This window comes from Streptomyces sp. CNX435, assembly GCF_059570575.1.
In genome coordinates this window covers 171,182-226,879 of sequence record NZ_JCANTA010000005.1, presented here as the reverse complement: position 1 = coordinate 226,879, position 55,698 = coordinate 171,182, and the positions used below count along the sequence as shown (strand labels likewise).

Annotated in this window: 55 protein-coding genes and 1 pseudogene (2 of these 56 only partly in view); 30 read left to right on the top strand and 26 right to left on the bottom strand. The window is 72.6% G+C overall.

What is annotated here, in order from left to right; genetic code table 11:
* The 3 genes from T328_RS11960 to ilvA all read right to left on the bottom strand — a co-directional run.
* Window positions 1-840: the 5' portion of an ABC transporter permease gene (locus T328_RS11960; RefSeq protein ID WP_496495945.1), read on the bottom strand. The gene continues 18 nt to the left of window position 1, outside the view; the window shows 840 of its 858 coding nt (coding positions 1-840); the start codon lies at window positions 838-840; its stop codon lies beyond the left edge, outside the window.
* Entirely contained in the window at window positions 837-1,856 is a 1,020-nt protein-coding gene (locus tag T328_RS11955; protein WP_496495944.1) for an ATP-binding cassette domain-containing protein, read from the bottom strand. Before T328_RS11955 ends, T328_RS11960 begins: the two co-directional genes overlap by 4 nt.
* 306 nt (window positions 1,857-2,162) lie before the next feature.
* Window positions 2,163-3,386 carry a threonine ammonia-lyase gene (gene ilvA / locus T328_RS11950; RefSeq protein ID WP_496495943.1) on the bottom strand — a complete coding sequence of 408 codons (1,224 nt, stop codon included), beginning with the start codon at window positions 3,384-3,386 and terminating at the stop codon, window positions 2,163-2,165.
* 267 nt (window positions 3,387-3,653) lie between these two features.
* Between ilvA and T328_RS11945 the strand changes: the two genes are divergently transcribed.
* The 3 genes from T328_RS11945 (at window position 3,654) to T328_RS11935 (ending at window position 4,991) form a co-directional block, all read left to right on the top strand.
* Entirely contained in the window at window positions 3,654-4,175 is a 522-nt protein-coding gene (locus T328_RS11945; RefSeq protein WP_496495942.1) for a MarR family winged helix-turn-helix transcriptional regulator, read from the top strand.
* Window positions 4,176-4,257: 82 nt separating this feature from the next.
* Window positions 4,258-4,740, top strand: coding sequence for a sigma factor-like helix-turn-helix DNA-binding protein (locus T328_RS11940; protein ID WP_496495941.1), 483 nt, complete (start codon window positions 4,258-4,260; stop codon window positions 4,738-4,740).
* Window positions 4,737-4,991 carry a hypothetical protein gene (locus T328_RS11935; RefSeq protein ID WP_496495940.1) on the top strand — a complete coding sequence of 85 codons (255 nt, stop codon included), beginning with the start codon at window positions 4,737-4,739 and terminating at the stop codon, window positions 4,989-4,991. Before T328_RS11940 ends, T328_RS11935 begins: the two co-directional genes overlap by 4 nt.
* Window positions 4,992-5,120: 129 nt before the next feature.
* Here the strand turns inward: T328_RS11935 and T328_RS11930 are convergent, their stop codons facing one another.
* A complete protein-coding gene (locus tag T328_RS11930; RefSeq protein ID WP_496495939.1) occupies window positions 5,121-6,266 on the bottom strand; it encodes a cystathionine gamma-synthase in 1,146 nt (381 codons plus the stop codon).
* 120 nt (window positions 6,267-6,386) lie between these two features.
* Here T328_RS11930 and T328_RS11925 point away from each other — a divergent pair, with 120 nt between their 5' ends.
* From T328_RS11925 to T328_RS11905, 5 genes and pseudogenes are all read left to right on the top strand, one after another.
* A complete protein-coding gene (locus T328_RS11925) occupies window positions 6,387-7,478 on the top strand; it encodes a hypothetical protein (RefSeq protein ID WP_496495938.1) in 1,092 nt (363 codons plus the stop codon).
* Between the two features lie 88 nt (window positions 7,479-7,566).
* The gene (gene msrA / locus T328_RS11920) at window positions 7,567-8,235 is read left to right on the top strand and encodes a peptide-methionine (S)-S-oxide reductase MsrA (protein WP_496495937.1); all 669 of its coding nucleotides are present in this window, start codon (window positions 7,567-7,569) and stop codon (window positions 8,233-8,235) included.
* Window positions 8,236-8,608: 373 nt separating this feature from the next.
* Entirely contained in the window at window positions 8,609-9,112 is a 504-nt protein-coding gene (locus T328_RS11915) for a dirigent protein (protein WP_496495936.1), read from the top strand.
* Window positions 9,113-9,199: 87 nt separating this feature from the next.
* The gene (locus T328_RS11910) at window positions 9,200-9,712 is read left to right on the top strand and encodes a hypothetical protein (RefSeq protein ID WP_496495935.1); all 513 of its coding nucleotides are present in this window, start codon (window positions 9,200-9,202) and stop codon (window positions 9,710-9,712) included.
* Between the two features lie 201 nt (window positions 9,713-9,913).
* Window positions 9,914-10,268: pseudogene (locus T328_RS11905) on the top strand (DUF6247 family protein).
* A 180-nt stretch (window positions 10,269-10,448) separates the two neighbouring features.
* On the opposite strand, the gene T328_RS11900 reads toward T328_RS11905, so the two are convergent.
* The 5 genes from T328_RS11900 to T328_RS11880 all read right to left on the bottom strand — a co-directional run bounded on the left by T328_RS11900 (window position 10,449) and on the right by T328_RS11880 (window position 15,488).
* The gene (locus T328_RS11900; RefSeq protein ID WP_496495934.1) at window positions 10,449-11,123 is read right to left on the bottom strand and encodes a lytic polysaccharide monooxygenase auxiliary activity family 9 protein; all 675 of its coding nucleotides are present in this window, start codon (window positions 11,121-11,123) and stop codon (window positions 10,449-10,451) included.
* A gap of 90 nt (window positions 11,124-11,213) precedes the next feature.
* Window positions 11,214-12,416, bottom strand: a complete 1,203-nt coding sequence (locus tag T328_RS11895) for a serine hydrolase domain-containing protein (protein WP_496495933.1) — start codon at window positions 12,414-12,416, stop codon at window positions 11,214-11,216.
* A gap of 102 nt (window positions 12,417-12,518) precedes the next feature.
* A complete protein-coding gene (gene gap / locus T328_RS11890; RefSeq protein ID WP_496495932.1) occupies window positions 12,519-13,517 on the bottom strand; it encodes a type I glyceraldehyde-3-phosphate dehydrogenase in 999 nt (332 codons plus the stop codon).
* A 172-nt stretch (window positions 13,518-13,689) separates the two neighbouring features.
* Window positions 13,690-14,646 (bottom strand): GlxA family transcriptional regulator, encoded by a 957-nt coding sequence (locus T328_RS11885; protein WP_496495931.1) that lies wholly within the window; start codon window positions 14,644-14,646, stop codon window positions 13,690-13,692.
* Window positions 14,647-14,768: 122 nt separating this feature from the next.
* Window positions 14,769-15,488, bottom strand: coding sequence for a helix-turn-helix domain-containing protein (locus tag T328_RS11880; RefSeq protein WP_496496089.1), 720 nt, complete (start codon window positions 15,486-15,488; stop codon window positions 14,769-14,771).
* Between the two features lie 310 nt (window positions 15,489-15,798).
* Here T328_RS11880 and T328_RS11875 point away from each other — a divergent pair, with 310 nt between their 5' ends.
* Window positions 15,799-16,560, top strand: coding sequence for a class I SAM-dependent methyltransferase (locus T328_RS11875; protein WP_496495930.1), 762 nt, complete (start codon window positions 15,799-15,801; stop codon window positions 16,558-16,560).
* A gap of 90 nt (window positions 16,561-16,650) precedes the next feature.
* On the opposite strand, the gene T328_RS11870 is transcribed toward T328_RS11875, so the two are convergent.
* Entirely contained in the window at window positions 16,651-17,550 is a 900-nt protein-coding gene (locus T328_RS11870; RefSeq protein ID WP_496495929.1) for a TIGR03560 family F420-dependent LLM class oxidoreductase, read from the bottom strand.
* A gap of 203 nt (window positions 17,551-17,753) precedes the next feature.
* Between T328_RS11870 and T328_RS11865 the strand changes: the two genes are divergently transcribed.
* Window positions 17,754-18,455, top strand: coding sequence for a hypothetical protein (locus T328_RS11865; protein ID WP_496495928.1), 702 nt, complete (start codon window positions 17,754-17,756; stop codon window positions 18,453-18,455).
* A gap of 180 nt (window positions 18,456-18,635) precedes the next feature.
* On the opposite strand, the gene T328_RS11860 is transcribed toward T328_RS11865, so the two are convergent.
* The 4 genes from T328_RS11860 to hutH form a co-directional block, all read right to left on the bottom strand.
* Entirely contained in the window at window positions 18,636-19,322 is a 687-nt protein-coding gene (locus T328_RS11860; RefSeq protein ID WP_496495927.1) for an ABC transporter ATP-binding protein, read from the bottom strand.
* Between the two features lie 166 nt (window positions 19,323-19,488).
* Window positions 19,489-20,940 carry an ABC transporter permease gene (locus T328_RS11855; protein ID WP_496495926.1) on the bottom strand — a complete coding sequence of 484 codons (1,452 nt, stop codon included), beginning with the start codon at window positions 20,938-20,940 and terminating at the stop codon, window positions 19,489-19,491.
* Window positions 20,941-21,077: 137 nt separating this feature from the next.
* A complete protein-coding gene (locus tag T328_RS11850; RefSeq protein WP_496495925.1) occupies window positions 21,078-22,349 on the bottom strand; it encodes a L,D-transpeptidase in 1,272 nt (423 codons plus the stop codon).
* A gap of 177 nt (window positions 22,350-22,526) precedes the next feature.
* Complete coding sequence (gene hutH / locus T328_RS11845) at window positions 22,527-24,140, bottom strand: histidine ammonia-lyase (RefSeq protein WP_496495924.1); 1,614 nt, start codon at window positions 24,138-24,140, stop codon at window positions 22,527-22,529.
* Between the two features lie 167 nt (window positions 24,141-24,307).
* Here hutH and T328_RS11840 point away from each other — a divergent pair, with 167 nt between their 5' ends.
* The 3 genes from T328_RS11840 to T328_RS11830 all read left to right on the top strand — a co-directional run bounded on the left by T328_RS11840 (window position 24,308) and on the right by T328_RS11830 (window position 27,605).
* Window positions 24,308-25,087 (top strand): enoyl-CoA hydratase/isomerase family protein, encoded by a 780-nt coding sequence (locus tag T328_RS11840; RefSeq protein ID WP_496495923.1) that lies wholly within the window; start codon window positions 24,308-24,310, stop codon window positions 25,085-25,087.
* Between the two features lie 93 nt (window positions 25,088-25,180).
* On the top strand, window positions 25,181-26,329 hold the full coding sequence (locus T328_RS11835) for a GGDEF domain-containing protein (RefSeq protein WP_496495922.1): 1,149 nt from the start codon (window positions 25,181-25,183) through the stop codon (window positions 26,327-26,329).
* 544 nt (window positions 26,330-26,873) lie between these two features.
* Window positions 26,874-27,605, top strand: a complete 732-nt coding sequence (locus T328_RS11830; RefSeq protein ID WP_496495921.1) for a DUF7873 family protein — start codon at window positions 26,874-26,876, stop codon at window positions 27,603-27,605.
* Between the two features lie 495 nt (window positions 27,606-28,100).
* Here T328_RS11830 and T328_RS11825 read toward each other — a convergent pair whose 3' ends face one another.
* The gene (locus T328_RS11825) at window positions 28,101-29,210 is read right to left on the bottom strand and encodes an adenylate/guanylate cyclase domain-containing protein (RefSeq protein ID WP_496496088.1); all 1,110 of its coding nucleotides are present in this window, start codon (window positions 29,208-29,210) and stop codon (window positions 28,101-28,103) included.
* Between the two features lie 201 nt (window positions 29,211-29,411).
* The gene (locus T328_RS11820; protein WP_496495920.1) at window positions 29,412-30,278 is read right to left on the bottom strand and encodes a biotin--[acetyl-CoA-carboxylase] ligase; all 867 of its coding nucleotides are present in this window, start codon (window positions 30,276-30,278) and stop codon (window positions 29,412-29,414) included.
* Between the two features lie 247 nt (window positions 30,279-30,525).
* Between T328_RS11820 and T328_RS11815 the strand changes: the two genes are divergently transcribed.
* The 4 genes from T328_RS11815 (at window position 30,526) to T328_RS11800 (ending at window position 33,453) form a co-directional block, all read left to right on the top strand.
* Window positions 30,526-32,133 (top strand): acyl-CoA carboxylase subunit beta, encoded by a 1,608-nt coding sequence (locus T328_RS11815; protein ID WP_496495919.1) that lies wholly within the window; start codon window positions 30,526-30,528, stop codon window positions 32,131-32,133.
* A 93-nt stretch (window positions 32,134-32,226) separates the two neighbouring features.
* Window positions 32,227-32,439 (top strand): acyl-CoA carboxylase epsilon subunit, encoded by a 213-nt coding sequence (locus T328_RS11810; RefSeq protein WP_496495918.1) that lies wholly within the window; start codon window positions 32,227-32,229, stop codon window positions 32,437-32,439.
* Between the two features lie 88 nt (window positions 32,440-32,527).
* Window positions 32,528-32,674: a morphogenic membrane protein MmpB gene (mmpB, locus tag T328_RS11805; protein WP_496495917.1), complete on the top strand. Its 147-nt coding sequence runs from the start codon at window positions 32,528-32,530 to the stop codon at window positions 32,672-32,674.
* A 155-nt stretch (window positions 32,675-32,829) separates the two neighbouring features.
* A complete protein-coding gene (locus T328_RS11800) occupies window positions 32,830-33,453 on the top strand; it encodes a Maf family protein (protein WP_496495916.1) in 624 nt (207 codons plus the stop codon).
* Window positions 33,454-33,522: 69 nt separating this feature from the next.
* Here the strand turns inward: T328_RS11800 and T328_RS11795 are convergent, their stop codons facing one another.
* The gene (locus T328_RS11795) at window positions 33,523-33,954 is read right to left on the bottom strand and encodes a hypothetical protein (protein WP_496495915.1); all 432 of its coding nucleotides are present in this window, start codon (window positions 33,952-33,954) and stop codon (window positions 33,523-33,525) included.
* Window positions 33,955-34,353: 399 nt separating this feature from the next.
* Between T328_RS11795 and T328_RS11790 the strand changes: the two genes are divergently transcribed.
* Entirely contained in the window at window positions 34,354-36,111 is a 1,758-nt protein-coding gene (locus T328_RS11790; protein WP_496495914.1) for an acetyl/propionyl/methylcrotonyl-CoA carboxylase subunit alpha, read from the top strand.
* Between the two features lie 97 nt (window positions 36,112-36,208).
* On the opposite strand, the gene T328_RS11785 is transcribed toward T328_RS11790, so the two are convergent.
* A complete protein-coding gene (locus T328_RS11785; RefSeq protein WP_496495913.1) occupies window positions 36,209-37,642 on the bottom strand; it encodes an MFS transporter in 1,434 nt (477 codons plus the stop codon).
* Between the two features lie 116 nt (window positions 37,643-37,758).
* Between T328_RS11785 and T328_RS11780 the strand changes: the two genes are divergently transcribed.
* Window positions 37,759-38,340 (top strand): TetR/AcrR family transcriptional regulator, encoded by a 582-nt coding sequence (locus T328_RS11780; RefSeq protein WP_496495912.1) that lies wholly within the window; start codon window positions 37,759-37,761, stop codon window positions 38,338-38,340.
* A 281-nt stretch (window positions 38,341-38,621) separates the two neighbouring features.
* Here the strand turns inward: T328_RS11780 and T328_RS11775 are convergent, their stop codons facing one another.
* Together T328_RS11775 and T328_RS11770 are read right to left on the bottom strand one after the other, a co-directional pair.
* A complete protein-coding gene (locus T328_RS11775; protein ID WP_496496087.1) occupies window positions 38,622-39,569 on the bottom strand; it encodes a DeoR/GlpR family DNA-binding transcription regulator in 948 nt (315 codons plus the stop codon).
* 188 nt (window positions 39,570-39,757) lie between these two features.
* On the bottom strand, window positions 39,758-41,209 hold the full coding sequence (locus T328_RS11770; protein ID WP_496495911.1) for an NAD(P)H-quinone dehydrogenase: 1,452 nt from the start codon (window positions 41,207-41,209) through the stop codon (window positions 39,758-39,760).
* Between the two features lie 133 nt (window positions 41,210-41,342).
* On the opposite strand from T328_RS11770, the gene T328_RS11765 reads away from it, so the two are divergent.
* Complete coding sequence (locus T328_RS11765) at window positions 41,343-42,149, top strand: purine-nucleoside phosphorylase (RefSeq protein WP_496495910.1); 807 nt, start codon at window positions 41,343-41,345, stop codon at window positions 42,147-42,149.
* A 167-nt stretch (window positions 42,150-42,316) separates the two neighbouring features.
* On the top strand, window positions 42,317-44,029 hold the full coding sequence (locus tag T328_RS11760; RefSeq protein WP_496495909.1) for a phospho-sugar mutase: 1,713 nt from the start codon (window positions 42,317-42,319) through the stop codon (window positions 44,027-44,029).
* Between the two features lie 43 nt (window positions 44,030-44,072).
* On the opposite strand, the gene T328_RS11755 is transcribed toward T328_RS11760, so the two are convergent.
* Window positions 44,073-44,258 carry a type II toxin-antitoxin system Phd/YefM family antitoxin gene (locus tag T328_RS11755; RefSeq protein ID WP_496495908.1) on the bottom strand — a complete coding sequence of 62 codons (186 nt, stop codon included), beginning with the start codon at window positions 44,256-44,258 and terminating at the stop codon, window positions 44,073-44,075.
* Window positions 44,258-44,596, bottom strand: a complete 339-nt coding sequence (locus T328_RS11750) for an exonuclease domain-containing protein (RefSeq protein ID WP_496495907.1) — start codon at window positions 44,594-44,596, stop codon at window positions 44,258-44,260. Before T328_RS11750 ends, T328_RS11755 begins: the two co-directional genes overlap by 1 nt.
* Before the next feature lie 1,083 nt (window positions 44,597-45,679).
* On the opposite strand from T328_RS11750, the gene T328_RS11745 reads away from it, so the two are divergent.
* Complete coding sequence (locus tag T328_RS11745; RefSeq protein WP_496495906.1) at window positions 45,680-46,336, top strand: class I SAM-dependent methyltransferase; 657 nt, start codon at window positions 45,680-45,682, stop codon at window positions 46,334-46,336.
* Between the two features lie 10 nt (window positions 46,337-46,346).
* Here T328_RS11745 and T328_RS11740 read toward each other — a convergent pair whose 3' ends face one another.
* Both T328_RS11740 and T328_RS11735 read right to left on the bottom strand, forming a co-directional pair.
* Window positions 46,347-46,601: a hypothetical protein gene (locus T328_RS11740; protein ID WP_496495905.1), complete on the bottom strand. Its 255-nt coding sequence runs from the start codon at window positions 46,599-46,601 to the stop codon at window positions 46,347-46,349.
* 26 nt (window positions 46,602-46,627) lie between these two features.
* Window positions 46,628-47,497: an ATP-binding protein gene (locus T328_RS11735; protein ID WP_496495904.1), complete on the bottom strand. Its 870-nt coding sequence runs from the start codon at window positions 47,495-47,497 to the stop codon at window positions 46,628-46,630.
* 223 nt (window positions 47,498-47,720) lie between these two features.
* Here T328_RS11735 and T328_RS11730 point away from each other — a divergent pair, with 223 nt between their 5' ends.
* The 3 genes from T328_RS11730 to T328_RS11720 all read left to right on the top strand — a co-directional run bounded on the left by T328_RS11730 (window position 47,721) and on the right by T328_RS11720 (window position 49,375).
* The gene (locus T328_RS11730; RefSeq protein WP_496495903.1) at window positions 47,721-48,587 is read left to right on the top strand and encodes a helix-turn-helix domain-containing protein; all 867 of its coding nucleotides are present in this window, start codon (window positions 47,721-47,723) and stop codon (window positions 48,585-48,587) included.
* On the top strand, window positions 48,584-48,808 hold the full coding sequence (locus tag T328_RS11725) for a DUF397 domain-containing protein (protein ID WP_496495902.1): 225 nt from the start codon (window positions 48,584-48,586) through the stop codon (window positions 48,806-48,808). Before T328_RS11730 ends, T328_RS11725 begins: the two co-directional genes overlap by 4 nt.
* A 207-nt stretch (window positions 48,809-49,015) precedes the next feature.
* The gene (locus tag T328_RS11720; protein WP_496495901.1) at window positions 49,016-49,375 is read left to right on the top strand and encodes a hypothetical protein; all 360 of its coding nucleotides are present in this window, start codon (window positions 49,016-49,018) and stop codon (window positions 49,373-49,375) included.
* Between the two features lie 57 nt (window positions 49,376-49,432).
* Here the strand turns inward: T328_RS11720 and T328_RS11715 are convergent, their stop codons facing one another.
* Entirely contained in the window at window positions 49,433-50,134 is a 702-nt protein-coding gene (locus T328_RS11715) for a PH domain-containing protein (protein ID WP_496495900.1), read from the bottom strand.
* Window positions 50,135-50,261: 127 nt separating this feature from the next.
* Between T328_RS11715 and deoC the strand changes: the two genes are divergently transcribed.
* Genes deoC through T328_RS11700 form a run of 3 tightly spaced genes read left to right on the top strand, consistent with a single transcriptional unit; the run spans window position 50,262 to window position 53,584 of the window.
* The gene (deoC, locus tag T328_RS11710) at window positions 50,262-51,230 is read left to right on the top strand and encodes a deoxyribose-phosphate aldolase (RefSeq protein WP_496496086.1); all 969 of its coding nucleotides are present in this window, start codon (window positions 50,262-50,264) and stop codon (window positions 51,228-51,230) included.
* Window positions 51,231-51,248: 18 nt separating this feature from the next.
* Window positions 51,249-52,691: an aldehyde dehydrogenase family protein gene (locus T328_RS11705; RefSeq protein ID WP_496495899.1), complete on the top strand. Its 1,443-nt coding sequence runs from the start codon at window positions 51,249-51,251 to the stop codon at window positions 52,689-52,691.
* On the top strand, window positions 52,688-53,584 hold the full coding sequence (locus T328_RS11700) for an aldehyde dehydrogenase family protein (protein ID WP_496495898.1): 897 nt from the start codon (window positions 52,688-52,690) through the stop codon (window positions 53,582-53,584). Before T328_RS11705 ends, T328_RS11700 begins: the two co-directional genes overlap by 4 nt.
* A gap of 238 nt (window positions 53,585-53,822) precedes the next feature.
* On the opposite strand, the gene T328_RS11695 is transcribed toward T328_RS11700, so the two are convergent.
* Entirely contained in the window at window positions 53,823-54,692 is an 870-nt protein-coding gene (locus T328_RS11695) for a SigE family RNA polymerase sigma factor (protein WP_496495897.1), read from the bottom strand.
* A 235-nt stretch (window positions 54,693-54,927) separates the two neighbouring features.
* Here T328_RS11695 and T328_RS11690 point away from each other — a divergent pair, with 235 nt between their 5' ends.
* Complete coding sequence (locus T328_RS11690; protein WP_158691612.1) at window positions 54,928-55,605, top strand: response regulator; 678 nt, start codon at window positions 54,928-54,930, stop codon at window positions 55,603-55,605.
* Window positions 55,602-55,698, top strand: partial view of an ATP-binding protein gene (locus T328_RS11685; RefSeq protein WP_496495896.1) — the start only. 1,445 nt of this gene lie beyond the right edge of the window; the window shows 97 of its 1,542 coding nt (coding positions 1-97); its start codon is at window positions 55,602-55,604; its stop codon lies off the right edge, out of view. The genes T328_RS11690 and T328_RS11685 overlap by 4 nt, the downstream gene beginning before the upstream one ends.

Below are 55,698 nucleotides of genomic sequence, written 5' to 3'. Positions count from 1 at the left end.
GTACTTCCGCACCGCCAGCGTGCGGAAGATCACGATGATGATGACCGAGTAGACCAGCGAGGCCAGCACCGGGTGCTGCATCGGCCAGGCGTCGGACTGGACGACGCCGGGGTTGCCGAACAGCTCGCGGCACGCCTGCACGGTCGCGCTGAAGGGGTTCCAGTCGGCGATGTGCCGCAGCCAGGGCGTCATGTTGCCCGAGTCCACGAAGGCGTTCGAGACGAACGTCACCGGGAACAGCCAGACCAGCCCGCCGGACGTGGCCGCCTCGGGCGTACGCACCGACAGCCCGATGAGGGCGCCGACCCAGGTGAAGGCGTACCCGAGCAGGAGCAGCAGGCCGAACGCGGCCAGCGCCTTCGGCACGCCCTCGTGGATCCGCCAGCCGACCAGCGCGGCGACGACGGCCAGCACCACCAGCGTCAGCGCGGTCTGCACCAGGTCGGCGAGGGTGCGGCCGGTGAGGACCGCGCCGCGGGCCATCGGCAGCGACCGGAAGCGGTCGATGAGGCCCTTGTGCATGTCCTCGGCTATGCCGGCGCCGGCGCCGGCGGTGGCGAAGGTGACCGTCTGGGCGAAGATGCCGGCCATCAGGAACTCGCGGTAGACCTCGGAGTTCGTGCTGCCCCCGACGTTCATGGAGCCGCCGAACACGTACGAGAACAGCACCACGAACATGATCGGCTGGACCAGGCCGAAGATGACCACTTCGGGGATCCGGGACATGCGGAGCAGGTTGCGCTTGGCGACGACCAGCGAGTCGCGGACGGACTGGCCGACACCTCCCAGGGCGGGCGGCGCCGTGGGGGCGCGGCGCGCCGGGACGGTCGAGGCGGTCACTGTGCGGTCTCCTTCACGGCGTTCTCGACGGCTTCTCCGTCGCCGTCCTCGCTTGCCTTCCCGTTCCCGTCCTCGGTTTCGGCAGCGTGGCCGGTGAGCGAGATGAACACGTCGTCCAGCGTGGGACGGCGCAGCCCGATGTCGTCGATGGCGATGCCGCGCTCGTCCAGGTCCCGGATGACGTCGGCGAGCAGCCGGGCACCGCCGCTGACGGGCACGGTGAGCTTGCGCGTGTGGTCCGCGACCGTGACCTCGCCCTGGCCGAGGGCGCCGAGCACCTCGCTGGCGGCGAAGATCTCGTCGCGCTCGTGCACGATGACCTCGACGCGCTCGCCGCCGGTCTGGGCCTTGAGCTGGTCGGAGGTGCCACGCGCGATGACGCGGCCGTGGTCGATGACGCAGATGTCGTGCGCCAGGTGGTCGGCCTCTTCCAGGTACTGCGTGGTGAGCAGCAGCGTCGTGCCGCCCTTGACCAGCTCCTGGATGACGTCCCAGAGCCCCTGCCGGTTGCGCGGGTCGAGGCCGGTGGTCGGCTCGTCCATGAACATCACGGGCGGCTCGACGACGAGTGCGGCGGCCAGGTCGAGCCGCCGGCGCATGCCGCCGGAGTACGTCTTGGCGGTGCGGTCCGCGGCGTCGGCGAGGTTGAACCGCTCCAGCAGCACACCGGCCCGCGCCTTCGCGTCGCGCGCGCTCAACTGGTAGAGCTGGCCGACCATCTGGAGGTTCTCCCGGCCGGTCAGATACTCGTCGACCGCGGCGAACTGGCCGGACAGGCCGATGGACCTGCGCACCTCGTTGGGGTGCTTGAGGACGTCGATGCCCGCGACCTCGGCGCGGCCGGAGTCGGGCCGCAGCAGCGTGGTCAGCACGCGTACGGCGGTAGTCTTGCCGGCCCCGTTGGGGCCGAGCAGGCCGAGGACGGAGCCTTCGGGGACGTCGAAATCGACGCCGTCCAGTGCCCGCACATCGCCGAAGTGCTTGACCAGCCCTTCGGCGTGGATGGCGCCTGGCATAGAGATCTCCCCAGGTTGGATGGAAGTCGGTGGTGGATGGGTGGTCTGGCGGCACTTCTCAACAAATGTCAGACATGTGTGCACGGTCAGGCAACAGGTGGAGAATAGAACACGCGATATATCGCGTCAAGTCGCGAGTGGCTCCGTCACGTGGGGTGGGCGAACGGTGGGTCGTGGGGGCGTGCGCGTGGATGCGTACGGGCCCGGACCGCGACGCCGCGGGGCGCGCGTCGTGCGTCGTGCGCGGTGCGTGCGGTGCACTACGCGCCGTGCACTACGCGCCGTGCAAGGCGGGGTCTTCCAGTGTCAGGAAGTCACCGTGTACCCGGCTTTCCGGAGCGCCTCAAGCACCCGTTCACAGTGCTCCCTCCCCTTCGTTTCCAGCTGTAGCTCGACTTCGGCCTCCGTGAGCCCGAGGCGCGGATCGGTCCGCACGTGACTCACGTCGAGCACGTTAGCGTCCGCCTCTGACAACACCCCCAGCAGCGTCGCGAGCACCCCCGGCCGGTCCGTCACGTGCAGCCGCAGTGAGAGGTACCTCCCCGCCGCCGCCATGCCGTGCCGCAGGATGCGCTGGATGAGCAGCGGATCGACGTTCCCGCCGGAGAGCACCGCCACCACCGGGCCGCCTCCGAAGGCATCCGGGTCGGACAGCAGCGCGGCGACGGGCGCCGCCCCGGCCGGCTCGACGACCAGCTTCGCCCGCTCAAGGCACAGCAGTACCGCGGCGGACAACGCGTCCTCGGAGACCGTACGCACCTCGTCCACGTGCTCGCCAATGATTTTGAAGGGGACATCGCCCGGCTTGCCGACCTGGATGCCGTCCGCCATCGTCCCGAACGACTCCAGCGCCACCGGCCGCCCCGCGGCGAGCGACGGCGGGTACGCGGCCGCCTCCTCCGCCTGCACCCCGACGATCCGCACGTCGGGCCGTACCGCCTTGACCGCCGCCGCGATCCCGGCCGCGAGACCACCGCCGCCGATCCCCACCACGATCGTCGACACCTCCGGGCACTGCTCCAGCACCTCCAGGCCGACCGTGCCCTGCCCCGCCACCACGTCGGGGTGGTCGAAGGGGTGGATGAGAACGGCACCGGTCGCCGCGGCGTACGCCTCCGCCGCCTCCAGCGTCTCGTCGACGACCTGCCCGTGCAGCCGTACGTCCGCGCCATAGTCGAGCGTCGCGGCCACCTTGGGCAGCGGTGCGCCGACGGGCATGAAGACCGTCGAGCGCACGCCCAGCAGCGACGCCGCCAGGGCCACGCCCTGCGCGTGGTTGCCGGCGCTGGCGGCGACCACGCCGCGGGTGCGCTGCTCCTCGTCCAGCCCGGCGATGCGCACGTACGCGCCGCGCAGCTTGAACGAACCGGTGCGCTGCAGGTTCTCGCACTTCAGGTGGACCGGCGCGGCGACGAGCCGGGAGAGGAACCTGCTGCCCTCCAGCGCGGTGATCCGGGAGATACCGGCGAGCATCTGCTGGGCGTCGCGTACGTCGTCCAGACTGACGGCCCCGGCCGCGGGTGCGCTCATGGCGCCAGTCTCGCACGCAGAGACGACGGCGGGTTTTCCACAGGCCGTACGGCGCACGGCCGCGGGCGCGTAATCTGTGGCCCAGTTCGAATGCGAATGTCCATCCCCGTCCTACGCCCCGATCCGAACCCGTTGTCCGAACCCGTTATCCGAGCCCGTTATCCGCACCTGCATCCGCGCCCGTGTGTCCAGCCGCATCCGCAGCCGTGCCCGTAGCGGCAGCCAGACCCGCAGCCAGTGAACGTCCTCACGAAGTGAGCACCGTCCATGCCCTCGCCCCTTTCCCCGACCGACACCCCCGTGGTGCCCGACCTGCTGAACGACCTGCAGCACCAGCTGGCCGTCTTCGCCCGCCGCGCCGAGCAGACCCGCCTCGCCGGCCTCGGGCAGGTGCGCAACTCGATGGACCGCGCCGCCTACCTGCTGCTCAACCGCCTTGAGCAGCACGGCCCCACGGGTGTCAAGGCCCTCGCCGCCGGCATGGGCATCGACTCCTCGACCGTGACCCGGCAGGTGGCGCCGCTCGTCGAGGGCGGGCTGGTCAAGCGCGCCACGCACCCGGAGGACGGCCGCGCCGTCGTGCTGGAGCTGTCGCCGCTCGGCCGGGCGCGGCTGCACGAGGTGCAGCAGTCGCGGCGCGAGCTGGTCGCGCTGCTGACCTCCGACTGGACGGAGGCGGAGCGTGACACGTTCTGCACGCTGCTCACCCGCTTCAACACCGCGGTCTCCCAGGCCAACACCGGACAGCAGGAGGGGCGGCAGCAGGGCCGGCAGGACGAGGACGGCTGACGACGCCGGGTGGTTCCGCAGTCTTGACCCCGGCGCTCCGCTGCCGTCCTATTAGACCGAGGGCGGTGAAGGGAGCAGAGCGGTGCGTCAGCGGCGCTCGGCGCGACAGCGCCGCCGTGCCCTGGAGTTCGAGACCTTCTGCGCGGGCGCGGCCGGCCGGCTGCTGCATGCCGCCCAGCTGCTCACCGCCGAGCCACCGGACGACGCCCCGCAGGCCGAGCGGCTGCTGACCCGGGCCCTGGCCCGTACGTACGCCCGCTGGGACCGGCTGCGCGGCGAGGATCCGTACGAGACGGCCCGGCAGCAGCTCGTCTCCCGCTACGCGCAGACCGCCTGGCGCTACCGGCGCACCTCCGGCGGCCTGCTCGACCGGCTCTCGCCGCAGGAGCGGCTGGTGCTCGTGCTGCGGATGTCCGAGGGCGTCGCCGAGGAGCAGACCGCCGCCGCACTCGGGCTGCCGCCCGAGCGGGTCCACCAGATACTGATGCGCGCCACCGCCGCCATGCTCAGCAGGCGCCCGCCGGGCGCCCCGGGTCGTACGCGGCCGGAGGTGGCGACGCCATGATCTCCATCACCGCCCGCAAGGAGCAGGCCGTACGCGACCTCCTCGACGGCCCGTACCCCGCCGTGCCGCCGCAGCTCGCGCGGCTGGCCGCCGCGCGCGGCCGGCGGCTGCTGCGCCGCAGGCTGCTGCTGCGGGGCGGGGTGTGGCTGCTGCTCGTCGCGACGCTGGTGGCGCTGGCGGTGTGGGCGGCGGTGAGCGGCGCGTGGGTGGACCACCCGGCGGAGACGACGCCGGACTTCGACGGCTGGTGAGACCGGTGAGGCCGCCCCGGCGGGGCAGCCTCACCAGCCTCCGGGACCGGCCCGCCCGGTACCGCGGCCGTACCGGGCGCCCGCCCCGTCGCTTCGGAGTGCGCTTCCGGGCGGGTCGCGCCGGGCGGGTCAGCCGCCGAGCGCCTGCGTGAGGTCCGTCAGCAGGTCGTCCACCGACTCGATCCCGACCGACAGCCGCACCAGGTCGTCCGGCACCTCCAGCGGCGAGCCCGCCGCCGAGGCGTGCGTCATCCGCCCGGGGTGCTCGATCAGCGACTCGACGCCGCCCAGCGACTCCCCGAGGATGAACAGCCGCGCCCGGTTGCAGACCTCGACCGCCGCCTCCTCGCCGCCCTCGACCTGGAACGACACCATGCCGCCGAAGTCCCGCATCTGCTTCGCGGCCGTCTCGTGCCCGGGGTGCTCTTCGAGGCCCGGGTAGTACACGTGCGTCACCCGCGGGTGCCGGTCCAGCATGTGCGCGACGCGCGCCGCGTTGGCGCTGTGCCTGTCCATCCGTACGGCCAGCGTCTTGATGCCGCGCAGCACCAGCCAGGCGTCGAACGGCCCGGCCACCCCGCCCATCGCGTTCTGGTGGAACGCCAGCCGCTCGCCCAGCTCGCGGTCGGCCACGACGAGCGCGCCGCCGACGACGTCCGAGTGCCCGCCCATGTACTTCGTCGTGGAGTGCACGACGACGTCGGCGCCGAGCGCCAGCGGCTGCTGCAGGTAGGGGCTGGCGAAGGTGTTGTCGACGACGAGCAGCGCGCCGGCCTCGTGCGCGACGGCGGCGGAGGCGGCGATGTCGGTGATGCCGAGCAGCGGGTTGCTGGGGGTCTCCACCCACACCGCCTTCGTACGGTCGGTCAGCGCGGCCCGTACCGCCGCCGGGTCCCCGGTGTGCGCGACCGAGAACTCCACCCCCCAGCGCGCCGCGACCTGCGCGAACAGCCGGAAGGAGCCGCCGTACGCGTCGTCCGGGATGACCACGTGGTCGCCGGGGGTGAGCACGGTGCGCAGCAGGCAGTCCTCGGCGGCCAGGCCGGAGGCGAACGCGAGGCCAAGGGCCCCGCCCTCCAGCGCGGCGAGGTTCTGTTCCAGGGCGGTGCGGGTGGGGTTCGCGGAACGGCTGTACTCATAGCCTCCGCGCAGGCCACCCACGCCGTCCTGCTTGTACGTGGACACCTGGTGGATCGGCGGTACGACCGCGCCCGTCGCCGGGTCGGGCGCCTGACCCGCGTGAATGGCAACGGTCTCGAAGCTGGGCTCGCTCATGCGGCCCGAGGATAAAGCCTGGGCGGGACCGGTGCGCGCCGCGGTCTGGTTTGCTGGAGGGATAACACGTATGTGTCACAGCCCGGACCGCCCCCTCTTAAGAGAAGCCAGGACGCATCAATGGATCTGTTGCTCGCACTCGCCGCCATCGCCCTGATCGCGTGGGTCGCCGTGCCCCTGCTGCGGCGGGCCCGGGGCGGCCGGGAGGTGCTGCAGTCGAACACCAGGGCCGTCGACCCGGCCGGCGGCTACGGCTTCACCCCCGTGGACGAGCTCGACGTCCGCCTCCCCGGTCCCGACCCGCAGCTCGCCGAGGTCCTGGAGGAGCTGCGGCAGGACCAGGACTGGCAGGCCGCCTCCCGGCTCCTCGCGCTCACCGACGACGAGTGGGAGCTGCGCTGGCAGCGGGTGCAGACCCTGGCGGGCGCGGCGGCCTTCGAGCTGGCGCAGGCCCCGGGCGAGGGCGGCGCGTGGCTGCGCACGTGGCGGGCGGAGAAGCCGAAGGACGTGGGCGGGGCCGAGGTGCACGCGGAGTTCCTGGTCCGGCAGGCGTGGATGGCCGGGTCGGCGGCGGCGGAGTTCCCGGTGATCCTGGAGGAGGCGAAGAAGATCTGCGCGGAGGCGGCGATGCTCGCGCCCGGCAGCCCCATGCCGTACATCATCGAGCTGGCCATCGCCCGCGGGGCCCACTACCGCGAGGCGGACTTCGAGGAGCTGTGGCACACGGTCGAGCAGCGCGCCGGCGACCACATGGGCGCCCATCTCGCGGCGCTGCAGTACGCGTGCGAGAAATGGCACGGCTCACGGGAGGCGGCGTACGACTTCGCACAGCGCGCGGCCGGCTCGGCGGGGCCGGGGACGCTGCTGCCGGCGCTGCCGCTGTTCGCGGTCTGGGAGCACCTGCCGGAGGCGAACCTGGTGCGTGGGCTGTACGAGGGCGAGGTCGTCACGCAGGCCATCGAGGGCGCGCAGTACGCGGCCCACCACGCGCCGGCGGACCACCCGATGCTGCCGCACGTACGGCACCTGCTGGCGTGCTTCCTGGTCCGCGCGGAGCGGTACGAGGAGGCGCTGGAGCAGATGCGGCACGTGGACGGGTACGTGGGCGCGCTCCCGTGGTCGCTGAGCGAGCAGCCGGCGGCGGAGTACGCGGCGTACCGGGCGCTGGCCGTGGCGGGGTACGAGGGCGGCAGGGGTGCGGCGTTGAAGTGACGGCGGGAATGTCGGAGCGGCGCGGTACGTTCTCCGGGTGGAGGGCGAGAGCGCCGGACGTCGGCGACCCGCGGAGGAGGCCGGAGAGATGTTCCTGAACCGCCACAAGAACCAGCTCGTCACGAAGGACGAGGCGATCCCCGGCCGCCCCGCGCCCGCCTTCCCCGTCCCGGAGCGCCACACGGTCCTCGGCAACCCGCTGGAGGGGCCGTATCCGGAGGGCCTGGAGGTCGCGGACTTCGCACTGGGCTGTTTCTGGGGCGCGGAGCGCCGCTTCTGGCAGACGCCGGGCGTGTGGACGACCCTCGTCGGCTACCAGGGCGGGCACACGACGCACCCGACGTACGAGGAGGTCTGCACGGGCCAGACGGCCCATGCGGAGGCGGTCCGGGTGGTGTACGACCCGGCGGTGGTGTCGTACGAGGAGCTGCTCAAGCTCTTCTGGGAGTCCCACGACCCCACCCAGGGCTTCCGCCAGGGCAACGACATCGGCACCCAGTACCGCTCGGCGATCTACACCCACTCTCCCGCCCAGGCCACCGCGGCCACCACCTCCCGCGCCGCCTACCAGCAGATCCTGAGCCCCGCGGGCTACGGCGACATCACCACGGAAATCCTCCCGGCGGCCAATCGCACCTTCTACCCGGCTGAGGGCTACCACCAGCAGTACCTGTCGGACGCGAAGAACCCGAACGGCTACTGCGGAGTGGGCGGCACGGGCGTGAGCTGCCCGGTCGGCGTTGCCAGCGCCGAGTGACTCGACCAGGGTGAGCGACGCGAACCGAATCGCCGCCCCCTTCCCCGCACTCGGCGCAGCCTGCGGGGCGTCTGGGATCGAAACGCGGCGAACGGAGTAGCCGCTCCTCGTCCCCTGGGGATGCACCCCAATGGCCCCAATCCTGGCCCTCTGATGAGCACTTCGCCATCACCTTTATTAGCGTTGTCGCTAGACGGAGCGTCCGTCATGAATGAATTCGAGGAAATTCTCTGTTCATTCTCACGAACACGGAGGCACGATGCGCTTCGCTCGTCGGCACGTCACATTCCTCGCCGTTTCGGTTCTCGGCGGCTCTGCCGGGCTCGCTCTCCTCGGGTCTGCGTCGGCCGACGCGATACCGGAGAAGAGGCCCGTGACCGCGGCAAACCACCCTGATGACGGCTCTTTGGAGAAAAGCCGCACCATCAGCGTGGAGGCTCAGCTGCAAGTCGGTGAAGAGCTGGATCTGGGTGCAACGGGCCGCAGCGTCGGCGACCAGTTCATCTTCAGCGGGAATCTAGTCTCGGTCGAAGGGCCAGAAGAACGCCCCGTCGGACGCTTCGGCGGGTTCTGCGTCATCACCGAACTCGAACGCAACGCGGGACAGTGCTCGTCAACCGCGGTGCTGCCGGAAGGACAGATCACCGTCCAGGGGGAGCAAACCGGAATTCCGACACCGAGCCCGGTCGTCAACGCGATTACCGGAGGCACCGGGGAATTCCGTAAGGCGCGCGGCCAGGTGACACAGGAGGTGTTGACGCCGTCGACCTGGAAACTCACCTTCGAAGTTTCCGACGTTCAGGATCAGCGGACCGGTAACGGTCACGGCCCTTCCGAGGCGCCGATGCCCTTGCCTTCACCCCTCCCCGGCAAGTAGCTGCGTCAGGCGGTATCGACGCCGCCCGCGATGCAGTGGCGAGAGCAACGGTTCCCACCCGCACCAATCCCCCCACTTGGAGACGTCGTGCCCAAGAACTCCCGCACACTCATAAGCTGGGGCGTCGCCCTGGCCACCGCCACGGCCGCCACCGTCACGGTCGGCGCGACCACCACCGGAGGCCCGCCGACCCCGCCGCCGGCCGACCAGCAGACCGGCCCGGGGGCCGGTCAGGGGAAGGAACCGCAGACCGAGCCCCAGGCGACAGAGCGCCGACGGATCGCCACATCGGTCCTGGACCGGGACTTCACGTTCACACTCACCGCGCTGAGGTCGCAGACCGATCCGCTTGCGGCATCCGTGCGCCTCCAGGTCTTCACCTTCAAGGACGGCGCCTGGAGAGAGTCGGACCGTGCTCTGGTGGGCGAGGTGGACGCCTGGTTCTGGTTCCCGCTGACCGGCCGCCACGCGGTGTGCGAGTTCTCCACCGCCGGCACGGAGCCGGCACCGGTTGCCGTCAGCCTGCTGATCACGCCATCGATCGGCTGCTCGCCGACCGAGAACTTCCAGATCGAGAACGGGCAGATCATCCCCACCTGACAGCGGTCGGTGGCCGCCCGGCTGCTGCGGCGCAGGCGGCCCGGGGGTCAAGCTAAGTGCCCCATCGGAGGGCAGCTCCTGCCCGACCGGCATCGCACCGACGGGCTGAATCGCTTCTGCCTCACTCGTTCGAGCGGTGGGATGGGAGTCACGCCCGGTACGCTGCCGCAAGGGATCAGACTCGCGCCCACGGGAGCAGCAATGACCACCTCCACTGCCGGGCAGCCACTCATCCCCCAGCCGCCTGCTACGGTCACCGCCCTGCGGCAGGCCGTCAGCCAGATCGCCCCTGCCGCCCTGCCGGCCTTCACCCGGGAGCTGGACCAGGCGGCCGACCAGTCCCGGCACGGCTCCGAGCTGGGGCCGCTGCGGCGGTTTCATCGCGCAATGGTCTGTGTACGTCTACATCCAGCGTCAGCCCCGCCTGGCACAACAACTGCGTCATTGGGAGGACGCGGCCGAGTCGGGCGACGCCACGCAAGCCCGTCAGGCCGCGTCCGAAATCGGCAAGATCCTGGACGACGCCCACGCAGCCCTCGGCATCCCGATCCGGTGAGCACGGACCGGCGTTGGGAGTACGACCCCGATCAGGCCCATGTCGCAGGCGGCATCGGCGTCGCGCAGGCACCGGAGGCGACGGCGGACTGAGCCCTGCGGGGGCTCGCGCCCTGGCCGGACCGGTGCCGGGTTCACGGCACCGGTCCGGCCGGGGTGCTGTGCGTACGGCGCTCCCGGCTCAGCCGAAGTTCACGTCGCTGCACATCAGGTAGGCCTGGTCGAGGTGCGAGGCCTGCCAGATCGTGAAGACGATGTGGTGTCCGGAGTAGCCGGAGGTCTCGACGGGGAACGTGATGTCGTTCGCCGGGGGGTAGCTGCCGGTCTCGGTGATGAAGTCGAGGTCATCCCAGCCGAGTGCCTCGGTCTTGGGGTCGAACCCCTGCTTGCTCACGTAGACCTTGAAGAAGTCGGCACCGTGGGCCGCCGTGTCGTGGAGGTGGATCGAGAAGTTGTCGGTGACATCGGTCGTCTTCCAGGGACCGATGTTGTTCAAGCTCTCGAAGTTCGGGTGGTTGTTGCTGCAGAGCTTCCCGTCGGGGGTCCGCGCCTCGAACTCGCCGCCGAGCCCGTCCCGGAGCATGCTCATCCAGTTCCACATGGTGTCGGGGTTGGCCTGGTAGGCCTGCCAACACATGGGGTCCTCTTGCTCCATGGCCGGGTTCAAGTGGTCGTCTCCCCACTCTTCCCAGCAGTGGTACGCGCGGGTGGCCGGGTCGACGACGCTGCCGTGAGCCTGGGCGGTGCCGGTCGTGGCCAGGGCACCGGCAACGACGGCGACCACCAGGGCGAGCGCTTGGAGAGTTCGGCGAGCGGACATCCGGGAGCGCCTGCGGGGTGGGCCTGGCTTGTGCATGGGGGGTCTCCGTTCCGGGAGGGACACAGATGGGAGCGCTCCCAACTGTACCTGGCCCATGTGAAATGTCCATGCAGAAAGCAGAGTTCCTCAGCCGCCACGCGACCGCGTCACGAGCAGAGCGGCGATCCGGGCGATCATCTGGCTCTCGGCGCCGTCGCGGGCGGTCGTCGGGTGGTAGGCGAGGACGAAGCGGCGGCGGCCGTCGCGGGTGGAGAAGGCCGCGTTCTTGTAGCCGTACGTCTCGCCGGTCTTGCCCCAGAGGGTGACGCCGTCGACCACGGCCTGCTGCAGTCCGGTCGAGTAACGGGCCGGGGTGCCGTCCAGCATGCGTACGTCGTCGGGCGGCAGGGTGAACATCAGGCGCAGCAGCTCGGGCGGCAGCAACTCGCCGGCGAACAGGGCCGCGAGCAGCCGGTCGAGGTCGTCCGTCGTCGAGATCATGTCGCCCTCGCCGCGGGCGGAGGACTGGTCGTAGGCGGTGATGTCGCGGAGGCCGCCGTCGGCCATCGTGAGGTAGCCGTGTACGTGCCGGCCGTGGATGCGCGGGTCGTCGCCGGGTATGACGGTGCGGGTCAGGTTCAGCGGGCGCAGGATGCGGGTCGTGACGGCGTGTCCGTACGGGCGGCCGGTCAGCGTGTCGACGATCAGGGCGGCGAGGACGTAGTTGATGCCGCGGTACTCCTGCCGGGTGCCCGGTGCGAACTTCAGCGGCCCGTGTGTCGCGGTCGCCACCCACTCCCGCGGTGTCCAGTGGTCGAAGCGGTGGCGGAACACCTCCTCCGCCGTCTGCGGCTCCGGGATGCCGACGTGGTCGGGCAGCCCGCTGGTGTGGGTCAGCAGGTGCCCGACGGTGACCGGCCCGAACCGGGCCGGCAGCAGCCCCGGCAGCAGGCGCGTCACCGGCGCGTCCAGGGCGACCCGGCCCTCCGCCACCAGTTGCAGCAGCACTGTCGCGACGAAGACCTTCGTGACGCTGCCGATCCGGACCCTGTGGTACGCCGACACCGGTCGCCGCGTGTCGATGTCGGCCACGCCCGAGGTGCCGTACCAACGGCCGGCCGTGCCGCCGACGCGCAGTTGGGCGGCGGTGGACGGCGGGTGCTCCAGGTCGTCGATCGCGGCCTGCAGGGCGGCCGGGTCCAACGCCGGGAGGGGCGGAGGGAGGACTGGGGACGAAGCGGGGGTCGCGGCGGCCGGGGGTGTGGACAGCGCGGACGGGGCGGCTGCCGCGGCCGTCCCCGCCAGCGCGACGGCCGCAAACGTCCTGCGTGACACGTGCGTTGGAGTCATGCACCGACTCTGCCGGGCGGGCCCGTGTCCGGGCATCGGGGTCGTCCCCGGAGCGGTCCCCCACCCGACCCCGAAATGTCCCGGATACGGGCCCCGCGGGCCTCAGCCGGCGGCGAGGAGTTCGAGGGTGTCGATCACGCGGTGCGAGAAGCCCCACTCGTTGTCGTACCAGGCGACTACCTTGATGTGGCGGCCGTCGACGCGGGTGAGGGCGGAGTCGAAGATGGCCGAGGCCGGGTTGCCGGTGATGTCGGAGGAGACGAGGGGGTCTTCGGTGTATTCGAGAATACCGGCGAGGCGGCCTTCGGCCGCGGTGCGGTAGGCGGCGAGGACGTCCTCGCGGGTCACGTCGCGGGCGACCGTGGTGTTGAGTTCGACGAGCGAGCCGACCGGGACCGGGACGCGGATCGAGTCGCCGGACAGCTTGCCGTCCAGACCGGGGAGTACGAGGCCGATGGCCTTGGCCGCGCCCGTCGTGGTGGGGGCGATGTTGACGGCGGCGGCGCGGGCGCGGCGGGCGTCGCGGTGGGGGCCGTCCTGGAGGTTCTGCTCCTGGGTGTAGGCGTGCACCGTGGTCATGAAGCCGTGCTCGATGCCGGCGAGTTCGTCCAGTACGGCGGCGAGCGGGGCGAGCGCGTTGGTGGTGCAGGAGGCGTTCGAGACGACAGTGTGGGCCTGCGGGTCGTACGCCTCGGTGTTGACCCCGGGCGCGAGGGTGACGTCCGCGCCGGCGGAGGGGGCGCTGACGAGGACCTTGCGCGCGCCCGCGTCGAGGTGCCCGCGGGCGGCGGTCGCCGCGGTGAAGCGGCCGGTGGCTTCGAGTGCGACGTCCACGCCGAGTTCGGTCCACGGCAGCTTCGCCGGCTCGCGCTCCGCGAGCACCTTGATGCGGCGGCCGTCCACGACGAGGGTGTCGCCGTCGACGGTGACCGGGCGGCCCAGTCGGCCGGCGGTGGTGTCGTAGGAGAGGAGCCGCGCGAGGGTGGCGGGGTCGGCGAGGTCGTTGACGGCGACGACGTCGAGGCTGCTGTCGCGCTCCAGCAGTGCGCGCAGCACGTTGCGGCCGATACGGCCGAATCCGTTGATGGCGATGCGGGTCATGGGGCGTCCTGCCTTCCGGTTTCGACGGCGTTTCCTGCGCTTTACGAGCAGGTTCGCCCCTCTTGCGGGACCGTGACAGCGGCGTGGGTGCCACACTCCGCAAGGATCTCGCCAACCGCCCCGCCGGCCGCCCTCGGCCGCCGGTCGGCTGCCCCAGCCCACCCCCGCCCGACTACTCGCCTCGCGCGAACGTGCGCCGGTACTCGCTCGGCGTGGTGCCCAGGATCCGCTGGAAGTGCAGCCGAAGGTTCGCGCCGGTGCCGAGGCCGACGTGGTCCGCGATCTGCTCGACACTCTGCTCCGAGCGCTCCAGCAGCTCGCGCGCCATGTCGATACGGGCCCGCATGATCCACTGCATCGGCGTGTACCCCGTGTCGTCCACGAAGCGCCGCGAGAACGTGCGCGCGGACACCCCCGCGTGCCGCGCCAGCGCCTCCAGCGTCAGCGGCTCGCCGAGCCGGTGCAGCGCCCACTCCCGGGTCGCGGCGAACCGCTCGCCGAGCGGCTCCGGCACGCTGCGCGGTACGTACTGCGCCTGGCCACCGCTGCGGTACGGGGCCGCGACCAGGCGCCGGGCGGCGTGGTTGGACGCGGCCACGCCGAGGTCGCCGCGCAGGATGTGCAGGCAGAGGTCGATGCCGGAGGCGGCGCCGGCGGAGGTCAGCACGCTGCCCTCGTCGACGAAGAGCACGTTCTCGTCGACCCGTACCTCCGGGTGCTTCGCGGCGAGCGCCCGCGTGTAGTGCCAGTGGGTGGTGGCGCGGCGGCCGTCGAGGAGGCCGGTGGCGGCGAGGGCGAAGGCGCCGGTCGAGATGGCGGCGAGCCGGGCGCCGCGGCGGTGGGCGGCGATCAGCGCCTCGGTGACGGCGGGCGGGGGGTCGTCGCGGTCGGGGAAGCGGTAACCGGGGACGAAGACGAGGTCGGCCCAGGTGAGGGCGTCGAGGCCGTGGGCGACGTGGTACGAGAGCCCGTCACCGCCGGCCACGAGCCCCGGCGCGGCGCCGCACACGCGCACCTCGTACGGCATGCTCCGGCGGGTGCTGAAGACCTGCGCGGGGATGCCGGCGTCGAGCGGCTTGGCGCCTTCGAGCACGAGGACGGCGACGGGGCGGAGGCGGGAGGTGGACACGAGGACACGGTACGCAGGAGTGGTCGGCGGTGGGTACGTACGGGCTGCCGGTGGCGGTGACGGTTGGCGGCTGGCGGGTGGCGGTGACGGGTGGTGGTGCCTTGCGGGCGTCTCCGGCCCCCTCAGTCACGCGGGAAGTACGTGCCCGGCGGGGCCCCCACCCTCCGGTGGAACGCCGCGACGAACGCGCTCGGCGAGGCGTAGCCGACGCGCCGCGCCGCGGTAGCGACCGTCGCGCCCGAGGCCAGCAGCGGCAGCGACGCCTGGAGGCGCAGGTGCGTACGCCAGCGGCCGAAAGGCATGCCCGTCTCGGCGACGAAGAGGCGGGCCAGGGTACGGGGCGCGGCGCCGGCGTACGGGGACCACTCGGCGAGCGTGCGGGCGTCCGCGGGGGTGTCGCGCAGGGCCTCGGCGACGGCGCGGGGCCGGGGGTCGCGGGGCATGGGCGCCAGCACGGCCGTCGCGGCGACGGGGGTGAGCTGGTCGAGGAGCACGGCCTCCGCGCGGGCGCGGGCGGGCGGGGCCGGGGCGTCGTCGGCGAGGTGGTCGAACAGGGCCCGCAGCAGCGGGGTCACCGCCACGACCGTCGGCTCCGTCCACGCCCCGGCGGCCGGGTCGGACTCCCGGGCCCTGCCCCCGCGCGGGCGCCGGTGCGCGGGCGGGCGGGTACGGGGCGCACGCCCCGTGGCGGCGTCGGCGGCGGGCGCGGGGCCGGCCTGCTGGACGTACAGCGAACGCGGCTCCGTCGTGCCCGCCGTGCCCGTCGCGTGCCGCACCCCCGGCGGGATCCACAGCGCCGTGGTCGTCGGCAGCACCCACGTCCGCGCCAGCGCCCGCACCATCAGCACCCCGCTCCGGGCCCACGCCAGCTGCGGCACCGGGTGCCGGTGCCGGCCGGCCCACGCACCGCCGCCCGCCGTCGCGAAGCCCCCCACGAGCACCGCACCGCCCCCCGCGCCGGACACGGAAGCGGCGGCAGGAGCAGCGGCAGAGGCCGGGGCAGAGGCAGAGGCCGGGGCAGAAACGGAAGGCGGTGCATGACCGTGCAGCGTCATGGCTGGCCAGACTAGCGTGTGCCGGCGCCCCCTTCCCCCGCTCGCCGGCCGGCGAAACGGAAGCGCACGAACGGCCCGCGCCGGGTAGGAATCAGGCATGCGCCCCGTGGACTACGACGACCGCCTCCACCGCCGCTACGCCGCAGGCCGCGCCCTCACCGACGCCCAACGCGCCGTCTGGGCCCGCGCCTTCGCCGACCGCCTCCCCGCCGACCGCCCGCTGCGCGGGCTGGACCTCGGCTCCGGCACGGGGCGGTTCACGCCGCTGCTCGCCGCGGAGTTCGGCGGTCCGGTCACCGGCGTCGAGCCGTCTCGGCGCATGCGCGACCAGGCGGTCGCGTACGCCGCCCATCCGCAGGTCGCGTACGTCCCCGGGCGGGCGGAGGCACTGCCGCTGCCGGACGGGTCGGTCGACTTCGCGCTGAGCTTCCTCGTCTGGCACCACGTACGGGACAAGCCCGCCGGCGCACGCGAGTTGCACCGGGTGCTACGCCCCGGCGGCACCCTCCTGCTGCGCACCGAACTCACCGACCGGCTGCCCGCCCTGTGGTACATCGACGCCTTCCCGCGCGGCCCGGAGATCCTCGCGGCGCTCTACGAGCCGCTGTCGGCGGTGCGCGGTACGTTCGAGGCGGCGGGGTGGGAGCTGGCGTCGGTGGCGGAGGTCGAGCTGCCGGCGGGCGGTACGCGGGCGGAGGCGCTGACCCGGCTGCGTACGCGGGCGTTCTCCATCTTCGAGCACATGCGGGAAGCCGACATCGTCGCCGGCTTCGCCGAGTTGGAGCGCCGGGTCGCCAGGGCGCCGCAGGCGCCGGCGCCGGCGGCGCCCGGGACGGTGCTCACGTTCCGCCGCGTATGAGCACCACGCAGCACCACGCGCGTTCCGCCGCGCGTGGGCGCTACCCGCCTTCCGCCCGCGCGTGCCGGGCGCCGTGCCCGGAAGCGCCCCTCACCACACCCCCACCTCGCTGTTCGGCCTGATCTGCGCCACCACCGGCACCGCCTCGCCCACCGCCTCGACCGCCTCCGGCGTCCACGGCCCGTCCGCGACGAACACCACGTGCTCGATCCCGTACTCCGCGAACGACTCGCACCGCTCCGCCACCGACTCCGCCGGCTCCGCCAGCTCCATCCGCGCGGTGACCGTCTTCTCCACCTCCCACGACGGCCGCCCCGCCGCCGCGCAGTGGTCCGCGAGCACGTCCAGTTCGCGGCGCAGCGTCTGGCCGCCGTCGGGTACGTCGAAGAAGTTGCAGGCGTCCGCGTACTGCGCCGCCAGCCGCAGCATCGGCCCGTCGCCCACGCCGCCGACGAGCACCGCCGGCCGCGGCCGCTGCACCGGCTGCGGGCTGCACACGGGGTAGTCCAGCGTGAAGTGCCGCCCGTCGAACGTGCCGGTGTCCCCCGCCCACATCTGCTGCGCCAGCCGCAGCGTCTCCTCCAGCCGCTCGATCCGCTCCACGGCGGACGGCAGGGACAGGCCCATGGCGTACGCCTCGTCGTCGCGGTAGGCGGCGCCGAAGCCGAGCCAGGCGCGACCGCCGGAGAGGACGTCGAGGGTGGTGACGGCCTTGACGAGCAGGGCGGGCGGCCGGTAGGTGACGCCGGTGACCATGGTGCCGATGCGGACGTGCTCGGTGCGCGCGGCCAGGTAGCCGAGCGTGGTGTACGCCTCCAGCACCGGCTCGTCGGGGGTGCGGGTGGGGTCGGCCTGCAGCAGGTGGTCGCCGACCCAGACGGTGTCCACGCCCGCCGCGTCCGCCGTGCCGACGACGGCGGCCAGCGCGGGCGCGAGGGCGGTGGGGCCGCCGGGCCAGGAGAAGTCGGTGACGTTGATGCTGATGCGCATGGTGGGCGGCCTCCTCGTCGCTTCACTACACAGCCTGCCGGTGAAGACGCCTGCCGGTCGTCCGTCCACGGGAGTCAACTTTCTTACTCCCGCGGGAGTAAGAGCCCGCCAGGCGGCCTTCCCGGGGCGTCGGGCGCCTGTCGCCGGCAAGGCCGGGGCCGGTGCGCGGAAGGGGGTCGGCGGCGACTGCGTACCGTGGTTGTATGAGCACCGCTAAGTTGACGCCCGCCCGGCGCCGGGCGGTGGCGGCGGCCGACGCCGCGACCGGGCTGGTGCACGCGAGCGAGCGCGTGCTGGAAGGGCTGGTGGACGGCGGATTCGCGGTACGGCATCCGCGCCCGCCGCACCGGCACTACCTCACCCCCGCCGGGCGCGAGCTGCGCGAACGGCTGCTCGCCGCCGCGGAAGCCGAAGCGGCCAGGGCGGCTGGAGCGGATGGAGCGGGCGCCACGGAGGCCGGGGACGCGGCCGGCGGTGGGCAGGGCCCCGGCGAACCGGGGGTGTTCGCGGCCCGTACCGGCGGCGAGCCCCCGCCGCCCGACGCCGCCGCGCGCGCACGCGAGGTGCGCAGCGCCTGGGAGGGCCTCGCGGAGCTGCGCCGGGTCACCAACTCCGACGGCGCCACCGACGTGCCGTGTGCCTGGGAGCGTACGCACCTGGCGCCCGCCGTCGGCCTCGCGCTGGAAGCCGCCGGCGCGCCGCCGGCCACCCCCGGGACCGGCGGCTACATCGTCACCGCCGCCGAGCACCAGCCGGAGGCGGTGCGGGTCGACTGGCGGCCCGGTCCGGCGCTGATGGAGCTGGTACGCAGCGCGGGGGCGCTGGAGTCCGCGGGGTGGCAGGTCTCCGAACACCCGGAGCGCGACGGCCGGATGTACCTGCTGGCCTCGCCGCGCCGCCGCTGACGAGCCATCCGTGCCGTACGACACGGGCGTCCGGCACGGGGCGTACGGCATGAGACATACGGAACGAGGCGTACGGCACGGCGCGTACGTACAGGGCGTACAGGGCGTACAGGGCGCGTACGGGCACTGCTGCGCCCGTACGCGCCCCTCCCCCGATACCCCGTGTCCCTGCCGCCAGACCTACGCAGCCGCCTCCCGCTCCGTGACCTTCAGCCGGCCCTTCTTGATCACCGCCAGCCGCGGCGCCCGCCTGGCGATCGAGCTGTCGTGCGTGACCAGCACGTACGTCAGTCCCAGCTCCTTCCACAGCCCTTCCAGCAGCCCCACGATGTCGTCCCGGGTGTCCTCGTCGAGGTTGCCGGTCGGCTCGTCGGCCAGCAGCACCTTCGGCTGTTTCACCAGCGCCCGCGCGATGGCCACGCGCTGCTGCTGGCCGCCGGACAGCTCGCCGGGCAGGTGCGTGAGCCGCTCGGCGAGACCCACCGACTCCAGGGACTCCGCGGCGCGCTTGGCACGCTCGGTGGCCTTCACGCCGAGCGGCACGAGCGCGGTCTCGACGTTCTCCTGGGCGCTGAGGGTGGGGATGAGGTTGAAGCTCTGGAAGACGAAGCCGATGGTCGCCGCCCGTACCCGCGTCAGCGCGGCCTCGCTCAGGCCGCCGAGGTCGGTGCCGTCGAGGCTGAGGGTGCCGGAGGTCGGGCGGTCGAGGCCGCCGAGCAGCTGCAGCAGCGTCGACTTGCCGCCGCCGGTGGGGCCGCGGACGACGAGCTGGTCGCCGTCGGCGATGGTGAGGTCGACGCCGGCGAGGGCGTCGATGGCCTCCTTGCCGCGCTGGTAGCGCTTGGTGACGCCGGTGAGCTGGTACATCGTGGTCAACTCCTGGGTGCCGCGGGGTGAGTCGGTGATCGGAGGGAGAGGCGAGAGGGGCCGGAGACGGAGGTCCGGAGGCGAGGTCCCGAGACGACGGTCCGGAGACGGAGGTCCGGGGGCGAGATCCGGGGGCCAGATCCGGGGCGGAGCCCGGAAGCGCGCCCTACTCGACGCGCCGCAGCGCGTCCGCCGGCCGCAGCCGCGCCGCCCGCCAGCCGCCGAAGCAGCCGGCGATCAGCCCGCCCGCGACCGCGAGCGCGACGGCCAGCGCGATCACGGACAGCGTCACGGGCGCCTGCAGCGCGACCTCCACGCTGGAGCTGGCCGCGTCCACCATCTTCTGCGGCCCGCGCAGCACGGCACCCTCGGGCGCGTCGGCGGCGGGGCCCACCGAGGCGTCGAGCGTCGGGGCGACCGTCGTGACGACGTACGCACCGGCGATCCCGAGCGCGATGCCGAGCACGCCGCCGAGGATCCCGTTCACGAACGCCTCGCCCATCACCTGCCGGACGACGCGCCCGCTGCGCCAGCCGAGCGCCTTCAGCGTGCCGAACTCGCGCACCCGCCGGCCGACGGCGGACATCGTGAGCAGCCCGGCGAGCAGGAAGGCGGCGATCAGCACGACGATCGAGAGCCACTTGCCGATGTTGGTGGCGAGGTTGGAGGCGGTGGAGAGGTTGCCGGAGACCTGCTCGGCGAGGTCGGAGGCGGAGGTGACGCTGGCGCCGGCCACGTTCTCGTCGATGGCGTCCTTGACCGCGGGGATGTCCTCGGAGCTGTCGGCCTTGACGTAGACGGTGGAGACCTTGCCCTCCAGGTCGGCGTCGGACAGCTGCTGGGCGCGCTTCAGGGGGATGTAGACGTTGGCGGTGGCGGCGCCGGTGTCGGCGGTGGCGATGCCGACGACCTCGAACTCCTTGCCCTTGATGGTGACGTCGTCGCCGACCTTCAGGTCCTCGTCCTTGGCGTACGCGCTGTCGACGACGGTCTTGAGGGCGTCGGTGTCGTTCTTGCCGAAGGTCACGCCGTCGCTGATCCTCGACGACGACAGCGGGCCGACGTCCTGCTGGGTGACGTCGATGCCGGTGACGGTGAAGGAGTCGACGTCGACGTCGGCGCCGCCGCCCTCGATCCGCGGACCGCCGCCGCCTCCGCCGCCGGTGCCGCCCTGGCCGGGGGCCGCCTGGCCGCCGCCCTCGATCCTCCCCTGCTGGAAGTCGCCCTTGAACTCGATGTCGTTGAGCGCCAGCGCGCCCACCGCCGTGTCGACGCCGTCCTGCGCCGCGACGTCGCCGACGACCGAGTCGTCGAGGTGCTGGAAGCCGCCGAGCGGCATCAGCCGGTCGTCGGTCTTGGTGGCGTCCTCACCGTCCTCGCCCGGTCCGATACGGAAGCTCTGCGGGCCGCCGTCGCTCTCGTCCGCCTCCTTGCTGACGGTGAGGTCGGTGCCCACGCCGTAGAGGGAGTGCAGGACTTCGTCCTGGGCGTCGCGCATGCCGGCGGCCACGGACGAGACGGTGATGACGAGGCCGATCCCGAGCGCGAGGCCCAGGGCGACGACCAGTGCGGCCTTTCTGCGCCGGCGCAACTCGCGCCGCAGGTAGGTGAGGAACATGCGGCGAAGTTATGGCGCCATGTTGGGGAAAGGCTGAGGCGACGGTGAGAGGCCCATGAGAAAGGGCCGGGCCCTGGACCGTACGCACGTCGTACGGTCCAGGGCCCGGCCCTGCGGCGGCGCGGTGCGCGTCGGGCTCAGAGCGCGCTGCCCTCCTGCCAGGCGGTCCAGTCCATGTTCCAGCCGTTGAGACCGTTGTCCGGGGCGATGGTCTCGTCGGGCGAGTTCTTGACGATCACGACGTCACCGACCAGCGACTGGTCGTAGAACCACGCGCCGTCCGTGCCGGGGTCGTCCGCACCCTGCTTGTCGAACAGGCCGACGCAGCCGTGGCTGGTGTTAGCGCTGCCGAACACGCCCTCGCCGCCCCAGTAGTTGCCGTGGATGAACGTGCCGGAGGTGGACAGCCGCATGGCGTGCGGCACGTCCGGGATGTCGTACTCGCTCTTGCCCTTCTTGTCGACGAAGCCGACCGTCGAGCCGTCCATCCGGGTCTCCTTGTACTTCTCGGAGATCACCATCTCTCCGTTGTACGTCGGGTTCTCGGGCGAACCCGCGGAGATCGGGACGGTCTTGACCTTCTTGCCGTTGCGCTCGACCGTCATCGTCATGGCCTTGACGTCGACGGTGCTGACCTGCGAGCGGCCCACGGTGAAGCTCATCTCGCGGTCCTGCACCCCGAAGACGCCGGGCGACGCCTCGACGCCGTCGAGGTCCATGTCCATCGTGACGGTGGAGCCCGCCTGCCAGTAGTCCTCCGGACGGAAGTCGAGGCGGGTGTCGTTGAACCAGTGGCCGACGACATCCTGGCCGCTGCTGGTCTCGACCGCGATCTTCGACTCGACGGCCGCCTTGTCCTCGACCGGCTTGTCGAAGTTGAGCGACACCGGCATGCCGACGCCGACCTCGCTGCCGTCCTCCGGAGTGAAGTAGCCGATGACGCTGTTCTCGGCGGAGACGGTACTGAAGGTGGCGTTCGACGTGGACACCTGGCCGTCGGCGTCCTCGGCCTTGGCCGTGATCTCGTACTCGGTGCCGCGCTCCAGCGCCGTGTCCGGCTTCCAGGACTTGCCGTCGCCGGCGATGCTCCCGGCGGTCTCCTCCGCGCCGCCGGCCACGGTCAGCGCGACCTCGGTGAGCTTCCCGCCCTTGACCGTGACCTCGGTGTCGGAGTTGATCCCGACGTTCTCCGCACCGTCCTTGGGCGCAATGGATATTCGGGCGTCCGGCACGTCCTTCTTCTGTTCGGAGGCCGACTCCTGCTGGCCCCCGGAGTCGTCCGCGTTGCTGTCGCCGCTGCACGCGGTCAGCCCCAGCACGGCACTCATCGCCAGCGCGGACAGCGCCACTCCGCGCCGCCCCTTGCCGTACACCCTCACGTCGTAACTCCCCTTCACCGCGGAAGGCACGTTTGCCCTACCCCACGGAGTAGGACGCCCGATCCCCAGTAGTCCGTTCCGTCCTTCTCCCCACTGTGGCACACGCCACCGACGCTCCTGACCCGCGGCCGGATGCGCCGCCCCGCAGCGGGCCGGGCCGAGGCACATCACCGCAGGTCAGCGCGGATTCGATCAGATCACGACAGATCATGACAGAGGTCCTGTGACGGATTCCACGGCCGCGACCAGCCGACCGGAGCGTACGAAGCCCTCGGCGGCGGCCAGATCGGGCGACAGGAACCGGTCGTCCCCCGGCCCCGCCACCCCCGCGTCCCGTACGGCACGCAGCACGGCCCGGGTGGCGGGTGCGGGCGTGAGTCCGGCGCGCAGCTCGACGGCGCGGGTGGCGGCGTACATCTCGATGGCCAGCACCTTCGTCAGGTGATCAACTGCCGTACGCAGCTTGCGCGCCGCGGACCAGCCCATCGAGACGTGGTCCTCCTGCATCGCCGACGACGGGATGGAGTCGGCCGACGCCGGCACGGCCAGCCGCTTCAGCTCGCCGACCAGCGCGGCCTGGGTGTACTGGGCGATCATCAGGCCCGAGTCCACGCCGGGGTCGGCGGCCAGGAACGCGGGCAGGCCGTGGCTGCGGTTCTTGTCCAGCAGCCGGTCGGTGCGGCGCTCGGCGATGGAGCCGAGGTCGGCGGCGGCGACGGCGAGGAAGTCCAGGACGTACGCGACGGGGGCGCCGTGGAAGTTGCCGTTGGACTCGACCCTGCCGCCCCCGTGGCCTTCGGCGTGGGCGGTGCCCTCAAGGAGGACGACGGGGTTGTCGACGGCCGCGGCCAGTTCGCGTTCCGCGACCGTGCGGGCGTGCGCGAGGGTGTCCCGGCCGGCCCCGGCGACCTGCGGCGCACATCGTACGGAGTACGCGTCCTGCACCCGGGGCGCGGGGGGCAGGCCGTCGTGGCCGGTCTGGTAGTGGCCGGTGAGGCCGGAGCCGTCGAGAACCTTGAGCATGTTGGCGGCGCTGGCGGCCTGTCCGGGGTGCGGGCGGACGGCGTGCAGCTCGGGGGCGAGCACCCGGTCGGTGCCGAGCAGGGCCTCCAGCGTCAGTGCGGCGGTGACGTCGGCGGCGGTGAGCAGCGCGGCGAGGTCGGCGCAGGCCATGAGCAGCATGCCGAGCATCCCGTCGGTGCCGTTGAGCAGCGCCAGGCCCTCCTTCTCGCGCAGCGTGACGGGCGCGAGACCGTGCGCCGAGAGCAGCTCGGCGGCGGGGTGCACGGCGCCGTCGGGCCCCTCGGCGTCGCCCTCGCCCATGAGCGCCAGCGCGCAGTGCGAGAGCGGGGCGAGGTCGCCGGAGCAGCCGAGGGAGCCGTACTCGTGCACGACGGGCGTGATGCCGGCGTTGAGCATCCCGGCCATCGCCCGCGCCACCTCGGGCCGTACGCCGGTGTGGCCGGAGGCCAGCGTCTTGAGCCGCAGGAACATCAGCGCGCGTACGACCTCCCGCTCCACCCGCGGGCCCATGCCGGCCGCGTGCGAGCGGACGATGTTGCGCTGGAGCTGCGCACGCAGGTCGGGGCTGATGTGCCGGACGGCGAGGGCGCCGAAGCCGGTGGAGACGCCGTACACGGGCTCGGGCCTGGCCGCGAGGTCGTCCACGACGCGGCGGGCGGCGGCGAGGGCGTCGAGGGCGCCCCTGGACAGCTCGACGGGAGCGCCGCGGCGGGCGACCGCGAGGACGTCGTCCGCGGTGGTGCCGGCGGGCCCGAGGACGACCGGGACGACGGGGACGGTACGGGAGTGCATATTCATATTCAGGAACCTTACGAAGTGAATCCGAAGCTGTCACGGGCGCTGCACCGGCCCCTGCGCGCGGCGTCCAACCGATCAGGAAACGCGTGTGGTCAGCCCTGGCGCGGCGCCGCTTCACGCACTACGTTAGCGACCGTTAACGCCACGACCGCCGGAGGCCGATTCGCATGGGCGAGGGCATCGCCATCCGCACGCACGAGTACGTCGCCGAGCTGGTCCTCGACCGGCCGGAGGCCATGAACGCCGTCTCCACCGAGCTGGCCCGCGCGCTTGCCGAGACCACCGCGCGCCTGGCGGCGGACAGCTCCGTACGGGCCGTGGTCCTCACCTCCAGCCATGAGCGGGCCTTCTGCGTCGGCGCGGACCTCAAGGAGCGCAACGACTTCACCGACGCGGACATGCACCGCCACCGCCCCACGTCGCGCGCCGCGTACGCGGGGGTGCTGGAGCTGCCGATGCCGGTCGTCGCGGCGGTGCACGGCTTCGCGCTCGGCGGAGGGTACGAGCTGGCGCTGTCCTGCGACGTCATCGTCGCCGACGAAACGGCGGTGGTCGGGCTGCCGGAGGTGTCGGTCGGCGTCGTGCCGGGCGGCGGCGGGACGCAGCTGCTGCCGCGCCGGGTGGGCGCCGCCCGCGCCGCGGAGCTGATCTTCACCGCGCGCCGGGTGGAGGCGGCGGAGGCGCACGCGCTGGGGCTGGTCGACCGGCTGGTGCCGGCGGGCGAGGCGCGTACGACGGCGCTGGAGCTGGCGCGGCGGATCGCGGGCAACTCGCCGGTGGGCGTACGGGCCGCGAAGCGGGCCCTGCGGCTGGGCTTCGGACGGGAGCTGCGGGCGGGGCTGGAGATCGAGGACGCGGCATGGCACCGTACGGCGCTGTCGGCGGACCGCAGGGAGGGCGTGGCGGCGTTCAACGAGAAGCGCAAGCCGGAGTGGCCGGGAGCATAGAAAGGGCGCAACGGGGCACATCCGAGCGCTTTACGCAGAGTGGTCAATCCGTCTAAATCTCTTAAACCGTGATCGATTGCCTACCCTGGACCCGTGACGGGCAACGACCGCCCCCCGGACGAACCGCTGCACGCCGTGGTCGAGCTGGCCCGGGCGCTGGCGGACGCCGTCACGCCCCGCGACACCGTACGCGCGGCTGCGGCGGGGGCGCGGCGCGCGCTGAACGGGTCGTTCGCGGCGGTGTCCGTCTGGGAACGGGAGCGCGGGCGGCTGCGGGTACTCGTGAACGACGGCGAGCGCGCGGCCGGCGAGGAGGAGTTCCCGCCGGACGAGTCGTACCCCCTGCGCGACTTCCCCGACCTGGCCACCCCTGGCCCGGCTTCCCCCGGCCCGGCTTCCCCCGGCGCGGCTTCCCTTGGCGGCCCCTGGACCGCGACCGAGGACTCCCCGGGGCGGCGCGGAGAAGGGCTGCGGCGGCGGGGGCGCGGCAGTTGCCTGGTGGTGCCGGTGGTGGTCCACGGGCGGACGTGGGGCGAGCTGTACGTCGCCCGCCCGCGCGGCGCCGCGGGCTTCACGCCGTACGACGCGGCCTTCGCGGCGGCGGTGAGCGCGGTGGTCGCGGCGGGCATCGCGCAGACGGAGCGGCTGGAGGAGGCGCGGCGACTGGCGTTCACGGACCCGCTGACGGGACTGGCCAACCGCCGGGCACTCGAACAGCAACTGGACGAGGCGGTGGAGCGGCACCTGGCGGACGGCACGGTGGTCAGCCTGGTCGTCTGCGACGTCAACGGCCTCAAGGAGGTCAACGACTCGCTCGGCCACGCGGGCGGCGACCGCCTGCTGGAACGATTCGGCTCACTGTTGTCGCTGCACGGTGCGGCGCTGCCGGACACGTTGGCCGCCCGGCTGGGCGGCGACGAGTTCTGCCTGCTGTCGGTGGGCCCGCCGGCGGACGACGTGGTACGGACGGCGACGGAGCTGTGCGCGCGAGCGGCGGACCTGGAGCCGGGCCAGGGCGTCGCGTGCGGGGTGGCGTCGACGGGCGACCCGATCGGCCCGGTGCCGTCGGCCCGGCGGCTGCTGCGGCTGGCGGACGCGGCGCAGTACGCGGCGAAGGCGGCGGATGCGGCGGGCCCGGTGGTGGCGGGCCGAGACCGCGAGGTGACGCACCTGGCGGACCACCCGCCGCGCGGCAACGCCCGCAGGTCGTTCCGGGGCCGGCGTCCGGGGATCGGGAGGTAGGGACCGGGATGGTCCCCGCACGGCCAGTGGGGAGCGCATCGGGGCCGCCCCCGCGTGCGCGGGGAACAGTCGTCCAGGTCGAGAGCGATAGGGGCCGAGCACTGCCGTGGCGCCGTGTCCCGTCAGAACGCGAGGTCGTCCCAGCTCAGGAACTCGGGCAGGCCGTCACCCGACGCGTTGAGGGGATCCACTGACATGCCTCCTGTGCTGGACACCTACAGCCCACAGATTACTGGAAGAACCGGTGTCAGTCGGACCCCTGGCCAACGGCCCACGTGAGCGACTGAGCACCTCGCGGGACACCGCTGAAGCCGTCGCCTTCCAACCGGCCCCCGCCACGCGGCGGGGGCCGCCGCCACCGCCCACCGCCCCCGGGCCCTCGCCCGCGGCCGGGCCGGGCCGGGCCGGGCCGGGCCGCCCTACGGTTGGTGACCTTCGTGCTCCGGTCCGGGGTCACACTCGAAGCCCTGCCCTATCGGTCGGAAGGGACCGGGCAGGCGTCTAATCGGATGTGCATGCGGCGCGGGCTTGTTAGGTTTGCCGTGTGCCGAAGCTGAATCAGATCATCGCAGTCGAAAAGGGCGTCAAGTCCAAGGCCCTCCAAGAGCTCACCCAGGTTCATCAGGACGTGCAGAAGCCCGCCCTGCTGGCCGGTATCTCCCGGACCTACCAGCCCAAGGACGAGGAGGGCGAGCAGTTGCCGCCCGAGTCCACGCGGGTGCAGATCAAGGCCGAGGACGCTCTACGGGCGACCGCCGGGACGTTGACGCGGCTCTTCGACGTGACCGCGACGAAGGACTGGGCGAACCGGTCGGCGGTCGCGGACGTGGTGGTCGACGGTACGGTGCTGTTGCCCCAGGTGCCTGTCCCGTACCTGCTGTTCCTGGAGAAGCAACTCACCGACCTGCACACCTTCGTGCGCAAGCTGCCGGTGCTCGACGCCTCCGAGTCGTGGAGCCTGGACCCCTCGACGGACTCGTGGAAGACGGACCCGGTGCGGACCATCCGCACGAAGAAGGTTCCGCGCAACCACGTGAAGGCCGAGGCCACGGAGAAGCACCCGGCGCAGGTCGAGGTGTACTACGAGGACGTCCCGGTCGGTTACTGGACCACCGTGAAGTTCTCCGGCGCGCTGCCCGCCCGGCGGATCAACGAACTCCTCGACCGCGTCGAGAAGCTCCAGCAGTCCGTCAAGTTCGCCCGCGAGGAGGCCAACAACACCGAGGTCACCGACCAGCGGGTCGGCGACGCCGTATTCGGCTACCTCTTCCGGTAGCCCCCACATACGCCCTCCGTCGCGAGCGGAGGGTGCGCGATGAGCGCAAGCTGAAACTGATTGTTGAAGCTGATAAGGGGTGTCAGTTGGGGGTTCGAATCCCTCTCCCCGCACCACGTGCGGGGGTGGCCCAAGCCTGGCAGAGGCGGCCCCGTGAAACTCAGATTCTCGCTCCAGTCTCAGTATTCGCCGCCGAACACCGGATCGACCGAGCGTGGGCGAACATCGACGGATGGGGGTTCAAGTCCCTCCGGCGCCTCTCTCGTGGCGCTGTAGTTCAAAGGCAGAACACGTCGATCTCAACATGACCCGCGGTTCTTCAACGCCGCCGGTGTGCGCAAATGGGCGGCAAGCTGGAGCCCGGGAGCTGGACATGCTCCCGGGCTCCGTCACCGCCGTGTGGTGTAGCCGTTTCGGCGAGCGGACCGCCCAGGTCGCCTGGTTCATCGCCGTCTCCGGCACGGCCCGTGGAGAGCAGAGTGTGGCTCGGCGCCGTCAGCCCCGGCGGCTCAGCAGCCACGGCTCCACCACGCCCAGCCCGCGCACCGGCCGCTGCCACATCGGCTGCAGCGCGAACCGGTACGAGGGCGCGTCCGCCGTACCGCCGTCCGCCGCCGCCTTCTCGGCCGCCGCGGCCTCCGACTCCGACTCCGGGGCTTCGCCGCCCTTTATCAGTTCCTCCGCGAAGTCGCCGTCCACCAGCACCGTGTCCTTCGGCGCGATCGACGTCAGCCGCGACGCCAGGTTCACCGTCGTGCCGAACACGTCGCCCATCCGCGTCGTCACCGTGCCGAACGCGATGCCCACCCGCAGCTCCGGCATCGTCTCGTCGTGGGCCAGCGTCTCGATCAGCCGGACGCTGATCTCGGCCGCCGTGCCCGCGTCGTCCGCGGCGAACAGCACCTCGTCACCCAGGGTCTTGATGAGCCGGCCGCCGTGGGCGGCGACCAGGTCGGCGGCGGTCGTCTCGAACGCCTCGACCAGCTCGCCCAGCTCCTCCTCCTCCAGCCGCCGGGTCAGCCGGGTGAAGCCGACGAGGTCGGCGAAGCCCACCGCGAGGCGGCGGGCGACCATCTCGTCGTCGTCCTGTGCCTGGACGACCCGGCCGGTGGCCGCGGCGAGCTGGCGGCGCCAGACGTAGACGAGGAACTCCTCCAGCTCCGGCAGCAGCAGCTCGACCAGCGGGTACGCGATCTCCGTACGGGACATGCCCTCCTGCGGCTCGGTGAGCCCTTCGAGGAAGGAGTCGATCTGCCAGTCCGCCAGCCGGGCCGTCGTCTGCCCGGTGGAGCGCGCCACCTGCACGGCCATGCCCTCGCTCAGCAGCCCGGCCTCCACCAGACCCGCCAGCCGGCGCAGCGCGAGGACGTCGGCCTCGGTGAGCGCCTTGGCCTGGCCGATGTCGGCGAAGCCCATGGCGCGCCAGAAGCGGGCCGCCAGCTCCATCGGTACGCCCGCGGCCCGGGCGGCCTGGAAGGGCGTGTAGCGGCGCTCCGCGCCCAGGATCAGCTGCTCGATGCGAAGTGCGATCGGGTCGTCCTCACCCTCCGGAGCCCCGGAAACGTCCGGAACCTCCGGAGATTCCGACCCATCCGCCGCTTCCAGACCTTCCGCACTCCCAGCACCCTGCACACCTTCGGCGCTTTCTGCGCCTTCCGCGCTTTCCGGACCCTCCGCGCCTGCCCGGCCTTCCGGCTCTCCCGCACCCGAGGAGCCCGCAACCTCACTCACCGGCTGCCCCCTCCCCCTGTCCGTCCGCCGGCCACCGACCCTGCCGCCTCAACGATACGGGAATTGTGGCCCAGCTCACTCCGCTTCGGCCGCAGGCCGCAGGTGCACCACGTCCCCCGCGCCCACCGGCTCCTGCATCCCCGCCGCCGTGGCCAGCACCAGCCGCCCGTCGCCGTCCACCGCGACGGCCTCCCCCGTGACCGAGGCGCCGCCCGGCAGCTCCGCCCGGACCTGCCGGCCGAGCGTCGTGCAGCCCGCCGCGTACGTCTCCTGCAGCCGGGCGCCGGCCGGGTCGCCGGCGGCGGCGCGCCAGCTGCCGTACCACCGCTCCAGCGACCGCAGCAGCGCGCGCAGCAGCGGGTCCCGGTCGGTGACCTTGGCGCCGGCCAGCGCCAGCGAGCCGGCCTCCGGAACGGGCAGCTCCGCCGCGCGCAGCGTGACGTTGATGCCGATGCCGAGGACCACCGCGTCGCCCTCGGCGTCGACCCGCTCCACGAGGATGCCGCCCGCCTTGCGCTCCTCGCCGTCGACGGTCACGAGCACGTCGTTCGGCCACTTCAGCGCCGTGTCCACGCCCGCGGCCCGGGGCAGCGCGGTCGCCACGGCGACCCCGGCGAGCAGCGGCAGCCAGCCCCAGCGGCTGACGGGCACGCCCTCGGGGCGCAGCAGTACGGAGAGGAAAATGCCGGATCTCGCCGGTGCCGACCACCGGCGCTCCAGCCGGCCGCGCCCCGCCGTCTGCTCCTCCGCGACCAGCACCGCGCCCTCCGCCGCCCCCTCGCGGGCACGCGCGGCGAGGTCGGCGTTCGTGGAGCCGGTGGCCTCGACGACGTCGAGCGACGTCCACAGCCCTCCGGTCCGCACCAGCGCCCGGCGCAGCGCGTCGGCGTTCAGCGGCGGGCGGTCGAGGTCGGACCAGCGGCTTCCCCGATCTGCACTCATGCGGCCACCCTACGGCCAGGCGTCCGCCCCGCCGCCGCCGACGCCACGCCACACGACACCGCACCCGCGGCCGTCGGCGGTACCCGCGCAACGCACCCGCCGCGGCCCGTCGACGCCACGCCGCGGGTGTGGTCAACGCCGCACCCGTGCGGCGGCCCGGCGCCGATAGCCTACGCACTGTTGGGTCCCCTCCCTCCTCCGGGCGCCCGCGTCCGGAGCGTCCCCGACGAGCAGGAGCTGCACCGCGATGGCCGAGGCGCACGAGCCACCCGCCGAGACGGCGGACATCCACACGACGGCCGGCCGGCTCGCCGACCTGAGCCGGCGGATCGAGGAGGCCACGCACGCCGGTTCGGCGCGCGCGGTGGAGAAGCAGCACGCGAAGGGCAAGCTGACCGCGCGCGAGCGGGTCGACCTGCTGCTGGACGAGGGGTCGTTCACCGAGCTGGACGAGTTCGCCCGGCACCGCTCGACGAACTTCGGCATCGAGGCCAACCGCCCGTACGGGGACGGTGTGGTGACCGGCTACGGGACCGTGGACGGCCGCCCCGTCGTGGTGTATTCGCAGGACTTCACCGTCTTCGGCGGCTCCCTCGGCGAGGTCTACGGCGAGAAGATCGTCAAGGCGATGGACTTCGCCATGAAGACCGGCTGTCCCGTCATCGGCATCAACGACGGCGGCGGCGCGCGTATCCAGGAGGGGGTCGTCGCGCTCGGGCTCTTCGCGGAGATCTTCCGCCGCAACGTCCACGGCTCCGGCGTCGTCCCGCAGATCAGCGTCATCGTCGGCCCGTGTGCGGGCGGCGCGGTGTACTCCCCGGCCATCACGGACTTCACCGTGATGGTGGACGGCACGTCGCACATGTTCATCACCGGACCCGACGTCATCAAGACCGTCACCGGCGAGGACGTGGGCTTCGAAGAGCTGGGCGGGGCCCGTACGCACAACACCACCTCCGGCGTCGCGCACCACATGGCGGGCGACGAGAAGGACGCCTTCGAGTACGTCAAGGCGCTGCTGTCGTACCTGCCGTCGAACAACCTCAGCGACCCGCCCGCCTTCCCCGAGGAGGGCAAGCCCGAGGTGACCGGCGAGGACCGCGAGCTGGACACCCTCATCCCGGACTCGGCGAACCAGCCGTACGACATGCACACCGCCATCGAGCACGTGCTGGACGACCGCGAGTTCCTGGAGACCCAGGCGCTGTACGCGCCGAACATCGTCACCGGCTTCGGCCGCGTCGAGGGCCACCCCGTCGGCGTCGTCGCCAACCAGCCGATGCAGTTCGCCGGCTGCCTGGACATCAAGGCCAGCGAGAAGGCCGCCCGCTTCGTGCGCACCTGCGACGCCTTCAACGTCCCCGTGCTCACCTTCGTCGACGTCCCCGGCTTCCTCCCAGGCACGGACCAGGAGTACGACGGCATCATCCGCCGCGGCGCCAAGCTGATCTACGCCTACGCCGAGGCGACCGTCCCGCTGATCACGGTGATCACCCGCAAGGCGTTCGGCGGCGCGTACGACGTCATGGGCTCCAAGCACCTCGGCGCGGACCTGAACCTTGCCTGGCCCACCGCGCAGATCGCCGTCATGGGCGCGCAGGGCGCGGTCAACATCCTCTACCGCCGCACGCTCGCGGCCATCGCGGACGAGCAGGAGCGGGAGACGCGGCGCGCCGAGCTGATCCGGGAGTACGAGGACGCGCTGCTGAACCCGTATGCGGCGGCCGAGCGCGGGTATGTGGACGCCGTCATCATGCCGTCGGAGACGCGGCGGCAGGTGGCGAAGGGGCTGCGGGTGCTCCGCAACAAGCGGGAGTCGCTGCCGCCGAAGAAGCACGGGAACATCCCGCTGTAAGCGGCTGTATGCGGCTGTATGCGGCTGTATGCGGCTGTATGCGGCTGTATGCGCCGGTACGGAGCGGTCGCGGCGGCGGTGTGAGGAGGATCGATGTCCGAGGAGATCAAGGTCGTCCGGGGCAACCCGACGGCGGAGGAGCTGGCGGCGGCGCTGGCGGTGGTCCAGGCGCGCGCGGCCTCGTCCGCGGCGGGGCCGCGGGGCGGGCCGGGCAGCGAGTGGGCGGACCCGGCCCGGCGGGTGCTGACCCGGCGGACGCCGCAGCCGGGGCCGAAGGCGTGGCGTACGACGTACTGGCCTTCCTAGTAAGGAGCACGGGTACGCGCCCCCGCGCCGGCCGTATCTGAGTACCCGTACTCAGGCGCGCACGGCGCCGGACCGGGACCATCGGGGGATGCTCTGGTCCGACCCTCCAGACGAGCCCGACGACGAGTTGCGCGCCGCCGAGCGGCAGTTGCGTCGCGCCGGGTGGCTGCTTGCGCTGGCGGCGGTGGTGACGATCGCGCTGGGAGTGGCGGGACCCGGTGCGCTGCCCTCGTGACCCGCGAGCGCGCCGCTACGTGACGCCGTACCCCCGCTTCCCCGCACACCCGCCCCAGGGTAGGCCGCCCCACTGACGAACACCCTGCACGACGGCTTGTGCACGCCCAGCCGCCCCCGGCGGCGGTGTCCGCGCCACCGCCTACGATGACGCGCATGACCCACCACCCCGCCCCCGGCCGCCCCGCACGCACACTCGTGCTCGCGTCGCAGTCCCCCGCCCGGCTCGCGCTGCTCCGGCAGGCGGGGCTCGCGCCCGAGGTCCTCGTCAGCGGCGTCGACGAGGACGCCGTCACCGCCGCGACCCCGGCGGAACTGGCCCTCGTGCTCGCCGAGGCGAAGGCCGGCGCCGTCGCCGCGCGGCCCGAGGCGGCGGGGGCGCTGGTCGTCGGCTGCGACTCGGTGCTGGAGCTGGACGGCAGGGCGCTCGGCAAGCCCGAGGACGCCGAGGACGCCACAGCGCGGTGGAAGGCGATGCGGGGGCGGTCGGGGGTGCTGCAGACCGGGCACTGCGTGATCGACACGGCGTCGGGCCGGCGGGCGAGCGCGACCGCCGGGACGGTGGTGCGGTTCGGCGAGCCCAGCGACGCCGAGATCGCCGCGTACGTCGCGACCGGCGAACCGCTGCACGTGGCGGGGGCGTTCACCATCGACGGCCGGTCCTCGGCGTTCATCGACGGCATCGACGGCGACCACGGCAACGTCGTCGGGCTCTCGCTGCCCCTGTTGCGCCGGCTGCTCGCGGAGTTGGGCGTGCAGATCACCGATCTGTGGGCATAGGGCGCGTCAGGTCGCGTCCCACGCGCCTCCACGTCCCACGCGCGCCAAGGCGCCTCCAGCGCGCGCCCGTCAGGCCGCCGGCGCCGGCTCCGCGCCGCCCTCCGCCTGCCCTGCGGCGGCGCCCTCGCCCGTCAACGTCAGCACGATCAGCCCGAATACGACCATCAGCCCCGCGAACGCCGCCCAGCCCACCAGCCCCACGGCCACCGCCGCCAGCACCGCGTGCAGCACCGCGCAGCTCACCAGCAGGATCCGCCCGGCGCGCCCGGGGGCCCGGTCCCGTACCGCGACGGACAGCGAAACCGCCCCGCAGCACAGCAAATAGAGCCCGATCGCGACGCCCGCCCCGCGCGTGGAGCCGGACATGACGCCGGAGTCGAGGCCGGCGAGGGACATGTCCTGACGGTCGACGACCGAGCCCAGGATGAAGTGCACGACGGCCAGCCCGACCGCCTCCACGAGCAGCGCGGCACCAGCCACCGCCGCCCCGGTTCTGCGCATTGCCGCTGCCACCCCCTCACCAGGTCCGATCGGCTCACTCACGCTACTGATGGGTAGTTGAGGGCGGCAAGGGTTCGCGCACGATGGACACGCGACGCGCACGCGAGCGACACGTGACAAGATCCCGGCCGGAAGGGCGACCCGAAAAGATTCCGTCTCCCCTTCGTATGGTTCCCACAAAAGGAGGCCCCGTCCATCTGCTCAACGTGCACGAGACGCTGGCCACACGCCGGATTCGCGCGCGCGTCGGCGGATGCGGCGTACCTTGGGAACTCAGGGCTTCGGGCCCGAGTGCGGCGGCGCGGATCATCTCTGTGTGGGCAAGCTCACCTCCGGGATCCCGCAGCGCAGAGGTGTCGCCATTACCTAAAATCTCGGTGTTCCGAGAAGGGAGCCAATGTGCGCAAGGTGCTCATCGCCAACCGCGGCGAAATCGCCGTCCGGGTCGCCCGCGCCTGCCGGGACGCCGGGATCGCGAGCGTGGCCGTCTACGCCGCGCCGGACCGGGACGCGCTGCACGTCCGCGTGGCCGACGAGGCTTTCGCGCTCGGCGGTGACACTCCGGCCACAAGCTACCTCGACGTCGGCAAGGTGCTGCGGGCCGCCAAGGACTCGGGCGCGGACGCCGTCCACCCCGGGTACGGCTTCCTGTCGGAGAACGCCGACTTCGCCCAGGCCGTCCTCGACGCCGGCCTGACCTGGATCGGCCCGCCGCCGCAGGCGATCCGCGACCTCGGCGACAAGGTCTCCGCCCGGCACATCGCCCAGCGCGCCGGCGCGCCGCTGGTCGCCGGCACGAAGGACCCGGTCGCGGGCGTCGGGGAGGTCAGCGCGTTCGCGGAGGAGTACGGGCTGCCGATCGCCATCAAGGCCGCTTTCGGCGGCGGCGGTAGGGGGCTGAAGGTCGCCCGTACCCTCGAAGAGATCCCCGAGCTGTACGAGTCGGCGGTGCGCGAGGCCATCGCCGCGTTCGGCCGCGGCGAGTGCTTCGTCGAGCGGTATCTCGACCGGCCGCGGCACGTGGAGACGCAGTGCCTCGCGGACAAGCACGGGAACGTCGTCGTGGTCTCCACCCGGGACTGCTCGCTGCAGCGCCGCCACCAGAAGCTGGTGGAGGAGGCGCCGGCGCCGTTCCTGTCCCCCAGGCAGAACGCCGAGCTGTACCGCGCGTCGAAGGCGATCCTGAAGGAGGCGCGCTACGAGGGCGCGGGCACCTGCGAGTTCCTCGTCGGCCAGGACGGCACGATCTCCTTCCTGGAGGTCAACACCCGGCTGCAGGTGGAACACCCGGTGACCGAGGAGGTCACGGGCATCGACCTGGTGCGGGAGATGTTCCGTATCGCCGACGGCGAGGAACTGGGGTATGACGACCCGCCGGTGCGCGGTCACTCCTTCGAGTTCCGTATCAACGGCGAGGACGCCGGGCGCAATTTCCTGCCCGCACCCGGCACGGTGACGGCCTTCGAGCCGCCGGCCGGACCCGGCGTGCGGCTGGACGCGGGCGTGGAGTCGGGCAGTGTGATCGGCCCGGCGTGGGATTCGCTGCTGGCCAAGCTGATCGTCACCGGCGCCACCCGGCGGCAGGCGCTGCAGCGCGCGGCGCGCGCGCTGGACGAGTTCACGGTGTCCGGGATGGCGACGGTGCTGCCGTTCCACCGTGCGGTGGTACGGGATCCGGCGTTCGCGCCGGCCGCGGCGGTCGAGCCGTTCAGCGTCCACACCCGGTGGATCGAGACGGAGTTCGCGGGCGGCATCGCCCCGTTCGCCGGCGGTGCGGACGCCGAGGCGGCGGAGGAGAGCCGCGAGACGCTGGTCGTCGAGGTCGGCGGCAAGCGTCTGGAGGTCTCGCTCCCGTCGTCGCTCGGCGCGGTCGCGTCGGCAGCGGGCGGGCGGGCGAAGCCGAAGCGGCGGGCGGCGAAGAAGTCCGGCTCGGCGGTCTCGGGCGACGCGCTGGCGTCGCCGATGCAGGGCACGATCGTGAAGGTGGCGGTCGAGGAGGGCCAGGATGTCGCGGAGGGCGATCTCGTGATCGTGCTGGAGGCGATGAAGATGGAGCAGCCCATCAACGCCCACCGCGCCGGCACGGTCAAGGATCTCGCCGCGGAGATCGGTGCCACCGTCACGTCCGGCGCGGTGATCTGCGAGATCAAGGACTGATCTGCGCGAGATCAAGGACTGAGTCTCCCGCAGACTGAAGTCTCCTACAGAGAACGACGGGGGCGGGCCGCCCGCGGACCCGCCCCCCGCTACGAGGTCAGCCCTTGCGCGGTACGCCCCGGGCCGAGGTCATCAGCAGCAGCGCGACCGCGGAGAACGCCGCCGCGGCCGTGAACGCCGCGCCCGCCCCGTCGAAGAACGTGTGTCCCGCGGAGTTCCGCACGCCCGCGTCGAAGACGGAGACGAGCACGGACAGGCCCAGGCTGCCGCCGACGTACTGCATCGTCTGCAGCAGCCCGGAGGCCGACCCCGCGTCCGCGGGCTCGACGCCGCTGAGGATCAGGGTGGTCAGCTGCATCATGGTCAGCCCGACCCCGATACCCATGAGCGCCAGCGGCCCCAGCAGCCCTTCGGCGTAGCCGGAGCCGGCGTCGAGCCGGCTGAGCCACAGGATGCCCGCGGTGTTGAGCGCCAGCCCGGCTACCGCGGTGCGCTTCGGCCCGAACCTGGCCTGCGCGCGCGGCGCGAAGCGCGAGGCGGCGAAGAGCGGCAGCGTGAGCGCCAGGAAGGCCAGGCCCGCGCGGAACGGGCTGAAGTCGAGGAACCGCTGCAGATACTGCGTGGTGATGTAGAAGACACCGAACATCCCGGCGGGGATCATCAGCATCGTGGCGTACGAGACCGACCGGTTGCGGTCGGCGAAGAGCCGCAGCACCACCAGCGGCCGGCGGACGCGGAGTTCCACGGCGAGGAAACCGCCGAGGAGCGCCGCCGCGGCGGCGAAGGCGCCGAGGGCGAGCCCGTCGCCCCAGCTCTGCTCTGCGGTGCGGATGAAGGCGTAGACGAGCGACGTCATGCCCAGCGTGCCGAGCAGCGCGCCGAGGACGTCGAACGAGCCGCGCTGACGCGGGGTTTCGTCGAGGTGACGGGGTGCGAGCCAGGCGATGGCGAGGCCCACGGGCAGGTTGATCAGGAACACCCAGTGCCAGGACGCGATGTCGGTGAGCGCCCCGCCGAGCACCAGCCCGAGCGCCGCGCCGGCGCCGCTGACCGAGGCGAAGACGCTGAGCGCGCGGGCGCGTTGGCGGCCTTCGGGGAAGGTGGTGGCGATCAGCGCGAGGGTGCTGGGCGCGGCGAGCGCGGCGGCGACCCCCTGGGCGGTACGGGCGAAGAGCAGCCAGCCGCCGCTGGGCGCGACGCCGGCGAGGAGGGAGGCGGCGGTGAAGGCGAGCACGCCGGTGACGAGCGCGCGGCGGCGGCCTATGCGGTCGCCTATACGGCTGCCGAGGAGCAGCAGGCCGCCGAAGGCGAGCGTGTAGAGGTTGAGGATCCAGGACATCCGGGTCGAGGAGAAGCCGAGGTCGACCGCGATGTCGGGCAGTGCGACGTTCACCACCGTGGCGTCGACCAGGAACATCAGCTGGGTGGCGACGATCGCGGTGAGCGCGAGCCCCGGCCGCCGGGCGCCGCGGGGGCCGCGGGTGCGGCCGCGGGCGTCCTGGCCCGTGGGTGTGCGCAGGGATGTGGACACAGACGTGCCTCCGATGGAGAATGAAGTGGAGGGTGACTCCGCTTCACTATACGGAGGGCGCCTCCGTTTCCGCAATGGCATTCTGGGCAGTAGCGGGAACGACGAAGGGTGGTCCCATGGCGACGGCGCAGGGCCGGCCGATGCGCGCGGACGCGCGCCGTAACTACGAACGCCTGCTCAACGAGGCCACCGCGGCCTTCGGCGAGCGCGGCGCGGACGCCTCGCTGGAGGAGATCGCGCGCCGCGCGGGCGTCGGCATCGGCACGCTGTACCGGCACTTCCCGGACCGCTTCGCGCTCATGGGCGAGGTGTTCCAGACGCAGGTCGACGAGCTGGGGGTCACGGCCCGGGCGCTGGTGGCGGAGCCCGGCAGGACGCCGGTGGACGCGCTGGCGGCGTGGATGCGGCGGTACGTGGACGTGTCCTCCACGATCCGAGGGGTCGCGGCGACGCTGATGGAGGAGGGCCTGATGCTCGACTGCAAGAAGCAGCTGCTGGGCACGGTGGCGCTGCTGGTCGGCCGTGCGCAGGAGTCCGGCGAGCTGCGCGCGGACGTCGACCCCGCCGACGTGCTGCGGCTGACGAGCGCGATCGCCTACGCGGCGGACAAGGCGTCGGCGAAGCACCCGGAGGACACCGGGGTGGCCGACCGCCTGCTCGGCCTCGCCCTCGACGGCCTGCGCACGCGCGGCGCCTGACGGCGGTCACCGGGGCCACGCGCTACGGCCCGGGGGCCGGGTCCGCAGGAGCCGGGGCGCTACGCCGCCACGGACGCCGACTCCGTTAGGCAACGGCCCGGCTACGCCCCGGACCCCCCGCTCCGCGAGGCCACCGGCCCGGGCACTCCGCGCCCCGACTGCCCGCCGTCCCTGCGCGACCACGGGACTACGGGGCTACGGGGCTACGGGGCTACGGGACCACCGGGCCACCGCGCCACCGCGCCACCGCGCCACCGAACCACGGGACCACCGGGCCCGGCCTACCGCCGCCGGGGGGCCAGGTCCGCCACCCGCCCCTGCTCCGCCAGAGGCGCGGCGGCGCGCATCGCCGACGCCGCGGCCTGCGGCGTCCGCCGCTGGCCCGGCAGCGGCACGCTGTCCTCGCCGCGCCGCCGGTCTCCGTGCCGGGGGTGCCGGCTCCGCGCCGCCGGCGGCGTGCCGCTGCTCTCACCGCCCGGCTGTTCTGGGCCCGCCACCGCGATCTGCACCCCCTGGTCCGCCAGGGCCTGCAGCTCGGTGGCGGCGCGCTCGTCGGCCGGCGGCGGCTCGTCGGTGATCAGCCGCGTGATCACGTCGGTGGGCACGGTCTGGAACATCGTGTCGGTGCCCAACTTGGAGTGGTCCGCGAGCACCACGACCTCCGCCGCGGCCTGCACCAGCGCCCGGTCGACGCTCGCCGACAGCATGTTGGACGTGGACAGCCCCCGCTCGGCGGTCAGCCCGCTGCCGGAGAGGAACGCGCGCGAGACGCGCAGCCCCTGGAGCGACTGCTCGGCGCCGCTGCCCACCAGGGCGTAGTTGCTGCCGCGCAGCGTGCCGCCGGTCATGACGACCTCGACCCGGTTCGCGTGCGCGAGCGCCTGGGCGACGAGCAGGGAGTTGGTCACGACGGTCAGGCCGGGGATGCGCGCGAGCCGGCGCGCCAGCTCCTGCGTGGTCGTACCGGCCCCGACGACGACGGCCTCGCCCTCCTCGACGAATCCGGCCGCCAGATCGGCGATCGCGGTCTTCTCCGCGGTCGCGAGATGTGATTTCTGTGGGAAGCCGGACTCACGGGTGAAACCGCCCGGCAGGACGGCACCTCCGTGCCTGCGGTCCAGCAGTCCCTCCGCTTCCAGGGCCCGTACGTCTCGGCGTACGGTCACCTCAGAGGTCTGTACGACTCGGGCGAGCTCTCGGAGCGATACGGCCCCGTTGGACCGCACCATTTCAAGGATCAACTGGCGACGTTCTGCAGCGAACACGAAACCGACAGTAACGCCAAAGACCGTGTTCTTTCAGCCACTTGCGTCGATGAGAAGAAAATGCCCCTCTTCGACGTCCGAAGGTGGTATAGGCGCTCGGTTCGCCGTCGCGTGGGGGCGCGCGGGGCCGGCCGGGCCCCGAGAAACAGAACCTAGTCGTCGGCCGGCGTCTTGCTGGCCTGGAGCTGCCGTGCCACCTCGGCGATCGAACCCGACAGGGACGGGTAGACGGTAAACGCCTTAGCGATCTGTTCGACGGTCAGATTGTTGTCGACCGCGATCGAGATGGGGTGGATCAGCTCGCTGGCCCGCGGCGCGACCACCACGCCGCCCACCACGATCCCGGTGCCGGGGCGGCAGAACAGCTTCACGAACCCGTCCCGTACCCCCTGCATCTTGGCCCGCGGGTTGCGCAGCAACGGCAACTTCATCACCCGTGCGTCAATGCGCCCCTCGTCCACATCCGACTGCTGGTAACCCACCGTGGCAATCTCGGGATCCGTGAACACGTTCGCGGACACGGTCTTGAGCCGCAGCGGCGCGACGGTCTCGCCGAGGAAGTGGTACATCGCGATCCGGCCCTGCATCGCCGCCACCGAGGCGAGCGCGAAGACGCCGGTGCAGTCGCCGGCGGCGTAGATGCCGGGCGCGCTCGTACGCGACACCTTGTCGGTCCAGATGTGCCCGGAGTCCGTGAGCCGCACCCCGGCCTCCTCCAGGCCGATGCCCCGGGTGTTGGGCACCGCGCCGACCGCCATCAGGCAGTGCGAACCGGTGATCACCCGGCCGTCGTTGAGCGTCACCTCGACCCGGTCGCCGACGCGCTTGGCGCCCTGCGCCCGCGAACGGCTCATCACGTTCATGCCGCGGCGCCGGAAGACGTCCTCCAGCACCGCCGCCGCGTCCGGGTCCTCGCCCGGCAGCACCCGGTCCCGACTGGAGACCAGCGTGACCCGCGAGCCCAGCGCCTGGTACGCGCCCGCGAACTCCGCGCCGGTGACGCCGGAGCCGACGACGATCAGCTCCTCGGGCAGCTCGTCGAGGTCGTACACCTGCTTCCAGTTCAGGATCCGCTCGCCGTCGGGCTGCGCGTCGGGCAGCTCGCGCGGGCTGCCGCCGGTGGCGACCAGCACGGTGTCCGCGACCAGCTCCGCCGGCTCGCCCGCCGCGGCCCCGGTCACCCGCACCGTGCGCGAGCCGTCCGGGGCCTGCTGCGGCGAGACGCTCGCCCGGCCGCGTACGACCCGGCCACCGGCGCGGGTCACGCTCGTGGTGATGTCCTCGGACTGGGCCAGCGCCAGCCGCTTGACCCGGCCGTTGACCTTGCCCAGGTCCACGCCGACGACGCGGGCGGCCTGCTTGTCGGGCGGGGTGTCGTCCGCGACGATGATGCCCAGCTCCTCGTACGAGGAGTCGAAGGTGGTCATCACCTCCGCGGTGGCGATCAGCGTCTTCGACGGTACGCAGTCGGTGAGCACCGACGCGCCGCCCAGGCCGTCGGAGTCGACGACCGTCACCTCCGCGCCGAGCTGCGCGGCGACGAGCGCCGCCTCGTACCCGCCGGGGCCACCACCGATGATCACGATCCGAGTCACGTACCCCATTGTCCATCGCCTGTCCATCGCCCCTGCGGGCGGCTCCCCCGCGGAGGCGGCGGATCCCGCGCGGCGCCCGTGCGAGGGCCCGTGCGGGGGGCCGCTTCTACGCGCGTAGGGGGTGACGGGCTACGCTCATTGCGTGAACGCATCCACTCCGCACGCCGCGCCCGACGCGGCGGCCGCAGCCGACCGCCTCCGCGAGCTCACCGGGGCCGAATCCCACGACGTCGCCCTCGTGATGGGCTCCGGCTGGGTGCCCGCGGCGGAAGCGCTGGGCACGCCCGAGTACGAGCTGCGCGTCACCGAGCTGCCCGGCTTCCCGCCGCCGACGGTGGCGGGCCACGCGGGACGGATCCGCTCGTACCGGCTGGACGACAAACGGGCGCTGGTCTTCCTCGGCCGCACGCACCTCTACGAGGGCCTCGGCGTCGCCGCTGTGGCGCACGGCGTGCGCACGGCCGTGGCCGCCGGGTGCAAGACGGTGGTGCTCACCAACGGCTGCGGCGGGCTGCGCGAGGGCATGCGGCCGGGCCAGCCGGTGCTGATCGGCGACCACATCAACCTCACCGCCGCCTCCCCGATCGCCGGCGCCCGCTTCGTGGACCTGACCGACCTGTACTCGCCGCGGCTGCGGGCGCTGTGCATGGAGGTGGACCCCACCCTGGAGGAGGGCGTCTACGCCCAGCTGCCCGGCCCGCACTACGAGACGCCGGCCGAGATCGAGATGCTGCGCCGCCTCGGCGCCGACCTGGTCGGCATGTCGACGGTCCTGGAGGCCATCGCGGCCCGCGAGGCCGGCGCCGAGGTGCTGGGCATCTCGCTGGTGACCAACCTGGCGGCGGGCATGACCGGGGAACCGCTGAGCCACGAGGAGGTGCTGCAGGCGGGCCGCGACTCGGCGGCCCGGATGGGCGGGTTGCTCGCCGAGGTGCTGCGCCGGATGTGAAGACTGGAGCGGTACGCCCCGGGGGCGGGGACCGCGGGGGGGCGGGGCGGGGACCGCGGGGGCAGGGACTGCGGCAGGCAGGGACCGACGGGCCGGGAACGACGGTCCGGAGAACTACGGGCCGCGGAACGACGGAGAGGACGACGAGCAGTGACTGAGGACGACCGGTGACCACCGACCCGACCGCCGACGCCGCCGCGCTCACCGCCCGGGCCCGGGCCTGGCTGGCGGAGGACCCCGACCCCGACACCAGGGCCGAGCTGGACGCCCTGCTGCGGGCGGACGACACCGCCGCCCTCGCCGACCGCTTCGGCGGCACGCTGCAGTTCGGCACCGCGGGGCTGCGCGGTGAGCTGGGCACGGGGCCGATGCGGATGAACCGCGCCGTCGTCATCCGCGCCGCCGCGGGGCTGGCCGCGTACCTGAACGAGCAGGGCGCGGGCGGCGGCCTGGTGGTCGTCGGCTACGACGCCCGGCACAAGAGCCACGCCTTCGCCGAGGACACCGCCGCCGTCATGACCGGCGCCGGCTTCCGGGCCGCCGTCCTGCCCCGCCCGCTGCCGACGCCGGTGCTGGCCTTCGCCATCCGGCACCTCGGCGCGGTCGCCGGGGTCACCGTCACCGCCAGCCACAACCCGCCGCGCGACAACGGCTACAAGGTCTATCTCGGCGGTGGCTCGCAGATCGTCCCGCCCGCCGACGCCGCCATCGCCGCGGCCATCGCGGCCGTGGGCCCGCTCGCGGACGTGCCCCGCCCGGAGGGCGGCTGGGAGGTGCTGGGCGAGGACGTCGTGGCGGCGTACCTCGACCGGGCCGCCACGGTCGTCGCCCCGGGCGGCCCCCGTGACGTACGGGTCGTGCACACCGCACTGCACGGCGTCGGCGGCGCCACCCTCGCCGCCGCCTTCGCCCGCGCCGGCTTCCCGGCCCCGCTGCCGGTCGCGGCGCAGGCGGAGCCGGACCCGGACTTCCCCACGGTCGCGTTCCCCAACCCGGAGGAGCCGGGGGCGATGGACCTGGCGTTCGCCACGGCCCGGGACGCCGCGGGCGCCGGGGACGCCGGGGACGCGATCGACGTGATCATCGCCAACGACCCCGACGCCGACCGCTGCGCCGTCGCCGTACCGGACGCGGAGGCAGCCGCGGGCTGGCGGATGCTGCGCGGCGACGAGGTCGGCGCGCTGCTCGCCACCCACCTCGTACACAAGCGGGCCACGGGCACCTTCGCCGCCTCCATCGTCTCCTCCTCCCTCATGGGCCGGATCGCCCGGGCCGCGGGCCTGCCGTACGAGGAGACCCTGACCGGCTTCAAGTGGCTGGCCCGGGTCGACGGCCTGCGCTACGCCTACGAGGAAGCCCTCGGCTACTGCGTCGACCCCGCCGGCGTCCGCGACAAGGACGGCATCACCGCCGCCCTGCTCGTCGCCGAACTGGCCGCGGAGCTGAAGACGGCCGGCCGCACCCTGCGGGACCTGCTGGACGACCTCGCGGTGGAGTACGGCCTGCACGCCACCGACCAGCTCTCCGTCCGCGTCGAGAACCTGGACGTGATCGCGGCGGCGATGCGCCGCCTGCGCGCGGCCCCGCCGCAGTCGGCGGCGGGCCTGCGGGTGACGCTGGCGGAAGACCTGTCAACGGGCACCCCGGACCTCCCCCCGACGGACGGCCTCCGCTACACCCTGGCGGGCAACCGGGCCCGGGGGGTGGAGGCGGCCCGGGTGATCGTCCGCCCGAGCGGTACGGAGCCGAAGCTGAAGTGCTACCTGGAGGTCGTGATCCCGGCCCCGGACGGCCACCGCGGCCTCCCGGCGGCCCGGTCGACCGCGGCGGCGGTGCTGGCGGAGCTGAAGGCGGACCTGTCAACGGCCGCGGGCCTCTGACACCCCGCCCGACCACCGCGCCGGGCGTCCCCATGGCGTGGGCTCAGTCGCTGGACGAGACGGTGTTCGCCTGTCCGCCTGCCAGGCCATCCAGTTCCTCCATGCTTACGCTGACCGTGGCGGAACCTTCCTTGTCACGGGCGACGGCTTCCCTCAGCCGCCGGGCGTTGGCCGGCGAGCGCAGAAGGTAGATGGTCTCCTGCCATGCGTCGAAGTCGTCGGCTTGCATCACCACAGCGTGGGTTCCTGTTCGGGTTCGGGCGCTCCGGGAAGGCCGGGAGGAACTGCGGCGTGCACCAGCGCTTCCCACGTGGCGTACTGCTGGGCCAGATGAAGCAGCAGGAGGGCGGTGGCATAGGCGTCGAAGGCGGCGCGGTGCCGATGGGCGGGGGCCTGGCTGAGGTCGAGCCCGGCGTGCTGGATGAGGGCATCAAGGTTGTGCTTCGGCGCTGCCTTGTAGGTCGCCCGCGCCAGGCGCAGGGTGTCGATGACGCCTGTGGGTTCCCAGCCCGGTAGGTGGCGGGTGAGGATCCTGTAGTCGACGGAAGCGTTGTGGGCGCAGTCCACGCTCCGTTCAGCATGGTCCTCACATCTTCACGGACAGCCTCCCAGGGCGGGCACGACTTGAGGTCATCATTGGTGAGTTTGTGCACCCGGCTGGCGAAGGGAGTGACGGGGACCGGGGGGCGGACGAGCCAGGCGCCGGCCGTGCTGGTGTCCGGGGCCCCGTTGCGCAGCGGCACGGCAGCCACTTCGACCACGTCGGGGGGTGTGGCGCCGTTTCCTTCGACGTCGACCACCAGCAGCCGGGGCCAGGTCTCGTACTTCAACGCCGCGCGTGGCTCCCCGGCTCACGGCACCCGCGCCATCCCCCGACCCAGCACCCCTCCGCCGATCGCAGCGGACCCAGCTCCGCCCGGCCAGCGCCCCTCCGCGAACCAGGCGGCCCGGGCCGCCTCCCCCGCTACCGCGCCCCACCCCGCGATCGGAGCACACCTGGCTCCGGCCTCCGATCCCGCCATCCGCCGACCAACCCCGACTGCCCAGCCGCCTGCGACCCCCCGTCGCCCGGGCACGCCCGGGAATGGCCCGCTCCGGTGGTCAGGCTCTCCGTCCCGCCCGACACTTCCGCGATCAGGCGGGCCGGGCCCGGCTAAGGTCCTGTCCCCCGCCACCCGGGGCGCGTCCACGAGCGGGGCGGCCCCGCTCCGGCGGTCGGGCCACCGTCGCCAGCCCCCGTTCGCGAACGGGGCGGCCCGGCTGTGGTGGTCGCCCTCCGTCCACCGGGCTCCGCCTCCGTAGCTTCGGCACATCCCCGAGCTGGAGTTCAAGTACGACGGATCTGTGGAGCGCACCGCGCAGATCATTTTCGACAACGGCTTCAACGTCGACTGGCCGCTGTGGGAGCGCGACTACGCCAAGTGCGGCCCCTGCCGCCCCGGGGAGAACTGCCACTGACCTGCGCCTGATCGCGGGAGGAATGCCCGGTCGCCCTGGATGGGCGACCGGGCCGTCTTCTGCACGGCCGAACAGGCGGTGCCACGTTCGGTCATACCACCCTGGGCCAGCCCTCCGTCCGGGTACGGTGTCGCCTCGCCAGCACACCCATGCCCCGGAGGACGCCCAGTGCCCCATCCTTCACCGCGCCCCGTGCTCCAGGACGCCGCCGCCTACTGGGACACCTACAAACCCCACAAGGGCGAAGGGACCCAGCCGCGCCCACCTGCCGACGTCTTTGAATGGACGCAATACCCCGGACACGGCCCCGGCGCCGAACTTCTCGGCGCCCCGGCCACCGCTCTCGACCTGGGCGCCGCCGAATGCGCCGAGGCGGCTTTCCTAGCCCGCCAACAGGTGACGGTCACCGCAGTGGACCTCTCTCCGGCACAGGTCAAACGCGCCCGCATGTGGTGGCACGACCTGCCGTGCCTGGAGATCGTCCATGCCGATGTGATCTCCTACCTCACCGAAGCTGATCGCACCTGGGACACGATCTACTCCGTGTGGGGGGCGGTGTGGTTCACCGAACCCGAGCTGCTGCTGCAGCTCATCGCCAAGCGCCTCGCGCCCGGTGGGCGCCTGGTTTTCTCCCAGGCCGAGCCCACCGGCATCTCCGGCCCGCAGCAGATGCGCGGGCACTGGCTCGACGACCACCCCGAAGCCACCCTGCTGCGCTGGCAGTACCGGTCGCAGGAGTGGACCCAGCTCCTGCGACGGGCCGGATTCGAGACCACGGAGGCACAAGTCGTGGCGGCTCCCGCGCCGGGCAAGTTGGGGACCCTGGTTGTCACGGCCGACGTGGGCTGACCCGGTGGCGTCAGCATGTGCCCTCCGAGGGAGACGCGGAACGCGGCAGTGCGCGGAGGGCGTTGGCGAGTTGGCGGGTCTGGTCGGGGTCGAGGGTGCCCAGGTGAATGGTGTAGGCGGTGCGGCGGCAGGTGGGGCACGGGGCGGTGATCTCGATGTCTTCCAGGGGGAGACCCAGGCGTTCTGCCTGGTGAGCCAGGCTGCGTGCGGCCTCTTCGGCTTCCTGGCGGGCCATATCGGGGCGGACCAGCTCTTCCAAGGACATGGGTTTCCTGTCTGTGAGTCGGGTGGTCAATGTGCGCTTCGCGACCGGTAGCGGACTCTCGTGTCGACGTCCCCGCGAGAGGCCAGCGGGATCAGCCCTCGGGCGGCGACGCAGCCGGTGCAGGCGTAGACCGTGTGGGACGTCCCGGAGGCCGTCGCGTAGCGGCCCACGGAGACCAGACGTCTGGCGGTGCCGCACCAGAAGCACGCGCCGTCGGCGATGTCGTCCAGCCTTACGGTGCAGCCGTCGATCTCGCAAACGTCCGGCGGGCAGACCACGTGGAGCGCCGTGGCGTCGGCGAACTGCATGACGAATCCGGTACGGGTCTGCACCAGCGCCGCGATCCGTCGCCGTTGGCCGTAGTAGACGACGCTGTCATCGACGGCCACCGTCGCGAAGTTGACTCGCCGCGCGCCCGCCGCGCGCGAGGGAGTCGGTTCGCCCTCCTGCGCAGCGGTGTTCAGCGGAGCGCGGAACCACACCGCCTTGCCGTCCGGCCGGCAGTCGTAACCCCAGTCGGCCACCATCGAGTTCAGGAGCCACAGACCGCGTCCGCTTTCTGCGTCCCAGGCCGGGGTGGTGAGCGCGGGCACCTGGCGGGAGGTGTCGTATACGTGGACGTAGACCCACCCCTCGTCGGCCCGCACGGCGAGTCGGCAGGTCTTACTCCCGGCGTGTTTGGCGACGTTGCTCAAGAGTTCGGAGACGCCCAGCCGGACCACCGCCACGGCATCCGCGTCCCCGCCCATCTCGGCGGTTGCGGCGGCGGCCGCGTTGCGCCATCGCTCGAAGGTTCGCGCCTCAGCGGTCACGTGCCATGCGCGTACCGAGTGGCCTTCGGCGTTGTCGGCGGCGACCTTCATGGGATACCTCCAGCGCTCACCTCGTGCGGGCATGGCTTAACTCATGACCCAGGACGGCCAGTTGGAGCGTGGCCGGAGCCGCCACCTTCTGTGATCGGCAGTAGCCGAGGCTGTACGCTCTGCTACTTGGCCGGAAGCGTGGCACGGAGGGAACATTGCTCGCAAGACTTCTTCGTCAAAGGTTGACACGAACGAGTGATTGCTTGCCTTGGATGTTCCGGTGAGCGGTAGCCTGCGGGCTCAGGGAGGTACATCCATGACCGATGCCGAGCCCAACCTGCACCGACGTCGCCTCGGGCTGCAGTTGCGAACGCTACGGAAGACCGCCGGCCTGTCCCTTGCAGAGGCGGCGACCAAGCTCGATCTGCCGGGCGCACCCTCGTTGAGCCGGATCGAGAACGGCAAGCAGCGAGTTGCACCCACGGCCGTGCTCGCCTTCTTCAACGTCTACGAGGTAGCGGAGGACGACCGCCGCACGCACATCAGGGAACTCGCGAAGCTCGCCAACAGCGGGAAGCGCAGCAACCTGTTCAACGAGTACCGCAGCGCCATCCCCGACCCCTTCGCGGACTACATCCTGCTTGAAGAACTGGCCGTGAAGTGCGAGTCGTTCGCCAGCATCGTCCCCGGTCTTCTCCAGACGGAGGCGTATGCGACAGCGATCGTGGAGGGCAGTCGCGCTTGGCAGCACCAGCGAGAGATCAACAACTTCGTCGCCCTGCGCATGGCGCGACAGGCGGCCTTGAACCGCGAGAAGCCGCTCCACCTTTGGTGCGTCCTGGACGAGGCGGCGTTGATGCGGCGCGTCGGCGGCGATGCGGTGATGAAGGCCCAGCTTGAGCACCTGATCAACCTGTCGGAGGAGCACAAGCACGTGGATGTACAGGTGCTGACGTTCGATCAGGGCGCCCACGCCGGGGTGGACGGCCCGTTCTATCTCCTGCACTTCGCAGCAGGCCCGCCCGTCGCGGCAGTCGAGCCGATGACAACCTCCCTGTATCTGGAGGAGGATGGCCATCTAGCACGATACGAGAGCGGGTTCGACCACCTCAGAACCGAAGCCCTTGACGTGCGAGCTTCTCGGGATCACATCGCCAAGGTACTCAAGGAGCGCTACGCGTGATCATAAAGCCGGACCTCACCAACGCCACCTGGGCCAAGAGCGCCATGAGCAGCGGCGGCCAGAACTGCCTGGAGGTCGCCTTCGTCGACGGCGTCGTCGCCCTGCGCGACTCCAAAGACGTCGGCAACCCCGAAGCCCAGATCCTCATCCTCTCCGAAGACGACTACCGGGCCTTCACCGGCGGCATCCAGAACGGGCAGCGCAACCTCCTGCTCCCCTGAGCAGGAGCCCGCGTCAGCCCACCAGGATGGCGATCACCAGCGCCACCGTCCCCGCCGCCACCGGGCCCAGGAACTCGTACGCTCAGCGCACCGATACCGCCCCATGTCTCGCGACGTACTGACACGTTTCGTGTCGCGTTGCGGCAGACTATCTCGGGGTTCCCTCCCGCTCTGTTCTGCACGGATCGTATCCAGGGGAGTCTCACCGTGAGTGCACAACCTATCGAAGCGTCCGACGACCCCGTGATTGCGATGCCGCCGGTCTCGGAGGCGGCGTTGCGGGCAGCGGTGCAGCGGCTGGATCCGCTGGCGGCCGTGGACTTCGAGCGCGAGTTCCACACCGCGTGGGAGCAGGCGTTGCAGGCGGACAGCACGGTGCCGATGCACGCGTTCCTCCGCAAGTGGGCTGTCCACGTGGCTCTGCACCGGTATCCGGCACGGTCGGCGCGGCTGCGGGCGTTGGAGCGGGTCGTGGGATCGACCGAGTCGGAGAAGGAGGCACGGGCCGCCGCGGCGGAGATCGGCGACATGCTGGCTGCCGCGTCGGCGGAGGTTCTTGCCGCGTGAGCGGCGGTATCCAGAACGGGCAGCGCGACCTCCTGCTCCCCTGAGCAGGAGCCCGCGTCAGCCCACCAGGATGGCGATCACCAGCGCCAGCGTCCCCGCCGCCACCGGGCCCAGGATCTCGTACGCCCACCGCACCGACACCGGCCCCTGCGCGCCCTCGCGGTCGGCGTACGCGTGGGCCAGCTCGCGCAGCTCGCGGATCGACTTGTCGGCGGACGGGGTCGGGTCCTCCGCCGCCGTGCCGAGGTCGCTCGCGCCCGTGCCCCCCGGGCGGCGCATCGCCGGGTCCGTGGTCAGCGCCGTGCGGCTGGACGGGCTGAACAGCCCGCCGCCGCCCGCCGCGCGGTCGCGGCGGCGGTTCGCCTTCTTGCGGGCGCGCAGCGAGACGGGGATGGCCCACATCTGGTACGTGGCGTCCTCGGTGACGACCTCGCTGGAGTAGCGCGCCCGGATCTCCTCGACCTGCGCCCACGGGACCACGATCGTGCGGAACGGGTTACGCACCCGCAGCCGCTCCTCGCCCGCGTACACCACCGGGCGCAGCGTCAGCGCCACCACCAGCGGCACCCCCGCGACCAGCGCGGCCAGCGCGATCGCCCGCGCCTGCCCGCTGCCGCGGACCAGGGCGTCGCCGCCAAGCCAGCCGCCGAGGGCGAGCAGCAGGACGCCGGCGGCGATGCCGGCGACGGAGCGGTAGGCGCGGTCGGCGTATTTCGGCTTGGCGGCCGGGGAGTCCTTGCTCGGGGAGTCCTTGCTCATGCCGCCGATTCTGCCGGACGGTCCGAAGCCGGGCAGCCCACCGGTATTGCGGAACCGCATCGATCCACCGGGTCCGTACGCCCACTCCCCGGGACGCTACGCGGGTAGATATGCTCGTGTGGTGACCATGCCCCGCATACCCACCGCAGCCGCGGACCCGCCCGCGTCCCTCGCGGACGTGACGGCCTCCGACGGCGCGCTCCGCCGCTTCCTGCACGGTCTGCCCGGCGTCGACCCGGTCGGTCTGGAGGCCCGCGCCGCCGCCCTGGGCACCCGCTCCATCAAGACCACGGCCAAGGCGTACGCCCTGGACCTGGCGGTCTCGATGATCGACCTGACGACGCTGGAGGGCGCCGACACCCCCGGCAAGGTGCGCTCGCTGTGCGCCAAGGCCCGTACCCCCGACCCGACGGACCGTACGACGCCGCAGGTCGCGGCCGTCTGCGTGTACCCGGACCTGGCCGCCGTCGCCGCCGAGGCGCTGGCCGGCTCCGCGGTCAAGGTCGCCTCGGTCGCCACCGCCTTCCCCTCCGGGCGGTCGGCCCTGGAGGTGAAGCTCGCCGACACCCGCGCGGCGCTGGCCGCGGGCGCGGACGAGATCGACATGGTCATCGACCGCGGCGCCTTCCTCGCCGGCCGCTACCTGGAGGTCTACGAGCAGATCCGCGCGGTGCGGCAGGCCGCGACCGGCGCCCGGCTGAAGGTGATCTTCGAGACCGGCGAGCTGTCCACGTACGACAACATCCGGCGGGCGAGCTGGCTCGGCATGCTGGCCGGCGCCGACTTCATCAAGACCTCGACCGGCAAGGTCGGCGTGAACGCCACCCCCGCCAACACCCTGGTCCTGCTCGAAGCCGTACGGGACTACCGCGCGGCCACCGGCGTGCAGGTCGGCGTGAAGCCCGCGGGCGGTATCCGTACGGCCAAGGACGCGGTGAAGTTCCTGGTGCTCGTCAACGAGACGGCGGGGGACGACTGGCTGGACAACCGCTGGTTCCGCTTCGGCGCCTCCAGCCTGCTCAACGACCTGCTCATGCAGCGGCAGAAGCTGCGCACCGGCCGCTACTCCGGCCCCGACTACGTGACCGTGGACTAGAAGGGGGACCGAGACCGAATGACCGCTGATCACAAGCTCTTCGCCTACGCGCCCGCGCCCGAGTCCCGCTCGGTCGTCGACATCGCGCCCAGCTACGGCCTGTTCGTCGACGGCGAGTTCACCGAGGCCGCCGACGGCAAGGTCTTCAAGTCCGTCGCCCCGGCGACCGAGGAGGTGCTCTCCGAGGTCGCGCGGGCCGGCGAGGCGGACGTGGACCGGGCGGTCACCGCCGCCCGGCGGGCGTTCACCTCCTGGTCGGCCCTGCCGGGCGCGGAGCGCGGCAAGTACCTGTTCCGTATCGCCCGCATCATCCAGGAGCGCTCGCGCGAGCTGGCGGTGCTGGAGACGCTGGACAACGGCAAGCCGATCCGGGAGACCCGGGACGCCGACCTGCCGCTGGTCGCCGCGCACTTCTTCTACTACGCCGGCTGGGCCGACAAGCTCGGCTACGCCGGCTTCGGTACGGACCCGAAGCCGCTGGGCGTCGCCGGCCAGGTCATCCCGTGGAACTTCCCGCTGCTGATGCTGGCCTGGAAGATCGCCCCGGCACTGGCCTGCGGGAACACCGTGGTCCTCAAGCCCGCCGAGACCACCCCGCTGTCCGCGCTGTTCTTCGCCGACATCTGCCGCCAGGCCGGGCTGCCGGCCGGCGTGGTCAACATCCTCCCCGGCTACGGGGACGCCGGCGCGGCGCTCGTCGCGCACCCGGACGTCGACAAGGTCGCGTTCACCGGCTCGACGGCCGTCGGCAAGGAGATCGCCCGCGCCGTCGCCGGCACGGACAAGCGGCTCACGCTGGAGCTGGGCGGCAAGGGCGCCAACATCGTCTTCGACGACGCGCCGATCGACCAGGCCGTCGAAGGCATCGTCGGCGGCATCTTCTTCAACCAGGGCCAGGTGTGCTGCGCCGGCTCCCGGCTGCTGGTGCAGGAGTCGGTGGCCGACGAGCTGCTGGCGTCGCTGAAGCGGCGGCTCGGCACCCTGCGGCTGGGCGACCCGCTGGACAAGAACACCGACATCGGCGCCATCAACTCCGCCGAGCAGCTCGCCCGGATCACGGAGCTGGCGGACGCCGGCGACGCGGAGGGCGCGGAGCGCTGGACGGCGCCGTGCGAACTGCCCGGCAGCGGCTACTGGTTCGCGCCCACGCTCTTCACGGGCGTGACCCAGGCGCACCGCATCGCGCGCGAGGAGATCTTCGGCCCGGTGCTGTCGGTGCTGACGTTCCGTACCCCCGCCGAGGCGGTGGCGAAGGCCAACAACACGCCCTACGGACTGTCCGCCGGGGTGTGGACCGAGAAGGGCTCGCGGATCCTGGCGGTGGCCGACCGGCTGCGCGCCGGCGTGGTGTGGGCGAACACGTTCAACAAGTTCGACCCGACCTCGCCGTTCGGCGGCTACAAGGAATCGGGCTTCGGCCGCGAAGGCGGTCGCCACGGGCTGGAGGCGTACCTGCGATGACCCAGGCAGACGCGAGGCTGTCGGTCCTCAAGACCTACAAGCTGTACGTGGGCGGGAAGTTCCCCCGCTCGGAGAGCGGGCGGGTGTACGAGGTGTCCGACGCGAAAGGCCGCTGGCTCGCCAACGCGCCCCGCTCCTCCCGCAAGGACGCCCGCGACGCGGTGGTCGCCGCCCGCAAGGCCGTCGCCGGCTGGTCCGGCGCCACGGCGTACAACCGCGGCCAGGTGCTCTACCGGGTGGCGGAGATGCTGCAGGGGCGGCGCGAGCAGTACGTCGCGGAGGTCGCCGACGCGGAGGGGCTGTCGAAGGCCAAGTCGGCGGCGCAGGTGGACGCGGCGATCGACCGCTGGGTCTGGTACGCGGGGTGGACCGACAAGGTCGCCCAGGTCACCGGCGGCGGGAACCCGGTCGCCGGGCCGTACTTCAACCTCTCCGCGCCGGAGCCGACGGGCGTCGTCGCGGTCGTCGCGCCGCAGGAGTCGGCGCTGCTGGGCATGGTGTCGGTGCTCGCCCCGGTGATCGCCACGGGCAACGCGGCGGTCGTGGTCGCCGCCGAGGAGCGGCCGCTGCCGGCGCTGTCGCTGGCGGAGGTGCTGGCCACGTCGGACGTGCCGGGCGGCGTCGTCAACGTGCTGTCGGGCCGTACCGCCGAGATCGCGCCGACGCTGGCCGCGCACCAGGACGTCAACGCCATCGACCTGACCGGCGCGGACGCGGAGCTGGCGCGGGAGCTGGAGGTCGCCGCGGCGGACAACCTGAAGCGGGTGCTGCGCCCGTCTCCGCCGTACGACTGGACGGCCGACCCGGGCACGGGGCGGCTGACGGCGTTCCTGGAGACGAAGACGGTCTGGCACCCGACGGGCAGCCTCGGTGTGGCCGGCTCGGCGTACTGAGTGCGGAGTGCGGCGCACCGATTGCGGCGTACTGAGTTAAAGGCAAACGAATCGGGGCCGGGCGCACCCCCCGCGCGTCCGGCCCCGCTTCGTCCCCCATCCCCCCGAGTCCTCCGGGCGCCCCCCAGCGCCCGTACGGTCTCGCGGTATTCCCCCCGTTATCCCCCGATTCCCCCTGTTTTCCCCTCTTTTTCCCCTCCCGTGGCCCCGGGTCCCCCCGTCCCGGTCATCGGCCCCTTCAGGCCACGAGCTCCTCGAACGACTCCTCCCGGTCCCGCCCGAAGCTCAGCGCCTCGTCGTCGCGCAGCCGGCGCAGCGAGCGCCAGATGCTGCTCTTGACGGTCCCCACGCTGATCCCCAGCACGTCGGCGATCTCCGGGTCGGTCCTGCCCTCGTAGTAGCGCAGCACGAGCATCGTGCGCTGCGTCTCGGGCAGCCGCGCCAGCGCCTGCCAGAGCACCGTGCGCAGCTCCGTGCCGCGCATGGCGTCCGACTCACCGGCCGCCTCGGGGAGTTCCTCGGTCGGGTACTCCGCGAGCTTGCGCCGGCGCCAGGCGCTGATGTGCAGGTTCGTCATCGTCCGGCGGAGGTATCCCCCCACCGCCGCCTTGTCGCTGATCCGGTCCCAGGCCCGGTAGGTGGAGAACAGCGCGCTCTGCAGCAGGTCCTCCGCCTCGAACCGGTCGCCGGTCAGGTGGTAGGCGGTGGCGTACAGAGAGGCGCGCCGCTCGGCCACGTAGGCGGTGAACGCCGCGGTGCTGTCTGCCTCCGCGGCGGTCCCGGCCTGCGTGCCGGTCGGTTCCCCCGGCACCTCTCCGTACGCCTTCCCCCCGTCGTCCCCCCCGGTGTTCCCCCCCGGGTCCGCGGCCGGCCCGGTCACCGCCGGCGGTGCGCCGGCTCCCCCGGTTCCCGTGCTGCCCGCGATCGCGACCATGTACGGAGGACGACGCCCGGTGCCGCGGCCGCACCCCCGCGCGTTCGCGGCACCGGACTCCCCTGCTCCGCGCGAGGCGCGGGCGGGAGCCATCCCCTCAGCACTCCCCCCCTTGGCATGCAGGCGGCGCGTGTGAACCGCTGCGCTGGTGGTGCTGTCGTGCAGTGCGTTCATCTCACGCCCCCCGTCGGTGGAGTCTGCTTCGGTCGGCTTTGCTGTGCCGGGCTTCCCCGACGTGCAAAATCCTGGCGGCCCGACTTCATCGCGCTGTCCGTCGACTGTCACAGGCGTGCAACAGGGGTTCGCAGCCCCTTACCGCGGCCTCGCCGCGGCCTCGCCGCGGCTTCTCCCGCAGGCCGTGATGACGGCGAACTCGCCCCTTCCGGCCCGCCCTGCCAGAATGACCCGCGTGCCTTCTCTGTTGCTGATCGAGGACGACGACGCCATCCGCACGGCGCTGGAGATGTCCCTCTCCCGCCAGGGCCACCGCGTGACCACCGCGGCGACCGGTGAGGACGGGCTGAAGCTGCTGCGTGAGCAGCGGCCGGACCTGATCGTGCTGGACGTCATGCTGCCGGGCATCGACGGCTTCGAGGTGTGCCGGAGAATCCGGCGCACCGACCAGCTGCCGATCATCCTGCTGACCGCACGCAGCGACGACATCGACGTGGTGGTCGGGCTGGAGTCGGGCGCCGACGACTACGTCGTCAAGCCCGTGCAGGGACGGGTGCTGGACGCCCGCATCCGTGCGGTGCTGCGCCGCGGCGAGCGGGAGACGACGGACTCGGCGACCTACGGGAACGTGGTCATCGACCGCTCGGCGATGACGGTCACCAAGGACGGCGAGCACCTGCAACTGACGCCGACGGAGCTGCGGTTGCTGCTGGAGCTGAGCCGCCGGCCGGGGCAGGCGCTGTCCCGCCAGCAGCTGCTGCAGCTGGTCTGGGAGCACGACTACCTGGGCGACTCCCGGCTGGTCGACGCCTGCGTACAGCGGCTGCGCGCGAAGGTCGAGGACGTGCCGTCCGCGCCCACCCTGATCAAAACCGTCCGCGGAGTGGGCTACCGGCTGGATCCGCCCTCGTGAGTCCGCGCCCCTCCGACACGCAGGGGCGGCAGGGGCTCGTACGCGGCTGGGCGGCGGGGCTGCTGCGCTGGATCAGCCTGCGACTGCGTCTGG

Excerpts from the sequence above, each read along its gene's own strand:
- T328_RS11895 (WP_496495933.1), bottom strand. The coding sequence starts at position 12,416 with ATGACTCCAACGCACGTGTCACGCAGGACGTTTGCGGCCGTCGCGCTG.
- T328_RS11775 (WP_496496087.1), bottom strand. The coding sequence starts at position 39,569 with ATGGTGCGGTCCAACGGGGCCGTATCGCTCCGAGAGCTCGCCCGAGTC.
- deoC (WP_496496086.1), top strand. The coding sequence starts at position 50,262 with ATGCCCCGCATACCCACCGCAGCCGCGGACCCGCCCGCGTCCCTCGCG.
- T328_RS11880 (WP_496496089.1), bottom strand. The coding sequence starts at position 15,488 with ATGGTGCGGGCGCTGGCGCGGACGTGGGTGCTGCCGACGACCACGGCG.
- T328_RS11770 (WP_496495911.1), bottom strand. The coding sequence starts at position 41,209 with ATGGGGTACGTGACTCGGATCGTGATCATCGGTGGTGGCCCCGGCGGG.
- T328_RS11855 (WP_496495926.1), bottom strand. The coding sequence starts at position 20,940 with ATGTTCCTCACCTACCTGCGGCGCGAGTTGCGCCGGCGCAGAAAGGCC.
- T328_RS11945 (WP_496495942.1), top strand. The coding sequence starts at position 3,654 with ATGCCCTCGCCCCTTTCCCCGACCGACACCCCCGTGGTGCCCGACCTG.
- T328_RS11935 (WP_496495940.1), top strand. The coding sequence starts at position 4,737 with ATGATCTCCATCACCGCCCGCAAGGAGCAGGCCGTACGCGACCTCCTC.
- T328_RS11930 (WP_496495939.1), bottom strand. The coding sequence starts at position 6,266 with ATGAGCGAGCCCAGCTTCGAGACCGTTGCCATTCACGCGGGTCAGGCG.
- T328_RS11840 (WP_496495923.1), top strand. The coding sequence starts at position 24,308 with ATGGGCGAGGGCATCGCCATCCGCACGCACGAGTACGTCGCCGAGCTG.
- T328_RS11695 (WP_496495897.1), bottom strand. The coding sequence starts at position 54,692 with ATGAACGCACTGCACGACAGCACCACCAGCGCAGCGGTTCACACGCGC.
- T328_RS11800 (WP_496495916.1), top strand. The coding sequence starts at position 32,830 with ATGACCCACCACCCCGCCCCCGGCCGCCCCGCACGCACACTCGTGCTC.
- mmpB (WP_496495917.1), top strand. The coding sequence starts at position 32,528 with ATGCTCTGGTCCGACCCTCCAGACGAGCCCGACGACGAGTTGCGCGCC.
- T328_RS11740 (WP_496495905.1), bottom strand. The coding sequence starts at position 46,601 with ATGTCCTTGGAAGAGCTGGTCCGCCCCGATATGGCCCGCCAGGAAGCC.
- T328_RS11860 (WP_496495927.1), bottom strand. The coding sequence starts at position 19,322 with ATGTACCAGCTCACCGGCGTCACCAAGCGCTACCAGCGCGGCAAGGAG.
- hutH (WP_496495924.1), bottom strand. The coding sequence starts at position 24,140 with ATGAATATGCACTCCCGTACCGTCCCCGTCGTCCCGGTCGTCCTCGGG.
- T328_RS11815 (WP_496495919.1), top strand. The coding sequence starts at position 30,526 with ATGGCCGAGGCGCACGAGCCACCCGCCGAGACGGCGGACATCCACACG.
- T328_RS11780 (WP_496495912.1), top strand. The coding sequence starts at position 37,759 with ATGGCGACGGCGCAGGGCCGGCCGATGCGCGCGGACGCGCGCCGTAAC.
- T328_RS11875 (WP_496495930.1), top strand. The coding sequence starts at position 15,799 with ATGCGCCCCGTGGACTACGACGACCGCCTCCACCGCCGCTACGCCGCA.
- T328_RS11810 (WP_496495918.1), top strand. The coding sequence starts at position 32,227 with ATGTCCGAGGAGATCAAGGTCGTCCGGGGCAACCCGACGGCGGAGGAG.
- T328_RS11755 (WP_496495908.1), bottom strand. The coding sequence starts at position 44,258 with ATGCAAGCCGACGACTTCGACGCATGGCAGGAGACCATCTACCTTCTG.
- T328_RS11900 (WP_496495934.1), bottom strand. The coding sequence starts at position 11,123 with ATGCACAAGCCAGGCCCACCCCGCAGGCGCTCCCGGATGTCCGCTCGC.
- ilvA (WP_496495943.1), bottom strand. The coding sequence starts at position 3,386 with ATGAGCGCACCCGCGGCCGGGGCCGTCAGTCTGGACGACGTACGCGAC.
- gap (WP_496495932.1), bottom strand. The coding sequence starts at position 13,517 with ATGACCCGCATCGCCATCAACGGATTCGGCCGTATCGGCCGCAACGTG.
- T328_RS11820 (WP_496495920.1), bottom strand. The coding sequence starts at position 30,278 with ATGAGTGCAGATCGGGGAAGCCGCTGGTCCGACCTCGACCGCCCGCCG.
- T328_RS11870 (WP_496495929.1), bottom strand. The coding sequence starts at position 17,550 with ATGCGCATCAGCATCAACGTCACCGACTTCTCCTGGCCCGGCGGCCCC.
- msrA (WP_496495937.1), top strand. The coding sequence starts at position 7,567 with ATGTTCCTGAACCGCCACAAGAACCAGCTCGTCACGAAGGACGAGGCG.
- T328_RS11795 (WP_496495915.1), bottom strand. The coding sequence starts at position 33,954 with ATGCGCAGAACCGGGGCGGCGGTGGCTGGTGCCGCGCTGCTCGTGGAG.
- T328_RS11715 (WP_496495900.1), bottom strand. The coding sequence starts at position 50,134 with ATGAGCAAGGACTCCCCGAGCAAGGACTCCCCGGCCGCCAAGCCGAAA.
- T328_RS11865 (WP_496495928.1), top strand. The coding sequence starts at position 17,754 with ATGAGCACCGCTAAGTTGACGCCCGCCCGGCGCCGGGCGGTGGCGGCG.
- T328_RS11705 (WP_496495899.1), top strand. The coding sequence starts at position 51,249 with ATGACCGCTGATCACAAGCTCTTCGCCTACGCGCCCGCGCCCGAGTCC.
- T328_RS11735 (WP_496495904.1), bottom strand. The coding sequence starts at position 47,497 with ATGCCCGCACGAGGTGAGCGCTGGAGGTATCCCATGAAGGTCGCCGCC.
- T328_RS11730 (WP_496495903.1), top strand. The coding sequence starts at position 47,721 with ATGACCGATGCCGAGCCCAACCTGCACCGACGTCGCCTCGGGCTGCAG.
- T328_RS11925 (WP_496495938.1), top strand. The coding sequence starts at position 6,387 with ATGGATCTGTTGCTCGCACTCGCCGCCATCGCCCTGATCGCGTGGGTC.
- T328_RS11700 (WP_496495898.1), top strand. The coding sequence starts at position 52,688 with ATGACCCAGGCAGACGCGAGGCTGTCGGTCCTCAAGACCTACAAGCTG.
- T328_RS11955 (WP_496495944.1), bottom strand. The coding sequence starts at position 1,856 with ATGCCAGGCGCCATCCACGCCGAAGGGCTGGTCAAGCACTTCGGCGAT.